Genomic DNA, 55,053 nt, shown 5'->3' with positions numbered 1-55,053 from the left:
TGGGCGTCGATGACCTTCATGTCGGCGGCATTGGCCTTGATGGACTGTTCGGCCGAATTCAGCGCGGCGGAGGCCGAGATGACGGCAGCCTTCAGCTGATCGAGCTTCGAGGTGGCAATCGTGCCGGACTTGGCAAGTGCTTCGCCTCGATCAAGCTGGCGGTTCGCCTCGTCCAGATTGCTCTTGACCGAAAGGCGCTGCGCCTCGGCCTGTGCGCCGGCGGCAATCACCTTGGCCTTGTTGGCTTCGAGCTGGCTCTTCTGCAGGATCAGCGTGTCGTCCATCAGCGTGGCCAGCACGTCACCGGCCTTCACCTTGTCGCCGACATTGGCCTGCAGCATCTTGATCGACAGCCCCTCGACGAGCGGCTGGACATAGACTTCCTCAACAGGCTGGATTGTGCCGGATGTCAGAACACGGTCGGTCAGCTTCCGTTCGGTGACGGCGGTCACCACAATGGAGGGCGCGTTGATGGCGGGCTTTGCAGCCGGCGCATCTTCCGCCCAGGCAGGTGCAGCCATCAGGAGCGCCGCTGTTGCAAGCAGCCAATTCACTTTCGAAGTCTTGATCGTCATGTCTTTCAGAACCCTTTGCCAGCGCGTGCCCAAACGCGCTCCTGCGACATTCATGTCTGCCAGTCAGCTGCTACGCCTACAGACAGGAACCCCCTCATTTGCAAGTCGAATAACGTATAGTGGTTAAGTTTCTAAGCATTGAAAAAGCGAGATAACCAATCAATTTATGCTATGTTTCCCATCACTTCCGGACAGGGTCGACAACAGCTTCAAAACAGTCTCGCGGCATGTGGGGATCAACTGCTCTCATGACAAGTGTGCTGTTCCACTTGGTGCTATTCCTAATACAACATATCCCGTGCCGATATTCCAGTCTTTTGCGGCGGTGCAATATGCTCTCCGACCTCTGGCCGTCATCCCTTTTACGCGTGTGCAGGGCAAACGGTTTTGAACGAAATGCGACATGTCTTTCGTCAACCGGGCGTCAACCGGGGGATGTCGCATTTCACGAAGCGCCAAATGCAGCCGTTGACACGGCTGCGGCAGCATGAACTTCGTCAAAATCGTTATATCGAGCCCTGCTAAATTTCAATCGCACTCCAGCGCGGCTGCTGACAGGTTCTGGCAGCAGGCTGCATCGCGCTGTGCAGAAACGAAAAATGCGCGGGCCCTGCAGCCCGCGCATCGGTCATCGGAATCGTTGCGGCTTACTTCTTGAGAGCCGCATCGGTGATTTCATGCGTCCAGGCGCCTTCCGGCTTCTTGGTGATGATCTTCTGCGCGAGAACGGCAGCTTCCGTGCGGGTATAGGCGGCTTCGTCCAGAACGCCGGTGGAATCGCCGAGGAGCTTGGCCACTTCGCCCATCATGTAGACCTGATGTTCCTTGGTCTGCGCGCCGGTGGAGTCATTTTCGAGAACGATGCCAGCAGCTTCTTCCGGATGTGCCTTGGCATAGGCCCAGCCCTTCATGGACGCGCGGACGAACTTGACCATGTTGTCCTTGAACTTGGCGTCCTTCAGCTTGTCGCCGAGAACGTAGAGGCCGTCTTCCAGCAGGTTTGCGCCCATGTCCGTGTAGTTGAACACGGTGAGCTTATCGAGCGTGAAGCCGGCGTCGATGGCCTGACCGAGTTCGTTATAGGTCATGACGTGGATGCAGTCGGCCTGCTTCTGGATGAGCGGCTGCACGTCGAAGCTCTGCTGCAGAACCTTGACGCCGTTCGGGCCGCCCTCGGTGGAGATGCCTTCCTTGTTCATCAGCGCGAAGAAGGGCACTTCGTTGCCGAAGAACCAGACGCCGACCGTGCGGCCCTTGAAGTCGGCGATCTTCTTGACCGGGCCATCCTTCGGGCAGACGATTTCGAGACCGCCACTCTTGTAGGGCTGTGCGATGTTGACGAGCGGAACGCCCTTTTCGCGAGCGGCAAGGGCTGCACCCATCCAGTCGACGATGACGTCGGCGCCGCCGCCGGCGATGACCTGTTCCGGCGCGATGTTCGGGCCGCCCGGCTTGATCTCGACGTCGATGCCTTCTTCCTTGTAGAAGCCCTTGTCCTTGGCGACGAAATAGCCGGCAAACTGGGCCTGCGTGACCCATTTCAGCTGCAGCGTGACCTTTTCGGCGGCGTGGGCAGCGACGCCGGAAAGGGCGAGCGCCGTGCCGAGCATGAGCGAAGCAATTGTCTTTTTCATTGTTCAACCCTCTTTTTGTTTCTCCCGTCCACCACGGACGGAACCTTGATTGAGGCAGGCAAGCCTGCCTTTTACCTCTGCCCCCCACGGACAGAGGGATGCCAGAACGTGACCTTGCGCTCGATGAGCGCGACGATCCCGTAGAAAAGCGAACCGGCGATGGCGGCGGCCAGAATTTCCGCCCAGACCATGGCCGTGTTCATGCGGCCCATCTCGGTCGAGATGCGGAAGCCCATGCCGACCGAGGGCGAGCCGAAGAATTCGGCGACGATGGCGCCGATCATGGCGAGCGTCGAGTTGATCTTCAGGGCGTTGAAGATGAAGGGCCAGGCGGCGGGCAGGCGGAGCTTCAGCAGCGTCTGCGGCCAGCTTGCGGCATAGGTGCGCATCAGGTCACGCTCCATATGGCCGGCGGCGGTAAGGCCGGTGATCGTGTTGATAAGCATCGGGAAGAAGATCATCGTGACGATGATCGCCGCCTTGGACGGCCATTCGAAGCCGAACCACATGATCATGATCGGTGCGAGACCGACGATGGGGAGCGCCGAGACGAGATTGCCGAGCGGCAGCAGCCCCGCTTTCAGAAAGGGCGAACGGTCGATCAGGAAGGCGGCGATCAGCCCCGCGCCGCAGCCGATGGCATAGCCCGGCAGCACTTCCTTGAACACGGTCTGCCAGACATCAACGGCGATGATCGGCAGCGAATTGGCCGCCGCTTCAACGATGATGCTGGGGGCGGGCAACAGGATTTCCGGGATGGCGAGGCCACGCGTCAGCAGTTCCCACAGCGCCAGCAGACACAGACCGAAAATGGCCGGCACGATAAAGCCGATCTGCCGTTCGGCAGCGGGGCCGGCGGGCTTGAGGCGCACGAGATATTCGTTGAGCGCCCAGCTTCCGAGCCAGACGGCAAGCGCGATTATGATGACGACGACGGCGCTCATGCCTGTGCCTCCGGTCTTGCGCCCATCATGCGATAGACGAGACGCTCTATGCCGCCGACGATGAAGACGAGGAGGCCGGCCACGATGGATGACACGAACAGCGCTGCCCAGATCTGGATCGTCTGGCCGTAGTAGGAGCCGGAGAGGAGGCGCGCGCCGAGGCCCGCGACCGCGCCGGTCGGCAGTTCGCCGACAATCGCGCCGATCAGCGAAATCGCGATACCCACCTTCAGCGAGGCAAAGAGGAAGGGAATGGCGGCGGGGAAGCGCAGCTTCCAGAAGAGCTGGGTGCGGCTGGCATAATAAGTGTGCATCAGATCCAGTTGAATGATTTCCGGCGAACGCAGCCCCTTCACCATGCCGACGACGACTGGGAAGAAGGAGAGGTAGGTGGAAATCAGCGCCTTGGGCAAGAGGCCGGAAATGCCGATGGCGTTCAGCACGACGATCAGCATGGGCGCAATCGCCATGATCGGGATCGTCTGGCTGGCGATGACCCAGGGCATCATCGACTTGTCCATGGCAAGGTTATGCACGATGCCGACAGCCAATGCGATGCCGAGAACCGTGCCGAGCCCGAAGCCGAGCAGGGTGGCCGAAAGCGTGATCCAGGCGTGATAGACCAGCGAGCGCTTGGAGGTGATGCTCATCGTCGCCGTGGAATTCCAGATTTCGGTGACGATCTGGTGCGGCGCGGGCAGCAGCGGCTTGTCCATCGAATAGGCTTTCAGCCACATCGCGCCCGTTGTCAGCACCTCACCCTTGCGGGCGGCTTCCTCGACCGCGAGTGTGCGGTTCATGAGGAGGGCTGCGGCGTACCATGCGGCGATGATCACGACGAGGACGGCGAGGACGGGCCAGATCTTGGTGCGGAGCGTGTTTGTCATGACGGGACTCCGCAACATTCACTTTCGTCATCCCGGACTTGATCCGGGATCCAGCCAGCCCGCGTCTGCGGGCTGAAAGACCCCTTCAAAAAAGGGTCCTTTCGCGCGATGGACATCGCGCGGCTGGATGCCGGATCAAGTCCGGCATGACGGAGGGAATGGTAGCGGCGCACCCCCCTCTGTCTGCTGCGCAGACATCTCCCGCTCAAGGGGGGAGAGTGGTGGAGCCTAGCCTCAATCATCATAGCTATGCCCCGCCTTCAGCCCTTCGCGGACGCGATGGGCAATGGCCAGAAATTCCGGCGTTTCGCGGATATCGAGCGGGCGTTCCTTCGGCAGCGTGGACTCGATGATGTCCGTCACACGACCGGGGCGGGGGCTCATGACCACGATCTTGGTCGAGAGATAGACGGCCTCGGGGATCGAGTGGGTGACGAAACAGATCGTCTTGTTGGTGCGGGCCCAAAGCTCCAGAAGCTGCAGGTTGAGATGGTCGCGGACGATTTCGTCGAGAGCGCCGAAGGGCTCGTCCATCAGGAGGAGATCGGCGTCGAAGGCGAGCGCGCGGGCAATCGAGGCGCGCTGCTGCATGCCGCCGGAGAGCTGCCAGGGATATTTCTTGCCGAAGCCGGTGAGGTTGACGAGCGCCAGCGTATGGTCGATCCGCTTCTTCTGCTCGTCCTTGGAATAGCCCATGATTTCAAGGGGAAGGGCTATGTTCTTCTCGATCGTGCGCCACGGATAGAGGGCTGCCGCCTGAAAGACATAGCCATAGGAACGGTTTTTCCGCGCATCCTCCGGCGTCGTTCCGTTGACAAGGATCTGGCCTTCGGTTGCCTTTTCGAGATCGGCAATGACGCGCAGGAACGTCGTCTTGCCGCAGCCGGAAGGCCCGATGAAGGACACGAAGTCGCCCTTGCGCACATCGAGATTGACCCCGGTCAGCGCGTTGACGGGACCGTCATTCGTCTGAAAGGTCAGGCCCAGATTTTTCGCCGAAACGACGGAAGACTGATTTTCTGCCATGTTCACCCAGTGCATTTCTGTTTCGCGGGACGCTGGCGATTTTCGCTCTTTTGTCACGTCGCGCTGATGATGTTCCCCGGACTTTTCGTCCGTCTGTTTTTTTATTTAGGTCTTGCTTCTATGTCATCCGGTGGCGACCATGAATGCAAGCTTGTTTTCAGTTGCGTGACGCGGGGCAGTCCTTGCCCTCACGCCTTTCTCTCCCAGGCAAGCGCTCCGGCCAACAGTATTAGAAAGCCGCCGGCGATGGCCTCTATCCATAGCACCACGCGTTCCGTGATCACCTTTGCGAGAGCAGAGAAGGAGATCGCATAGATCAGCAAGACCGGCACCTCCAGCAGGATCGAAACGCTGCCGAAAACCATCATTTGCAGCGCGACAGGCCCATGCGGGTCGATGAACTGCGGCAGGATGGCGACGAAAAAGGCAAGGTTCTTCGGGTTGGCCGCCTGAAGGCTGATGCCTTTCCAATAGAGCTTAAGCGGCGTGGTTTTGGCGCGCGGCATTTTCGAGGCTTCCGCGAAAGGTGCATCGTGTTTCTCGCCGCGCCACCACGCCTCGATCAGCGGAAGCACCATCTTGATGCCGAGCCAGGCGAGATAAAGCGCGCCAACGATCTTCAGCACATAGAAGAGCGTCGCACTTGCGATGATCAGCGATGCGACGCCTGCTGCCGACAGGGCAAAATAGATGGCATTGGTCGTGAGTGCTCCGGCGGCCGCACATTGCGAACGCCACAAACCCTGCCGCATGGACAGGCCGACCACCAGAAGCACCGTCGGCCCCGGCGATAAACAGAGCAGGAACTCTGTCGCGGCAAAGGCCGCGAGATTCGACCAATCCATCGGCTCAAACCCCGCTCGCCGGTATCCCCGTGCGTTGGACCTTCCTCGGCGCGGTGATTCCCTTCCAGGTCGACAGCGCCGAAGACACGGCCGGGAAGGGGGGCCTGGCGACAAACTCGCCGTGGCCTTCGCGGGTCTTGATGGTGGATTCTTCGATCGCGACATAGCCGCGGGTCAGCGTGAAGCGGGGCAGGCCCTTGACCTTCTTGCCTTCGAAGACGTTGTAGTCGATGGCTGATTGCTGGCCGGTGGCACTGATCGTCTTTTCGCGGTTCGGGTCCCAGACGACGATGTCGGCATCGGCGCCGACAAGGATTGCACCCTTCTTCGGATAAACGTTGAGGATCTTGGCGATATTGGTCGAGGTGACGGCCACGAACTCGTTCATGGTGATGCGGCCGGTCGCCACGCCATAGGTCCAGAGCATCGGCAGGCGGTCTTCGAGGCCGCCGGTGCCGTTCGGGATCTTGGTGAAATCGCCCACGCCATAGCGCTTCTGTTCGGTGGTGAAGGCGCAGTGGTCAGTGGCGACCACCTGCAGCGAGCCAGACGCAAGACCGGCCCAAAGCGAGTCCTGATGCTTCTTGTCGCGGAAGGGGGGCGACATGACGCGGCGTGCCGCATGGTCCCAGTCTGCATTGGCATATTCGCTTTCGTCCAGCGTCAGGTGCTGGATCAGCGGTTCGCCATAGACGCGCATGCCGTTCTGGCGGGCGCGGCGGATTGCTTCATGGGCCTGTTCGCAGGACGTGTGCACGACGTAGAGCGGCACGCCCGCCATGTCGGCGATGATGATGGCGCGGTTGGTCGCTTCGCCCTCGACGGAGGCGGGGCGGGAATAGGCGTGGGCCTCGGGGCCGTTATTGCCTTCGCCGAGCAGCTTGGCTTGCATCTGCGCGACGATGTCGCCGTTTTCAGCGTGCACCAGAGGCAGCGCGCCGAGAGCGGCGCAGCGCTGGAAGGAGGAGAACATCTCGTCGTCATCCACCATCAGCGCGCCCTTGTAGGCCATGAAATGCTTGAAGGTGTTGATGCCCTTTTCCTTGACGATGGTCTCCATCTCGTTGAAGACCTGCTCGCCCCACCAGGTAATGGACATGTGGAAGGAATAGTCGGCATTGGCGCGGGTCGACTTGTTGTCCCAGCGCTTCAGCGCATCAACGAGCGATTGGCCCGGATCGGGCAGGCAGAAATCCACCACCATGGTCGTGCCGCCGGCAAGACCCGCCCGCGTGCCGCTCTCGAAATCGTCGGACGAATAGGTGCCCATGAAGGGCATTTCGAGATGCACATGCGGATCGATGCCGCCCGGCATGACATAGCAGCCGGTCGCGTCCAGCACCTCGGTGCCGGAGAGGTTCGGGCCGATCTCGGTGATCACCCCATGCTCGATCTTCACATCCGCCTTGTAGGTCAGGTCAGCCGTGACAATGGTGCCGCCCTTGATGACTTTGCTGCTCATGATGCTGTTCCCTTGGTGTTTTTCTTGGACGCAGATGCTTTCAAGCGCGCGTCAATCAACGCGCGACAAAATTCGTAAACAAGGTCTTGGGGATTCAGGCTTCGACGAGGTCGAGGCGTTTTTCGATGCGAAGGACACGATCATCGAGTCGATCGAAGCGGTTCGAGATGATGGCGTATTGCTGTTCGAGGACGCCGAGCCGGCCCTTGAGCTCCTGCATGTCGTCGGAAAGGCGCTCGACGGTCGAGCGGATCGAGCGAAGGTGTTCGAGAACAAGATTGTCTGTTGCCATAGGTTCTTCTCCTGAAGACCTTTATCCGAGGCATGTTCTGCTGGACTGTTTGCTCGACCAGCGGTCTGGTTTTTAAGCCTCGACGAGGTCCAGGCGTTTCTCGATGCGGGTGAGGTGCTCGTCCACGCGATCCAAACGTTGGGATAGGCTGGCATATTGCGCCGTGAGACCGCCAACCTGATACTCGAGCAATCCAAGACGTTCCTTGGTCTCGAGATGATACTGGGTATGGGTGCCAAGCGTCTGCTGCATCCGCTTGAGCGTTTCATAGATGAGTTCGTTCGTGACCTTGTCGGACATGACATCACCTCTCGATGCGGCAAAGATAATGCCAACGCGCTCACTCCACAATCCCCGCAGTCTCCACCACAGCGCGCAACAGCACGTCGCAGCCGGCGCCTGCCCAGTCCTTGGAAATCTCTTCCGCCTCATTGTGCGAGAGGCCGCCGACGCAGGGGCACATGACCATGGTGGCAGGCGCGACCTTGGCTGCCCAGCAGGCATCATGGCCGGCGCCGGAGATGAGGTTCATGTGGCTGTAGCCGAGGTCTTCGGCGGCCTTGCGGACGGCGGAGACAAGTGTCGGGTCGAAGGTGACGGGATCGAAATGGCCGACGGCCTCGACCGAGCAGCCGACGCCGAGTACTTCGGCGATGGCGGCCGCTTCCTTTTCGATGCGGGCACGCATGCCGTCGAGCTTGGTCTGGTCGGGCGAACGCAGGTCGATGGTGAAGACGACCGTGCCGGGCAGGACGTTGCGGGAATTCGGCGAGAACTTCACCTGACCGACGCCGGCGACGCAGCCGGGCTGGTTTTCCATGGCGATGGCCTGCGTCATTTCCATGATCCGGGCCATGGCAAGGCCGGCATTCACGCGCATGTTCATCGGTGTCGAGCCGGTATGGGCTTCCTTGCCGGTCAGCGTGAATTCGAGCCACCAGAGGCCCTGACAGTGGGTGACAACGCCGATCTGCTTGTCTTCGGCCTCAAGGATTGGGCCCTGTTCGATGTGATATTCGAAATAGGCGTGCATCTTGCGCGCGCCTACCTCTTCGTCGCCGATCCAGCCGATGCGGGCGAGCTCGTCGCCGAAGCGCAGGCCTTCCATGTCCTTGCGATCGTAGGCGTAGTCGATCGAATGGATGCCGGCGAAGACGCCGGAGGCGAGCATGGCAGGCGCAAAGCGCGCGCCTTCCTCGTTCGTCCAGTTGACGACGACGATCGGGTGCTTTGTCTTGATGTTCAGATCATTCATCGAGCGGATGACTTCGAGGCCGGCGAGAACGCCGAGCACACCGTCATATTTGCCACCCGTCGGCTGGGTGTCGAGATGCGAGCCGACATAGACCGGCAGGGCATCCGGGTCGGTGCCCGGACGCGTCATGAACATGTTGCCCATCTTGTCGACGCCCATGGTGAGGCCGGCTGCCTCGCACCAGGACTGGAAGAGCTTGCGTCCCTCGGCATCCGCATCCGTCAGCGTCTGGCGGTTGTTGCCGCCGGCAACGCCGGGCCCGATCTTGGCCATGTCCATGAGGCTGTCCCAAAGACGATCGGCATTGACGCGCATGTTCTGGCCTGGTGCAGCCATGGAAATTCTCCTCAGTTTTCATGTCGAGACGGACCGCGTGGCGCGGCTTCAGCCTCATTGTTCCAGCCGGTTTTCTTTTCTTGTTTTTTCACAAAATCCGCGTTGCGTTTGTAAATTGCATGACGGATAATTTGACCGGTTGGTAAACATTACAGCTTCCGTTGCAGCACTCAAGACGAAAAAAGCGGTCCCTAAAGAGAAAATCGTCGATAAGTGCATATTATGTTCGCAGTGCCTTTTCAAAAGGCAATTCTGCCCGGATGGCAGACGATGAGGGGTGACATGGCGATACCGAGAGCGGCGAAAACCCAGCGCAGGACACGCATCCAGGAGGAGAAGGAAGAGGTCATTCTGGAGGCGGCGCTGGATGTGTTTTCCATGCACGGGTTCAAGGGCGCGACGATCGACCAGATCGCCGAAGTCGCCGGCATGTCGAAGCCCAATCTGCTCTATTATTTCCGCACGAAAGAGGCGATGCACCGGGCGCTGATCGACCGCGTGCTCGACACCTGGCTTGATCCCTTGCGGGAATTCGATGCCGAGGGAAACCCGGAGATCGAGATCAAGAGCTATATCCGCCGCAAGCTGGAAATGGCGCGCGACTTCCCGCGCGAAAGCCGGCTTTTCGCCAACGAAATCCTGCGCGGTGCGCCCACCATCATGGAGGAGCTGGATGATCTGAGGAAGCTCGTCGATGAAAAGGCCGAGGTCATCCGTGCCTGGGTCAAGGCGGGCAAGATCAGCCGTTGCGATCCCTATCACCTCATCTTTTCCATCTGGGCGACGACGCAGCATTACGCCGACTTCGATGTGCAGGTGAGGGCGGTGCTGGGGCCGACCCGCAGCGGCGATGGTCGTTTTGAAGATGCAGCGCGCTTCCTTGAGCAGCTTTACATGAATGGTCTTCAGGTCACAACCTGAGGTCATGTATATGCGGATTGTATTCTAAAAGATGTTTCTAAAGTTAAGGTCTGTCGTCCCATTTCGGTGCAAGTTTATATTTTTACTGTGCGTTAACATGGACTCTGTGTAATTCTGCAATATGTGCTGAAACGATGTAGTGTCGCAGAATGAGACTTGCGACTGCATGCGTCAGCCAGACCCGCGCAGATCGGAAATATTGTCAGGGGCTGTATCAGATAGCCAAGTGCGTTCGGAGGGCCCGAAGGGTTGCAGCAGGTGAGAGGCGAGACGTCCAGTTTGGAGATCGAGCGCATTTTGAGCGCTCACACTGAACTTGATGACGAACATCGTTCACGACTTCTCACTGCACTCGCCACCCTGCAGGACGATGCGTCCCGATTCCAGCTTGTGGCGGCAGCGCTCGACCAGCTGCCCGACGAAATCTTCCTCAAGGATCGCGATGGTCATTACATTCTGGCCAATCGCGAATGCGAATTTTCTCTGGGGCTGCCACCGGGCGCCATGAACGGCAGGCAGGATCTCGAGCTCTACGGTGAGGCCTTCGCCAAACGCTTTCTCGCCGAGGACGCCGAGATATTCGCCAACGGTCGGCCGGTTTTCTCCCAGCCCTTCCAATGGACGCTGCCTCAGGGTGGGGTACGCTGGAACCAGACGTCAAAATACCCCGTCTTCGACAAGGATGGCCAGGTTGTGGCGGTCTGCGGTCAGGTGCGCCAATCCACCGAAGCGATGCAATGGCGGGTGCTTCTGGAAGCCCAGATCGACGTTCTCGAAATGCTGGCCGCGGATCGCCCCCTCGGAGAGGTTTTCCAGCGGATCATCTCGCTTTGCGAAGGCCTGCTTGAGGGCTTCTGGGGGTCGATCCTCGTTCTGAACGAAGCCGGTTCGGCGGTGGTGGAAGCCATCGCACCCTCCATGGCCAGCGAATACGGTGACGCCCTGATCGGCCTGATCATCGACGACAACGTCGGCACCTGCGGAACCGCCTGCTACCGCGGCGTGCCTGTCTACACGGAAGACATCCTGACGGATCACAAGTGGGACGACTACAGGGTTCTTGTGGAGCCCTATGGTTTGCACTCCTGCTGGTCCATGCCCTATTTCAACGCCGATGGAACGGTCCACGGCACGTTTGGTCTCTACTCCCGGCAGCCGCGCCTGCCGAGCGAATTCGAGTCGCGCTGCCTTGCACTCGGCGCGCGGCTTGCCGAACTGGCAGTCGAGCGCGAGCGGGTGACCGCGCAGCTGCGCATCATGGCCGAGCGTGACAGCCTGACCGGCCTGCCGAACCGGTCGGCCTTCTCGGAAATTCTTGCGCGTGAGCTGGCCTCGGCCCATGCCGAAGGCCGCTCTCTTGGCGTGGCTGTTCTCGATATCGATGATTTCCGGCTGGTCAATGACCGCCACGGCCACACGGTCGGCGATGCGTTCCTGACCGCGGTCAGTGCGCGGATGGTGAAAGCCATCCGCCCGGGGGACGTCGTCGCCCGGCTGGGTGCCGACGAGTTCGTCGTGGTGCTGCGCGAAGCCGAAGGCCGGGATGCCAGAGGCGCGCTGCACGAGTTTCTCGCCGCGATCCGCAAGCCGGTGGATATGCCGCGGTTGCGGCTCGGGACGTCGATGACGGCCGGGCTTGCGCTCTTTCCGCAACACGGGAACAACGTGCAGGAATTGCTGAGCCACGCCACGACTGCGATGAACCGGGCGAAGCAGGTCGGCTACGACAGCGACGAAGTCTATGATCCCGAGTTCTCGCGCCAGCAGGAAGAGCGGCGCCAGCGCATCGAAGCGCTGCGCGAATCGATTGCGACGGGCGGCATCGATCTCGATTTCCAGCCGCTGATGAACCTGCATGACGGAAGCATCTATGGTTTCGAGGCGCTGGCCCGCTGGCAGCACCCGCATGAGGGGCGGCTCGGCCCCGGCGCTTTCATTCCGCTCGCCGAACAGGAAGGCCTCATCGTGGAGCTCGGCGGCGCCGTGTTGACGCGGGCCTGCCGGGAGGCTGCGCGCTGGAACCGCGATTTCGGCGTCTGCCGCAGCGTGTCCGTGAATGTCTCCGCCCAGCAGTTTTCCTGTGGCGAGATTCGCGATCAGGTGCGCCATGCGCTTGCCGAAAGCGGCCTTGACCCGGCGCTGCTGGAACTCGAACTGACCGAATCCATGCTGCTCGACGACGAGTGCACGGCCATCGCGATCATGAGCGAACTGAAGACGCTCGGCATTTCGATCGCCATCGACGATTTCGGCACGGGGTTCTCCAATCTCGGTGCGCTCGCGCGTCTGCCCGTCGACCGGCTGAAGATCGACAGGTCTATCATCAGCGACATCGAAACCAACGATGCTGCAGCGTCGATTGCTTCCGCGATCATCGCGATGGGGCAAAGGCTCGGGCTTCGCGTTCTCGCCGAAGGGGTGGAAACGCGCGGGCAGATGGAGTTCCTGCGTGTCAATCATTGCGATGACCTGCAGGGTTTTCTTCTCGGCAGGCCGATGCCCTCGGCGGATGTGCGGGAATTGCTGAGCGGCAGGTCGCCCCAGAATTCGGGCCTTGGCCCGCAGGGCGCCACGTCCAGGCGCACTGCTGCCGGCCGTCAGCGCTGACGCGCCAAATCGCCGCCTTGCCTCCGTCCCTCGCGCGTGCTTAAGCAGGCACGGTGTTTATGGGTCAAGGGTGCGAGAACCGGCGATGAGCGAAGAAGAAACCATCACGCTTTACGAGGCTATCGGCGGAGAGGAGACGATCCGCAAGCTGGTCGCGCGCTTCTATGATCTCATGGACACGCTGCCGGAGGCGAAGAACTGCCGGGCCATTCACCCGCCGAGCCTCGAACGGTCCCGCGACAAGCTCTACGACTACCTGACCGGCTATATGGGCGGGCCGCAGCTCTATATCGAGAAATACGGTCATCCCCGGCTGCGCGCGCGCCATTTCTCGGCACCGATCGGCGTGGCAGAGCGCGACGAATGGCTGCTCTGCTTCCGCATGGCCATGGACGAAACGATCGCGCATCCGAAGCTTCGCGAGATCATCTGGAAGCCGGTGGAGCAATTGGCCCATCACATGCAGAACCGCGAGGAGGGCGAGCCCCATGCCTGAGAATGTTCGTATCCGCCTCTTCGGCGTCTTTGCCGGGCTCTTCGGCATGTGCGGCATCGGTCTGGCGGCCGCTGCCTCGCACATGGACGATCAGCGGCTTCTCGGTGCGGCCTCGCTGATGTGCCTTGTGCACGCGCCGGCGCTTCTCGGATTGATCGCGGCGGGCAACCGGGTGCGCTTCACCGCGCTTTCCGGCGCTCTCTTCATTCTCGGCGTGCTGCTCTTCGCGGGCGATCTGGTGAAGCGTCACTTCGCGGGGACGGGGCTTTTCCCGATGTCGGCACCGAGCGGCGGCATGATCATGATGGCCGGCTGGCTGGTCGTCGGTGCGGGCGCGCTGCTGCACGGCCAACAGAAGGCCTGAACAAATAGAATATTCCTTATTCGTTCGTTTTCTTTTCGATAATTTTCGTTTTGATCAATTTTGACTTGCGCGTAAGCGTAATCCGGTCTTTTCTGCTGCCGCGCCACCGTTGTGACACGGCGGCAAAGGGAGAGATTCACTATGAAAAAATGGACACTTGTGCTGGTCGGCTTCGTGCTGATCCTGGCAGGGGCAGTCGTCGCGCACATGACGCGAACCGATGGCGGGATCAAGGTGAGGGACGTTCGTTTCGCGACGCCGTCCGGCACCGTCATGAGCGCCTTCCTCTATATTCCGCCGAATGCGACGGCCAAGACACCGGCGCCGGGCATTCTCGCCGTTCACGGCTATGTCAATTCGCGCGAGACGCAGGACGGGTTTGCGATCGAATTCGCACGTCGCGGCTATGTGGTTCTGGAAATGGACCAGCGCGGCCACGGCTATAGCGACGGACCGGCCTTTGCCGATGGTTTCGGCGGTCCGGCCGGCCTTGCCTATCTTCGCAGCTTCGACTTTGTCGACAAGAGCAATATCGGCCTTGAAGGTCACTCGATGGGTGGCTGGACCGTGCTTGCGGCCGCTGCCGCCATGCCGAATGATTACAAGGCGCTGGTGCTGGAAGGCTCGTCCACCGGCGCACCCTTCGCCAAGGAAGGCACGCCCGACTGGCCACGCAATTTCGGCCTCGTCTACAGCAAGTATGACGAGTTCTCGCAACTCATGTGGGGCGTTCACCGTCCCGTCGATATCGTGACGGGTCCGAAGCTTCAGGGCGTGTTCGGCACGACCGACATCAAGGTTGGTCAGCTTTATGGCGATATCGCCGCCGGAACGGGGCGCATGCTCTACCAGCCGGTGACGACGCATGCGGGCGACCATATGTCGACGGCAGCGATCGGCGATGCCATTGACTGGTTCTCCAAGACGCTTGTCGGCGGCACGCCGAAGCCGGCCGATGACCAGATCTGGTATCACAAGGAATTCGCGACGCTGGCGATCCTGCTCGGCCTGATGGTTCTGGCGCTTGGCATTTTCGACGTGGCGCTTGGCCTGCCGGCCTTCGCTTCGCTGAAGGCGGAACCGCAGCCGGCACGTCCGGCGCGCAATGGCGGCTGGTGGGTTGCCTTCCTCGTCTCCACCATCGTTCCGGCGCTTGCCTATTTCCCGCTGGCGGGCGTGGGCTATACGAATATTGGTGCGACGCCCTGGCTGCCGCAGCAAGTGACCAATGGCTTCATGGTCTGGGCGCTCGGCGTCGCCGTCGTTTCGCTGGTGCTGCAACTGGTTCTCAATGGGCGTGGTGCCGAGTTCAACACTCGCATCGGTGCTTCGCTTGGTATCGCGGTTCTGACGGTTCTCGGCGTCTATGGCGCGCTTGCCATGGTCGGTGCGGCCTATGGCGTGGATGCACGCTTCTGGATTATCGCGCTGAAGCTGATGTCGGCGACGCAGATGAAGATCTTCGCGATCTATCTGATCCCGTTCACGGTTTTCTTCCTCATCGCGCTGCGGTCCATGCATGCGACGCTGTCGATCCGCGACCAGAGCACGTTCGGGCAATATGCCTGGAATGCGCTGTCCTTCGTGCTCGGTCTCGCCGTTCTGCTGGCGGGCCTCTATGCGGCGCTCTTCATCACCGGCGGCCTGCCGCTGCCGGATCTGGCGCTGTTCCTGATCGTCGGCATTCCGTTCGTGCCGGTTCTGGCCTTTGTCGCGATCTTCTCGACATTCGCCTGGCGCCGCACGAATTCCTATCTGCCGGGCGCGCTCTTTGCCGGTCTCTTCGTCACCTGGTTCGTGGTGGCGGGGCAGGCGACGCAGGCGCCGTTCTGACAAAATGAAACGGGCGGCAGAGATGCCGCCCGTTTCTCATTCCTGACAGATCGCTCAATCAGCCGTCGACGACCGAGGTGTAACCCTCGAAGACCGGCGGGTCGAGATAGATGCTGCGATTATCGCCGGCATTCTTGTGGGCGGCGCGGAAGTTCTCCGATTTCGTCCAGCCGATAAATGCCTCTTCGCTTTCCCAGGTAGAATGCGAGACGAATTGCGTGAAGCCTTCCTCGTCATGCGTCTTGCCGCGCAGGAGATGGAATTCGACGAAGCCGGGATTTTCCTTCAGCTTCGAATCGCGGTTGCGCCAGATATCCTCGAACTGGCCTTCGGAACCCTTGGCGATCTTGAAGCGGTTCATGGCGATATACATGCATCTCTCCCGAGTTCAGTTTGTCGAGCCTGCGGCCTCGTCCTTGTCTCGCAGATTTTCGCGGTTTTTCAAAGACGGGTTCAACGGCTCGGCGTGACGAAGGGGCAGGGCGACGACATTGCCCGCGATCTCGACCGGCGGTGCCGGACGTGTGAGAAGATCGTACAGCTCCGGGATCAAGCCGTCGCCATAGGCAGCGGCGATGTCGTGCAGGCGTATCATGCCGCCAAGCCCGGTTCCGTCTTTGTCACGCATGTTTCAGCCGTCCGTCTTTGATGTCCTGAAGGGCGCGCTCCAGGCTCGACTTGGAGCCGTTGCGCAAGGGGATGAAGCGCTTGCCGTGCTTCTTGCAGCCGGATTTGACGCGCAGGCAGGCGTCGTGGCTGATACAATCGATCGGGCAGAAGACGCAATCGACGGACGGCAGCACCGTGTCGATGCGGCTCACCGCTTCGCGCAGGCCTCCGTCGTGGTGAATGAGTTCCGCGCCATGGGCAGAGGCGATCTGGCGCAGATGCGCCACCTGGCAATCGCGCCCGCCGACATAGAGAAAGCTCTTCAGATCCGCGCTGCTCTCCTCGGGTCTACAGTCACCGCCGCTTTTCCGCGAATCCTGCTTCCCTGCATTTTTCGAAGCCTTTTTCGCCACTTGCATCCTCCAGAAGGTGTCCAGTGGCGGCAACATACAAAACATGATTATTTTGGTAAAGATTAAAGTGGATGAAAAGAGTCACCTTTTTGGGGAGGCTGTTGACAGTGTCGGCGCGGTCCCCCCACCCTACGTCATGCCGGACTTGATCCGGCATCCAGTGCGCGAAGTCCTTCGCGCGGAAGACTCTTGAAAAAGGGTTCTTTCAGCCCGCAGACGCGGGCTGGCTGGATCCCGGATCTAGTCCGGGATGACGGAGTGATAGAGTATCCCTCGGCGGAAACAGCTTTGTCAGTGATATGTGTTGATCGCTTGCGTAACCACGTCAAACGAAAACGGCGGCCCCTTTCGGAGCCGCCGGCCTTGGGAGACATGGTATCGGATCAGGCGTCAGTAGGGCAGGCCGACATAGTTTTCGGCCATCGCGGTCTGGGCGGCGTTGGAGCCGGTCAGGTAGGCGAATTCCGACTGCTGCATGCGCAGGCCGAATTCGCCGTCGGCTTCGAATGTGTGCATCAGCATGGTCATCGACCAGGAGAAGCGCTCGGCCTTCCAGATGCGGGTGAGTGCCCGGCGGGAGTAGTCGTCCAGCGCGGCAAAAGACTTCTCGCCGTAGAATTCCTCAAGGCCCGTGAAGAGATAGTGGATGTCGGAGGCAGCGAGGTTGAGGCCCTTGGCACCCGTCGGCGGCACGATGTGGCCGGCATCACCCGCCAGGAACAGGCGGCCGAAGCGCAGCGGCTCGGCGACGAAGGAGCGCAGCGGTGCAATGGACTTTTCGATCGACGGGCCGGTCTTCAGCGCTTCCGCCTTGTCGGCCGGAATGCGGCGGCGAAGCTCGTCCCAGAAGGCGTCGTCCGACCAGTTTTCCGCCTTGTCCGTCAGCGGAACCTGCACGTAATAGCGGCTGCGCACCAGCGAGCGCTGCGAGCAGAGCGCAAAGCCGCGCTCGTGATGCGCATAGATCAGTTCGTGATCGACCGGCGGCACATCGGCGAGAACGCCGAGCCAGCCGAAGGGATAGATCTTCTCGAAATTCTTGACGCCCTTGTCCTGCACGGCGGCGCGGCAGGTGCCGTGGAACCCGTCGCAGCCGGCGATGAAGTCGGCGTCGATGCGATGCGTCACGCCATCCTTTTCATAGGTGACGTAAGGGTGGTCGGTGTCAAAGTCGTGCGGTGTGACATTGCCTGCATTGTAGATCGTCAAGCCGCCGGTCTCGATACGCTTGTCCATCAGGTCGCGGGTCAGTTCCGTCTGGCCATAGACCATGACGGAGGTGCCGGTCAGGCCCTTGAGGTCGATGCGGTGCTGCACGCCATCGAAGGAAAGGCTGAAGCCGTCATGGACGAGGCCTTCCTTGTGCATGCGGTCGCCGGCCTTGGCCTTGTCCAGCATGCCGACCATGCCGACTTCCAGAACGCCGGCGCGGATGCGGCCGAGAATATAGTCGCGGTCAACGCGATCGATGATGATGTTGTCGATGCCCGCATTGGTGAGCAGCTGGCCAAGCAGAAGGCCGGACGGCCCGGAGCCGACGATGACGACCTGAGTGCGCATGGTATTTTCCTCCCTAAGTTTGTTTGCACGCAACTCCGGACGCAAAACCGTGAGGCACTTTTGCTGGAGTTGGTGCAGGGGCTCTCCCACCCCGCTTTCAATCTTGCCGAATGATAAGTCCGGGGTGCTTGCGCACAATGGAGAAACCGGTCAAAATATTGTACTTTTCGAACATCAGGAAGCTCACGTTGCGGCAAAGCATTCCGACTTATGCGCTCTATGGCGAGGACCGCTCGGCGGTGGGCGACTTCTGGATTCATTCCGAATCCATTCCGTCGCGCAGCAGCGTCAACCATTGGGAAATCCGGCCGCACAAGCATGAGGCCTTTTTCCAGTTTCTCGATATCCGGGGCGGCGAGGGGCAATTGGTGCTGCCGGAGCGGGCCATTCCTCTCGGGCGGGGCGCGCTGGTCACGGTGCCGCCGGAGCGGGTGCATGGCTTTCGCTTCTCGCCGGATATTGACGGAAACGTGCTGACCTTCGTGCTCTCGCGGCTCCCCGTCGTGCCGGCCCCGGCGCTGATGGAAAGCCCGCTCGTGCATCGGCTGGAGGAGGCGAGCGACGATGCAAGGCTCGTCCGCGATCTCATCGGGCGCATCAATTCGGAGGTGGCGGCGGGCTTCGGCATTGACGGGGAATTCGTGCGGGCCTGTCTGTCGGCGGCGATGATCCTCATCGGCCGTATTGGCGCCGCCGGCGGGCGGACGGCGGGGGAGGCGGAGCGCGACTTCGGGCGGATCGAGAAGCTGAAGACGCTGATTGCGCTTCATTTCCGGCAACAGCAGCCGGTCGAATTCTATGCCGAGAAGCTGACGTTGACGCCGGTTCATCTCAACCGCGTCTGCCGCAAGATCACCGGACAATCGGTCGGGCAGTTGATCGCCGAACGCGTGATCGAGGAGGCACGGCGTGATCTCGTTTTCACCTCCATGACCGTGCAGCAAATTGCCTTCGATCTCGGATTTTCCGATCCCGCCTATTTCAACCGGCTCTTCTCGCGGCAGACCGGCCTGACCCCGAAGACCTATCGAAACCGCGAGCAGCAAAGGCTTTCCGCCGAAAATTGACGACCCGCAATGCACGGAAACGCCCAAGTTTTGGGCGCGCCAAAAAAATCGTCTCCGGCATATTTTTACCGTTTGATAAAATTTTTGAACTGAGTTAGCGTTCCTCCACTAGCCGTTACACATAGGGGAACAACATGGGACGACTGGAACCTGGGATCCATTCCGGCCGGCTTTCGCCTGCCGAATACGAGAAGAATTTCGCCGAGCTGCATCCGGTTTTCAATGACCACGAAGCGCTGGTTGCCTCGGACCGCTGTTATTTCTGTTATGACGCGCCGTGCATGACGGCCTGTCCCACCTCCATCGATGTGCCTTTGTTCATCCGTCAGATTTCGACGGGGAACGCCATCGGTGCTGCCAAGACGATTTTCGACCAGAACATCATGGGCGGCATGTGCGCCCGCGTCTGTCCCACCGAAACGCTGTGCGAGCAGGCCTGTGTGCGCAACACGGCCGAGGAAAAGCCTGTCGAGATCGGCCGCCTGCAGCGTTTTGCCACCGACAAGGCCATGCATGCCGGCAAACAGTTCTACACGCGACCGGCATCCAACGGGAAATCGGTCGGCGTGGTCGGCGCGGGACCTGCTGGCCTTGCCGCAGCTCATCGGCTTGCCATCAATGGCTTCAACGTGACGGTCTATGACCATCGCGAAAAGGCCGGTGGCCTCAACGAATATGGTATCGCGACCTACAAGGCGACGGATGACATCGCCCAGAAGGAAGCGGATTACATTCTCTCAGTTGGCGGCATCGATGTGCTCGACGGCGAAATGCTCGGCCGCGATTTCACGCTCGCCGATCTGAAGGCCAAGCATGATGCCGTTTTCCTTGCCGTGGGGCTCGGTGGTGTCAACGCGCTGACTGTCGAAGGCACGCATGAATATGGCGTGGTCGATGCGGTCGAGTTCATCGCCAATCTGCGTCAGGCGGATGCCAAGGGCGATGTGCCGGTCGGTCGTCGCGTCGTCGTCATCGGCGGCGGCATGACGGCGGTGGATGCCGCTGTGCAGGCCAAGCTTCTCGGCGCCGAAGAGGTGACGATGTGCTACCGGCGCGGCCAGGAGCATATGAATGCCTCGCTCTATGAGCAGGAACTGGCCGCCTCCAAGGGCGTGCTGATCCGCCATTGGCTGGCGCCCAAGGCCGTGCATAGCCATGGCGGCCATGTCTCGGGCATGACGCTTGCCTATACCCATCTCGAAAACGGGCTTCTGAAGGAAACCGGCCATACGGTGGATATCGCCTGCGACCAGATCCTGACGGCAATCGGCCAGACGCTCGACGTCGCCGGCCTCGATACGGTGAAGGTCGAGAAGGGCAAGATCGTCATTGACGAAGAGGGCCGTACCTCCGTTGCCGGTGTCTGGGCCGGCGGCGACTGCGCAACCGGTGGCGAGGACCTGACCGTCTCCGCCGTCGCCATGGGCCGCGATGCGGCCATGTCCATCATCAAGGCTCTGGCCTGAAGCGCGGGAAGGGGAATTCAAAATGGCTGATATCCGCAATAATTTCGTCGGCATCAAATCGCCCAACCCGTTCTGGCTCGCCTCTGCGCCGCCGACCGACAAGGCCTATAATGTCGAGCGCGCCTATGCCGCCGGCTGGGGTGGTGTGGTCTGGAAGACGCTGGGCGAGGAAGGCCCGCCGGTCGTCAATGTCAACGGCCCGCGCTATGGCGCGATCTGGGGGGCCGACCGCCGTCTTCTCGGCCTCAACAATATCGAGCTGATCACCGATCGCCCGCTGCAGATCAACCTTCAGGAAATGAAGGCTGTGAAGAAGAAGTGGCGCGACCGGGCGCTGATCGCCTCGATCATGGTGCCTTGCGAGGAGGACGCCTGGAAGGCGATCCTGCCGCTGGTCGAAGAGACCGAGGCCGATGGCATCGAGCTCAACTTCGGCTGTCCGCACGGCATGTCCGAGCGCGGCATGGGTGCCGCCGTCGGTCAGGTGCCGGAATATGTCGAAATGGTCGTGCGCTGGTGCAAGCAGTATACGCGCATGCCGGTCATCACCAAGCTGACGCCGAATGTCACCGATGTGCGCCGTCCGGCGCGTGCGGCCAAGAATGGCGGCACCGATGCGGTCTCGCTGATCAACACGATCAACTCGATCACCGGCGTCGATCTCGACACCTGTTCGCCGACGCCGTCCATCGACGGCAAGGGCACGCATGGCGGCTATTGCGGCCCGGCAGTCAAGCCGATCGCGCTCAACATGGTCGCCGAAATCGCTCGCGATCCGGAGACCTACGGCCTGCCGATTTCCGGCATTGGCGGCGTGACGACATGGCGCGATGCGGCGGAGTTCCTGATGCTCGGCGCCGGCAACGTGCAGGTCTGCACGGCGGCGATGACCTATGGCTTCAAGATCGTTGAGGAAATGATCACCGGGCTTGAAGCCTGGATGGACGAGAAGGGCTATGCCACGCTCGATGACTTCCGGGGCAAGGCGGTGCCGAATGTCACCGACTGGCAGTATCTTAACCTCAACTACATCGCCAAGGCGCATATCGATCAGGACGCCTGCATCAAGTGCGGCCGCTGTCACATCGCCTGCGAGGACACCTCGCACCAGGCGATCACCAACATGGTCAATGGCGTGCGCCACTTCGAGGTCCTCGAAGAGGAATGCGTCGCCTGCAACCTCTGCATCGATGTCTGCCCGGTTGAAAACTGCATCACCATGGTGGAGAAGCAGCCCGGCGAAATCGACAAGCGCACCGGCAAGGTCGTCTCGGCAGATTACGCCAACTGGACGACGCATCCGAACAACCCGATGGCGAAGGTCGCCGCGGAGTGAAGACACAGGCGAGGCCTCCGGAGACGGGGGCCTTTCCTTTTGTGGACGCGGCCCCGGAAAGATAGCGTGGCGCAATCTTCGATTGTCATGCTCAACTCCTCACTGCTTCGGGGACATGCATCATGGATGTTGGCAAGACTTCGCCCAATTCTTATCGACCGGAAAATCCTGCACGCGTTTTACAACCGCGACAGAGTTTCTCGGACATGATCAGTCTGGATCCCAAATCGCCGATCGAAGCGAGCCCGGAAGAGGTCGCCAGCATGATCTGGCATGATGTGAAGGAGACCAGCCTCAGTGATGCGAGCGATGCTGTTCGATCCGCGTTCGAGAAACTGAATTCTCCGGACAGACCGGAGGGGCTGACCGATCAGGAGTGGATGACCCAGCTGACCGCGAGCATGGGCGCGACCGACTCCATTTACGCCTATCTGGCGCTCGCGGAACAAAACTCCCCCGAAAGCTACAAATCCGGCAAGTCTCCCGATGTCATAAAGATGAATTTCGAAGGCCACATCTTTACCCACGCGGTCAAGATCCTGGATATGTCCTCGATCATGGTCACGCGCGACGCTGCCATGTTCCCGGATCTCGATCCGCTCTCCCCGGCCAAATCCTGATCTGGCGCGAAGTCCCGCCGCACGGTTCTGAGGAGCCGGCTTGCCCGCCCTCATCATGCGGCAAGCCGGCTGCTGATCCAGAATCGGTCAATGCATCTCCGATTGCCATCAGGGGCGCGGTACTTGTTCCTCAAACAACCGCAGCGCCATCAGTGCGTGGCCCAAGGTCCCGCCGGCGCGAACGGCGGCGGCGATCATGGCGGTTTCGGCCAGTTCTTCGCGGGTCGCTCCGGCCTTGGCGGCGGCTTTGGCGTGGACGTCGAGGCAGTAGGCGCACTGCGTGGTCAGTGCTACGGCGAGCGAAATCAACTCGCGATACTTGCGCGGGATTGTCCCGTCGTCGCGTTCGCAGGCGTGGTTGAAGGCGAGGAATGCCTTGGCCTCGGTCGGGGCGAGTGCGGCAAAGCGCGAGACGGTTGCGAGGTCTCCGGGGCGTTGATAGTCGCTCATGATCTCACCTCGTCAGATATTCGCGCAGCAGCAGGCGTGCGCGATGCAGCCTTGCCTTGACAGCCTGCCTTGAAAGGCCGAGGGCTGCGGCAATTTCATCGATCGTCATTTCGTGAAGGTCGCGCATGACCGCGACCTCGCGATAGGATTGCGGCAGCGCCTCGAAGGCGGCGGCGAGATCGAGGCGCAACTCGCTTTCCTGCCGGGCGGCAAGGGTTCGTTCCAGCGCGTCGTCGTCATTGGCGATCAGGCCGACGTCGCGGGCGAGCTTCAGGCAGGTGCGCTGTACCACCTTGAACAGCCAGCCGGAGAGGGCCGCAAAGGCACGGATGGCGCCCACATGGCGGGAGAGAAGCCAGAGGACCTCCTGTGTGGCGTCATCGATATCGGAGGACGTGCGGCACGAGGCGCGTGCATAGCGGCGAATGTCGGGCTGTGTTCGTTCCAGTAGCGTGAGGATCGCGGCCTGATCGCCGCGTTGCGCGGCCTCGAAGGTTTCGTGGGGGACGATGCCTGCATTCATGACCTTTCCCCCCTTGCCGATGCCCGCGACGGCGCAGGCCGGGCACCAGCCGATGAAGCCGGTGAGCGCCATGCCGATCCCGGATGCGGCCGCGAGCCAGGCCCACAGGCCCGGCAGCATGACGAGCCCCAGAACGACTATTGCGGCCCCCAGCACAATGCGCACCGCCTGCTGCGTGCGTCCGATGTTATTGCGGTAGAATGCCATGTAAACCCTCCTTGTCGTGTCAGGACGGATCGTCCTGTCGATAAAGAGGCGGCGAGGGACCAAAAGGATTCGCGGGTTTTGTGAATTTTTTGAGATGGAAATTTGTGGCTGACCTGTCAGCGGGCACCGATCAACAAATGTGCGCCTGCCTCACCATTATCTGTTGGAAATGCAGCCGGCATCGTGAAAAGCTCTGACTTACAGATAGAAAAGTCCGAGTCCGCCACATGACCCAAGTCAAGACCGCCCATAATGCCCATGCCACGGGCCGCGAGAAGCTGATGGCGCATCTGGCGATGCTGTCTTTTGCGCTACTGATTTCCGGTTCGTTTTCGCTGGGCGGCATTGCGGCGAAATATGCGCCGTCGGCGGCGATCAATGCGCTGCGCTACATTCTGTCGGTCGGCGTCATGTGGGTGTTTGCCACGCAGGTCATGAAGGTGAAGCTCACGATCCCGAAGGAGCCGTGGCGCTATGTCGTGCTGGGGCTCTTGATGGCCGTCTACATGTTCACGATGTTCACGGCGCTGGAATTCACCTCGCCGGTGGCAACGGGGGCGGTCTTCACGCTGATGCCGCTGATTTCGGCGGGGTTTGCATGGTTTCTCATGCGCCAGCATACCAAGCCGGCGGTGCTGGTCAGCCTCGTCGTGGCGGCCATCGGGTCGGTCTGGGTGATCTTTCGCGGCGATATCAGCGCCATTCTCGGGTTTGATGTCGGCCGGGGCGAGGCGATCTATTTCATCGGTGTCGTCTGCCATGCGGCCTATGCGCCGCTGCTCAGGCTGTTCAGCCGGGGCGAGCCGCCGATCTTTGTCGGCTTCTGGGCGGTGGCGGCCACCGCTGCCTGGCTGATGATCCCCGGCATTCCGGCGCTCATCCATACCGATCTGACGTCATTTCCGGCGGAAGTCTGGGTCGCGATCCTCTATCTCGCGGTGGCAACGACGGCCGTCACCTTCATGCTGCTGCAATATGCCTCTATGCGGCTGCCGGCGTCGAAGACGCTGTCTTACGGCTATCTGACGCCCTCCTTCATCATCCTGTTTGAAGGCCTGATCGGTCATGGCTGGGTCGGCCTGACGATCTGGGTGGGTGCTTTGGTCACGGCGCTGGGGCTGGTCATTTCGGGCCTCCTTCCGGACTGAGCGAGGGTCAGGGGAGAGCCGCAGCGCTCCCGGGCGACACATTGTCTTCCTGCTTGCCGTCTCCGGGAAGCGGCGGGGCAATCTCGTGTCGCCAGATGAAGAAGACGACGACGGCGATCAAGGCAACGCCGCCATGGACCCAATAGGCAAGCTTGTAGCCGCCGAGATCGGTGAGCCACCCGGCGACGATATTGCTCGATGATGCGCCAATGCCCTGGATCGTGCCGACGACGGCGAGGCCGACATTGAAGCGGCCGGAGCCGGAGAGGATGCGCTCGACCGCGATGGCCGTCGCAATGCCGATCAGCCCCGCGCCGACGCCATCCAGCACCTGCACCGGATAGATCGATCCGAAAGAGGTGAAGGCGCCGGCAATGGCGCCACGGATCGGCAGCGCGATGAGGCCGATCAGGATCACCATGGCCAGGCCAAAGCGGCGGATGAGGAAGGGGGCGGCGAGCGCCATGACGATCATCGAGACCTGCGAGACGCCGGTGGTGATCGCGGTCGTGCGGAAGGGTGTGCCGAGCTGGATCGAGAAGCTCTGCGCAATCAGGCGGCTGATCGGCGCGTTGCCGAAATGGAAGATCATCAGCACGACGGCAAGCGCCAGCAGGCCCTTGCGTTCGAACAGCACGCTGAAGCCGGAGGGACCCGGCTCGCCATCGTCATGGGCAAGGCCGCGCGCCACCTTGTTGTCGATCCGCTCCGGGTCGATCGCCAGCACGGCGACAATCGTGGCAATCGCGGTCGCGATCATCAGATAGACAATGCCCATCATGCCGAAATAGACCGTGCCGATATAGATGGCGGCGAGCGAGAAGACATTGCCGGCATGGTTCCAGAATTCGTTGCGCGACACCTGGTCCGAGAAGCGCTTCTCGCCGACGAGACCGAGCGTCAGCCCCATCAGCGCCGGCCCGACGACTGCGCCGACGATTGCCGTGGCCGATTGTCCGCCGAAGACGGAATAGTTGTCGGGGCTGGCGAGCGTCCAGAGGGCGGCGGCGGTGACGAAGATGACCGGCAGGATGATCAGCGTCCGCTTGTAGCTCGACGCGTCGACCAGCGCGCCGAAAAGCGGCGTGGCGATCATGCCGAGCACGCCGCCGATCGTGGCGATCATGCCCAGGGTGAACGGGTTCCAGCCATTGGTCGCCAGAAATCCGTCGAGGAAGGGGCCGAGGCCGTCGCGGGCGTCGGCGAGGAAGAAGTTGAGGGCGGCAAGTGCGACGATGGAGCGGTCGATCGGTCGGGAGGAAACCGGGGTGGAGACCATGAGCTATTCTCTCGTGATGAAATCGCGGGAACAATGTTGGGGATGCGCATTTGTTCCGGATGCCTGCGCGCTTTTCGAGCCGGGTCATCGGCGCGGGGAGGGGCCATCAGGGCTGAAACGCGGGAGAGGACGGCGGGTGTTGGACGCTGCGGGCGCGAGGACGTAACCATTGAGGGATCAGTGGAGGTCACGGAAACGTCGTCGGAAAACCGCTGGCAGCGTCCAACGGCGGAACAATGTCCGGGTTCAGCAATTGTTCCGGCTTTCGCGCATCTTCATTGGAATCAGTCCTTATGCTAGTGGCCGCCTTATCATCATGCCGTCGGGTTTCCTGTCCGACGTCCCCACGCATCCCCCGCTGGAACGACATCTGACATGCTCTTCAACGATACATCCTCTCTCGCCATCGTGGCGATTGCCGCGCTGACGGCGCTAGGCCTTCTCGTGCGGCCGTTCCGCTGGCCGGAGGCCGTCTGGGCGGTTCTCGCTGCCGTGGTTCTGGTGGTGTCCGGGCTGATCGCCTGGCAGGGCGCCTATGCCGGCGTCGCCAAGGGGCTCGATGTCTATCTCTTCCTCATCGGCATGATGCTGATCTCCGATATCGCCCGAAAGGAAGGCCTGTTCGACTGGCTGGCGGCCATTGCAACGGGACATGCGAAAGGCTCGCCGCGCCGGCTCTTCGTGCTGATCTATCTCGTCGGCGTGCTGGTCACGGTCTTCATGTCGAATGACGCCACAGCCGTGGTGCTGACGCCCGCCGTCTATGCCGCCTGCAAGGCGGCCAGAGTGCGTGATCCGTTCCCTTACATGCTGATCTGCGCCTTCATTGCCAATGCCGCGAGCTTCGTGCTGCCGATCTCCAATCCGGCCAATCTCGTCATCTTCAGCGGCGGGCATATGCCGGCGTTGGGCACATGGTTCTCGATGTTCGCGCTGCCCTCCGTCGTGTCCATCGTCGTGACGTTTGCGGCGCTCTATCTGACGCAGCGCAAGGCGATTGCCGAAGACAGCATCTCCACCGATATCGAAAGCGTGACGCTCAGCCACGGCGCGAAGATCGCCGGTCTTGGGCTGATCGTGACGGCGATTGCACTTCTGGTGGCCTCCGCGCTCGATTTCGATCTCGGCTGGCCGACCTTCATTGCCGGCTTCGCGACGCTGGCGCTGGTCAGCCTGTTCAATCGCGAAAACCCGGTTGGCTACATGAAGGAGATTTCGTGGAGTGTGCTGCCGCTGGTGGCGGGCCTCTTCGTTGTGGTCGAGGCGCTGGGGCAGACGGGGATGATCCAGTCGCTTGCCGCCACGCTCAATGCCCATGCGGCGGCCGATCCGAAGGCGACGGTGATGGGGGCGGGGATTGTCACCGGGCTTGTCGCCAATATCGTCAACAACCTGCCGGCCGGGCTTGTGGCGGGCAGCGTCGTCAATAGCGCGCATGCCTCGCCGGCCATCTCGGCGGCGGTGCTGATCGGCATCGATCTCGGGCCGAACCTGTCGATCACCGGGTCGCTCGCCACCATTCTCTGGATCAATGCGCTGCGCCGCGAGGGCGTCGACGTCGGCTTCTGGCGCTTCCTGAAGATCGGCTTCGTCGTCATGGTTCCGGCGCTCTTGGCGACGCTGGCCAGCGTCGCTCTCGTCGCGGGATAAGGTTGACGCATTTCCGGATGGAAAACCGGTTCCTACCTTTCCCGGAAATGCTTTGGCTTCACCAGGATGTCAGGGCCCGCAGCATCGGCGTCTTCTTGAACATGTGGCCCTCCATGCGGCCGATCAGGTGATCGAGCACGGAGACGCCCTCGGCAATGGCCGGTCCCTTGTTCAGCATGACGCATTCGGCGCGCGCGGCCATGGCCGCGTCCGTCATTTCGCCACGCGAGGGCAGGCCGGTCTTCACCAGGTCTTCCAGCACCTGCGTTGCCCAGATGGTCGGCACAGAGGCTGCCTCGCAGAGCCACAGGATTTCCTCCTGCATTTCCGCCAGCCGCTCGAAGCCGATCTCGGCGGCGAGATCGCCGCGCGCGATCATCACGCCGAACGGGTGGCGGTGGCGCTTGGCCTGGGCGATCAGCGCCGGGAGATTGTGGACCGCGCGGGGTTGTTCGATCTTGGCAATCAGCCCCAGCGTCTTGCCGGCCAGATTGCGTTGGCTGAGCGCCTTTTCGAGAAGATCGATATCGGCCGGCTCGCTGACGAAGGAATAGCCGATCATGTCGGCATATTCGACGACGCTTGCCAGATCCTCCTCGTCCTTGGCGGTCAGCGGCGAGAGGCCGAGGGCCGTATCCGGCAGGTTCAGGCCCTTTTCCGGCCTGATCTTGGCGCCGCCGGCCTTGGTGCGGCGAACGCGGACGGTTGCCTGCCGTCCGTCGGTCTCCTCGACGGCGCCTTCGAGCTTGCCGTCGTCATAGCGGATGCGGTCACCGACGGAGAGATGGGTGACGATTTCGGGGATCGAGACGGCGGCGCAGGCGGTGATGCCCTCCGACAGAAACGGTTCGCCCTCTGCGACGAGGCGAAGCGCATCGCCGGCGACGAGCTTGCGTTCGCAGAGCACGGCTTCCGTCCGGATCTTGGGGCCGGCAATGTCCATCAGCACGCGCACGGTGCGGCCTGTTTCGGCCCCCGCGCTGCGGGCGTGGTTGGCGAGCGCCCGCCAGACCTCCGGGTTGTCATGGGCGCAGTTGATGCGGGCAATGTCCATGCCGCGGCGGGCGAGATCGACGAGAAGGTCCGGGTTGCTGGCCGCGTCGCCCGGCAGTGTGACCATGATGCGGCCGCGCCGGCCATAGGGTCTGGGGCCGAAGAGCGCATCGGTGGCCGCTTCCAGCGCGGCCTCGCCTGCAAAGAAGGCCTCTTCGGACGGGGCATCGACGGTGGGGGCCGCATCGGCCATTTCGGCAAGGGCTGCGATCACGCTGTCCAGCGTCGGCAGGACGCGGCTTTCCAGCCGGCCGAGCGATGACAGGCCGCGCACCATCAGCCGCCGCTGCAGCGAGCGGATGTCGTGACGGCGTAAGCCGAGATAGTGATAGAGATTGGCAATGGTCCGCTTGTCGGCTTCCGCCATGTCGGTGCCTGCCGTCGCTGCTTCAATCAGCGGGGCTGCCTTGGTGACAATTTCATCCCGAAGGCCGGTGACTTCCACCAGCAGGCCTGCGGCTGCGGTCTTTTCGGGAGTTGAGATCATGCTTTCCATGATGAACGCCTTTCACGGTTCGAGGGCCGTTTCCGAGACGATGGGTCGGCTCTGGATTGCGGCCACGATAGAAGCGTTCCATGACATTGATCCGAACAAGGTCGATCGGCCTTGACTTGAATCACGATTTCGCTGCCCTTGATGGATAGTGTTGTCCTGTCCGCGTTGCGCGGATATCGGCAGGCATTGAGCAGGGAAGGGATCATCATGACGCTGTTTTCGGAAATTTCCGGTGATCCGAGCTCAAGACCGCCCGTGGTGCTGATCCATGGCTTTGGCGGGAGTGCTGCGGCGTGGGACCCGGTGGTGGCCCTGTTGCCGGAGGACGTGCCGGTGATCGCCTATGACCTGCCCGGCCATAACCGCTCGCTGCATACGGAAGAGCATGGCGGCGCGGGCCGAATGGCGAAGATGATCCTTGCCGATCTCGACGCGCAGGGCTTGAAGGAATTCCATCTCGCCGGCCATTCCATGGGCGGGGCAGTCGCCGCGCTGATTGCCATGCGGGCCGGCGCGAAGGTCAAATCGCTGACGCTGGTCGCGCCCGGCGGCATGGGACCGGAAATCAATGCGCATGCGCTGGAGCGTTTTGCGCAGGCGGTGACGGCGGAGGAGCTGGCCGATGCGCTGCGCATCATGACCGCGCCCGGCGTCGAAATCCCGGCGGACGTGATCGAGAGCATGGCGATGGACCGCGAACGGCCCGGTGCGATCGAAGCGCTGGAGGAGATCTATGACGCCATGTTCACCGAGCAGTCGTCGCCGGTGAAGGCGCAAGGGGTCTTGCCGCTCGAGCTTCTGGAAACGCTGAAGACGAAGGTCGCAGTCATCTGGGGTGACGATGATGCCATCCTGCCCTCGCACCAGATGGATCGCCTGCCAGAGCATTTCAACAAGCACCGGATTCCGGGCATGGGCCATATGCTGCTGGACGAATGCCCGGGCAGGGTCGCCGAGCTGATCATCGAGCAGACCGCGTAATCCGCGCGGCCCGTGTCAGGCCCGGCGGAACCGGCTCGCGCGCAAGCGCCGCAAACAGGTCGAGGCCGAGCGCCTTGCCGCTTTCAAGCTCCGCCATCAGCGCCCGAAGCGCCGGCTCTGCGGCGAGCCGCGCGTCCAGCACCTCGCGGACCGGTTCGCTCAGTTCGCCGTCCAGATAGGCCGTCAGCGTCTGCGTGATCGAGGGGTTTGAATCCTCTGCGAATATCGTGTTGTTTTCAGGCTGCATATCTCTCCGTTCCCAACATGGCGGCCAGTCTGAGGCGCGCCGTCGATAGCCGGCTCATCACCGTGCCGATCGGTATCTGCAGGATGTCGGCGGCCTCGCGGTAGCTGTGGCCTTCGACGTTTACCAGGAGGAACACGCTGGCGAGGCCTTCCGGCAGGCGGGCGATCATGGCGCGGGCCTGTCTGGCATAGACCGCATCCTCGCCCGCCGGGCCGATCTGCAGCGTTGCTTCTTCCGCAGCATCCGTGACGCCGCGTCCGAGGCGGACCTTGCGCTTTCTCACCTCGTCGATCCACATGTTGCGCATCATCGTGTAGAGCCAGCTTTCAAGCTTCGCGCCTTCGGGCTTCATCGCATATTTCGCGAGCGCCTTGTGGCAGGTGTCCTGCACGAGGTCGTCGGCGTCGGCGGCATTGCGCGTCAGCGTGAAGGCAAAGCGGCGAAGCCGGGGCAGTGCGCGGACCAGTTCCATTTCCTCGTGTTTGGCAATCGTTGACATCCGTGTTTCCGTTTGGCTGACGTTTCGGTTGCATCCTTTATTCGACAGTTTTTGCCGGCCGGCTGTTTCCGGGGGAACAGGGCAGGTGTCTTGCGCCCACGCAAAAAGGCGGCAGCGCCCTGCGCTACCGCCTTTCTCGTTCGACCTGATTGTCCTGCCGTCCGCGCTTGCGCGCGGGGCGGGCTTGCTCAGTAATGCGTCTTCGACGCGATCGTCTGCTTCAGGGCATTATAGGCCCAGGTGTTGCTGCCGCCGCGCTCGCGGATTTCGATCAACTGATGATTGGCTTCCTTCATGTTGCCCTGCTCGACATAGGCCATGCCCATGTAGGAGCGGGCGAGGATGAAGTTCGGGTCCTTGGCGAGCGCCTGCTGGTAGTAGTTCATGCCGACCTTGACGTTGCCGGCCTTGCGGTTGGCATAGCCCTTGTAGTTCAGCACGCGCGGCTCGTTCTGGTTCTTCATGGCCGAAAGCACGGTCAGCGCGTTGCGATACTGGCCGGCATAGGCAAGTTCGCGGGCGGCCTGATAGAGCGTGTCGTCGTCAAGGCTCGACTTCTTCGGGTTGACGCAGGCCTTCTTTTCCTTGTCCCAGACTTCGCCGTCCTTGCACTTGGTGGAGGTCTCGGTCTTGGCCGGCGGCTTGGTCTGGTCGGTTTCCGAGCCAACGGCAAAGGCGGCTGCCGGCATGGCGACGGCGAGCGCCAGCGCTGCTGCGATAGTCTTGAAGTTGAACGTGGTCATTTATGTCTCTCCAGATTGATCATGATCGGGGCGAAGCGGTGATGGCTTTCTGAGTGAAATCAGCATGTTCCGGACATTTTAGACAATCAAGTATGATCAAATGTTCGCGAGGTTGATTTTAATCAATCGATTGATTAAAATTCCTGCTAGGAGATTTTCATGACCAGGCAGACAAAAACAGGCGGCGAGGCGACCCGGGTCGCACTGATCGAGGCGGCGTTGAAGCTTTTCGGCGCCCATGGCTATGATGCCGTGTCGACACGGCAGATCGCCGATGCGGCAGAGGCGAATATCGGCTCCATCGCCTATCACTTCGGCGGTAAGCCGGGGCTGCGCATGGCCTGCGCGGAATTCGTGGCCAACCGGATCACCAATTTTGCCGCGCCCGCCATTGCTACCGATCTTCCCACCGATCCGCAGGTCGCCATGGCCATGATGGACGCGGCGATCGAGCGCTTTGCCCGCTTTCTCGTCTCCTCGCGCGATGCCGGGACCTATGCCGCCTTCATGTTGCGCGAGATCATGCAGCCCGGCGAGGTGGTCGATTACATCTACGACACGCTGATCTCGCGGGCGCATATGCGGCTTTGCGGTCTCTTCGGCGTGGCGACGGGGCTCGATCCGGAAAGCCAGCTTGTGAAGGCCGCCGTGTTCTCGCTGCTCGGGCAGGTTCTCTATTTCCGCGTCGCGCGGCCCATCGTGCTCAAGCGCATGGACTGGGCCGATATCGGGCCGGCTGAAGCCGACGAACTCGTCGACGTCTTCAAGACCAATCTCAAGGGGCTGATTGCAGCCCATCGGAAGGGGTGATGTCATGGCGGGTTTTGTCTGCGCGCTGCCGCTGATCAGCAGCTTGTTTGCCGCCTGCGGGGCCCATGCGCCGCTCGCCACCGGCTATGTCGAGGGCGATTATGTGCTGATGGCGCCGCTCGATGTCGCCCGCGTCGAAACGATTTCCGTGCGGCGCGGCGATCGCGTCAAGGTGGGCGCACCGCTTGCGGCGATGGAAACGCAGGATGCCGAGATCGCCGTTCAGCTGGCGACCGCGGCGCTGGGGCAGGCGCGCTCGCAACTCGCCAACCTGCAGCAGGGCAGGCGGCCGGAGGAGATCGCGGTCATTCATGCCAACCTTGTCTCGGCGCAGGCGCAGGCGGAAGATGCCCAGCGCACCTTCGACCGGCAGGCCGATCTCCTGAAACGCGGGATCGCGCCGCAATCCGATTTCGACAAGGCGAAGACCGCGCTGGATCTCGCTACGGCGGCGGTCGCGCAGGCAAACGCCAATCTCGCCGTCGCGCAACTGCCGGCGCGCATCCAGGAAATCGATGCGGCCAGGGATGCCGTGAAGCAGACGGAAGCCTCGCTCGATCAGGCCAAATGGAAGCTCGGCAAGCGCCGGCTGGCCGCACCTGCCGATGGCATCGTGCAGGACATCATCCGCCGCGCCGGCGAGGTGGCGGGGCCGTCGCAGCCGGTGCTTTCCGTTCTGCCGGACGGGGCTGTGAAGCTTCGCATCTACATTCCGGAAAAGGATGTGGCGCGGCTGAAAATGGGGTCGATCCTTGCCGTCAATTGCGATGGCTGTGCGCCCGGCATCAGGGCGCGGGTGAGCTATATTGCCGACGGGCCGGAATTCACGCCGCCGGTCATCTACTCGCTCGAGAACCGGCAGAAGCTGGTCTACATGATCGAGGCACAGCCGGAAGGGTCGGCGGACGGGTTGAAGCCCGGACAGATCGTCGATGTGCGGCTTGAGGATGCGAAAGGGCCGGATGTCAAAGGCGGTGGCGCGTCATGACGAACGCCATCGAAGTCACAGGCCTCACCAAGACCTATAGCGGCAAGACCGTCGTCAACAATGTGACGATGAGCGTGGCGCAGGGCGAGATCGTCGGCTTTCTCGGGCCCAACGGCTCGGGCAAGACGACGACGATCCGGATCATGTGCGGGCTGCTCACGCCGGACTCGGGTTCCGGCCGGGTTCTTGGCTATGACCTCAATACCGAGAGCCTGAAGATCAAGAACGAAGTCGGCTACATGACGCAGAAGTTCTCCTTCTACGAAGACCTGTCGATCGAGGAAAACCTGATGTTCGTGGCGCGGCTCTACGGGCTCAAGCCGCCGGCCGAACATGTGGCCAAGACACTGGAAGATCTGGGGCTGACGGCGCGGCGCAAGCAGCTGGCCGGCACGCTGTCAGGTGGCTGGAAGCAGCGTCTGGCGCTCGCCGCCTGCATCATGCACGATCCGAAGCTGTTGCTGCTGGACGAGCCGACGGCGGGCGTCGATCCCAAGGCGCGGCGCGAATTCTGGGACGAGATCCATCGGCTGGCCGCGCGCGGGCTGACCGTGCTCGTCTCCACCCATTACATGGACGAGGCCGAGCGCTGCCATCGCATCCACTACATCGCCTATGGTTCGCTGATTGCCAGCGGCACGGTGGCCGAAGTGGTGGCGAATGCCGGGCTTTCGACCTTCGTGGTCGAGGGGCCGGAGATCGCCGATCTGGCGGACGAGTTGCGCAAGACCCCCGATATCGATCAGGTCGCACCCTTTGGTGCGGCGCTGCATGTGGTCGGAGAGGACAGGGCGCGGTTGAGTGCGGCGCTCGAACCGCTGCGCCATCGCCCCGGCGTGACGGTGAGCGAAGGTGAAACGAGCCTCGAAGATGTGTTCATCCAGTTCATGGCCGGGTCGAAGGACAATATGGCATGAGCAGCTCCTTCTTCTCCTTCGGCCGGTTGACGGCGCTGCTCTTCAAGGAATTCATCCAGATGCGGCGCGACCGCATCACCTTCGGCATGATGCTCGGCGTGCCGCTGATGCAGCTCGTGCTCTTCGGATATGCGATCAACAGCGATCCGAAATATCTCCCCGCCGTGCTCGTCAGTTCCGGGACGGATCAATATGTGCGCGCCATGGTCTCGGCGCTGGAACTCACCAATTACTATCGTTTCATCAAGGTCGGCGCGACGGCGGACGAGGCGGAGGCGATGATCGCGTCCGGCAAGGTCTCCTTCGTCGTCACCATCCCGTCCGACTTTGCGACGCGCGTCGAGCGCAACGACAATCCGCAGATCCTGATCGAAGCCGATGCGACCGACCCTTCGGTGGCCTCCGGTGCGATCTCGACGCTGTCCACCGTGACGGCCCAGGCGCTGCTGCGCGAGCAGGGCAAGCAGGCCGAAGCGGCAGCGGCGGCGGACAACGCGCTGCAGGTCATCGTCCACAAGCGCTACAATCCGGAAGGCATCACGCAATACAATATCGTGCCGGGCCTGCTCGGCGTCATCCTGCAGATGACGATGATGATGATGACGGCGATGGCGCTGACGCGCGAGATCGAGCGCGGCACGATGGAAAACCTGCTGGCCATGCCGGCAAGCCCGATCGAGATCATGCTCGGCAAGGTTCTTCCCTATCTCTGCGTCGGATCGGTGCAGGTGGTGGTCGTGCTGACGGCGGCGAAGCTGCTCTTCGGCGTGCCCTTCGTCGGCTCGCTGACGCTGCTGCTCTTCGCCATCCTCATCTTCGTCTTTGCGCTCGTGATCCTCGGCTATACGTTTTCGACGATTGCCCGCACGCAGATGCAGGCGATGCAGCTCACCTTCTTTTTCTTCCTGCCGTCGATCCTCCTTTCGGGCTTCATGTTCCCCTTCGGCGGCATGCCGGTCTGGGCGCAATATCTCGGCGAAATCTTCCCGATCACCCATTTCCTGCGCATCGTGCGCGCCATCATGCTCAAGGGGGCCGACTGGAATGCCGTGTCGTTCGAGATCATGGTGCTGGCGGGTTTCATCCTGATCTACATGGCGCTGGCGTTGATGCGGTTCCGACGGACGCTGGACTGAGGACTTGTAAAACTCCACATTTGGACTATTTTATACATGAAGTTCAAATATGGAGGATCGCATGTCCATGGCAGCCGCACATCCGGCAGCGGAACGCGCCACCCAGCCGGCCAAAATTCCGGCAGGGCCGGCCTTGCGCGCCTTCTTCAACATGGCGGAGCTGTGGAAGCTTTCCGCCACCCAGCAGATGACGCTGCTCGGGATTTCCGCGCAATCGACCTTCTTCAAATGGAAGTCGGATGCGGATAATGCGCGGCTTTCGCGCGATACGCTGGAGCGGATTTCCTATCTGCTCGGCATATATCGCGCGCTGCAAATCCTGCTGCCTGAACCGGCCGTGGCCGATGCCTGGCTGAAGAAGCCGAATGATGCGCCGCTGTTCGGCGGGCGTTCGGCGCTGGATCGCATGCTGTCTGGCAATGTCGCGGACCTCTATGTCGTGCGGCAATATCTGGATGCGCAGCGGGGCGGCTGATGGAGATCGCCATTTCGCAGCTTGAATGGTTGCCCTGCTACCGCATCATTCCCTCGCGCTTTCCGCCCATCGATCTTTTCGAGCGCATTGCGCCGCCGGAGGATTGGGAGGCGCTGATCGCGCTGGAGGAGCTGACCAATGACCGGATCCGGCAGGAGGTCGGCGATATTTCGCTGGTGCCGCTTGAAGAGCGGGTGAGCGGGCCGGGGGCGAGCGTGATCATGGCGGCCTTCACGCATCTCAATCCGTCCGGCAGCCGCTTTGCCGATGCGACATTCGGCGCCTACTATGCCGCTGCCGATGTTGACACGGCCATTGCCGAGACGAAGTTCCACCGCAAGGAGTTCCTGCGCGCGACCCGAGAAGCGCCGATCGGCATCGAGATGCGCGTCTATCTCGCCGACATGGCGGCTGACCTGCATGATGTTCGCGGACGCGCAGTCGACATGCCGGATATCTATCGGGTCGATGACTATGGCGCGTCCCAGGCACTCGCGCGTCGCCTGCGCGGGCAGGGTTCAGCGGGCATTGCCTATGACAGCGTGCGGCGCGAGGGCGGGGAATGCGTGGCGCTGTTTAGGCCAAAGACGCTCGGCAATGTCCGGCAAGGGGCGCATCTGATCTATAAATGGAACGGGGTGGAGATCGGGCAGGTCTACGAGCTGCGGTCGTGAGCGCTCACAAGACCTCGTCCACGACCAGCTGAAATGTCCGCGCGTCGTCGTTCAGCGCGAAGCGCTTGTGCAGAACCTGCCAGCGCCCGGGTTCGCCATCGATCTCGAAGAGGTTGAACGCAGCCGGCGGCTTCCTGCCTCCGGGCGATTGCGAGGCCGAGGCGATGCCGATGACCGGGACCGGGCGGTCGCGGCCGGCGAGCGTATAGTGCGTGTTGAGATGGGTGTGGCCATGGAGGACGAGTTCGGCACCCGCCTCGCGCATGACGGCGGCGAAGCGGCGGATGCCGACCATGCGCTTGTGATTGGGGGCAGCGCCCCGGATCGGCGGATGATGGATGAGGACGACGCGGGCGAGGCCTTCCTCGCCGAGCTGGCGCAGCAGGTCGAGCGTGCGGCGCGCCTGGCCGGCGCTGAAGAAGCCGTTGGCGGAGAAGGGGGGCGTGGCGACCGCCGTCGAGCAGCCGACAATGGCGACCTGACCGCGACGGCGGACATAGGGAAACTTGCGCGCTTCCGAAAGCACATCCGCGTCGCCTGCCATGTATTCGTTCCAGGCGGCGGCAGCCCGGCCGGCGGCACCCGGCACATAGGCGTCATGATTGCCCGGCACGACCGACACGTCGAACGGTGTGCCGACCTCGGAGAGCCAGGCAGCAGCGTTGCCGATTTCGATGGCGGTAGCGAGATTGACGAGATCGCCGGTGACCGCGACGTGATGCGGTGCATGAGCCTGCATCTGCTCCAGCAATAATTCCAGCGTATTGCCGAAGAGATGCTTGCGTCTGTTGCGATGCCAGTTCACATAACCGGTGATCCGTTTCGACAGAAGATCGCGGAGCGGCACATCCGGCAAAGGGCCGAGATGGATATCTGAAATGTGGGCAAGCCTGAACATGGGCCACTGGTTAGCAGGTCGCAGACCGTGCGTCAAAACCGGGCGGCCCGCCGGCCTCGGAGTGTGATACGATGAAACAACCCCGCGATCCGGGCAAGCTCGGGCCCATCCGCCGCCGGCTGCTTTACGTGGTGCATCTGTGGTTCCGGATGAAGCGCGGCCTGACGCTCGGCGTGCGTTCCGCAGCTTTCGACGACAAGGACCGCGTCTTCCTCGTGCGCCATACCTATGTGCCCGGCTGGCAGTTTCCCGGCGGCGGTGTCGAGGTGGATGAGACGGCGCTGGAGGCGCTGGAGCGGGAACTGTTCGAAGAGGGCAATGTGACGCTCGGCGCCGCACCGGAGCTCTTCGGCGTCTACTTCAACACCCGCGTCACCAACCGCGACCATGTGCTCCTTTATGTCTGCCGCGACGTGCGCTGCCAGGTGCCCAAAGTGCCTGACAAGGAGATTGCCGAGTCCGGCTTCTTCGCCCTCGACGCCCTGCCGGAAGGCACAACGCAGGCCACCCGCCAGCGTCTCAGGGAGATCGCCGGTGAGGACGAGGTGATGCAGGTCTGGTGAGGGTCAGGCCGGCGGATGCAGTCTCGGATCGAGGGCGAATTCCTGCTGGTGAAGCAGGCGATAGCGTCCGGACGCCCTTTGCGGGTTGAAAACGACATTCCATGCCATGGTCGAGACGGCGCTGGGGATCGCGACGAACAGATGATCGCCGACAAGGGCGTCGCCGAATTGCTGCTGGCCGGCGCTGGGGATGGATGGTCGCAGCCAGTTCGGGTTCGCGACATTCGATGGCAGCACGGGTTTCACATCCTCCGGATCGAGGATTTCGAAGGCGGTCAGCACATGCGGCACGGTGTCCAGCGCCTTGAAGCCCTTGTGGACCGCGACTTCCAGAATGGCCGTCGACGGATCGAGCGCGGCATAGACGACGCGATGGCCCTTGCTGTTCCAGCGACCGCCGAAGAGGAAGGCGCCTTCGCCGCTATCCCATGTCTCGGCAAAGCGCCTTTGATCCAGACGCCAGCCGATGATCTTTCCCGAACCGAGCGGGCCGGGCAGCGGCATCATGCATAGACACCGTAATCCAGCCGGTCGAGATATTCGCGCACCAGATCGCTGCCGGCAGCGGTGGCGAGGAGATCGATCGGGCGGTGGCCTTCAAGGCCCAGCGCCGGCTTCAGCATCCAGGCTTCCGCCTCCGCCTGCGCGCCAAGCACGGCGGCGGCCTTGGCGAGGAGGCGGGCGAAATTCCAGGTGCGTGAGCTTTGCTCGGGGCTCAGCACCTTTGTCCGGTCCGCCTTGTGGCGCTGATAGGTCCGCTCGCTCATACCGAAGGCTTTTTCGAAGGCGTCACTATTGTCTGAAATGGCCGGTAGTTGTTTCACGAGGCGTTCGAGTGCCGCGCCCGGAATTCCGGTCAGAATCAGTTCATGGACGGCGATCGGGCTCGATACATCGTGCCCAAGCCCCTTGGCACCGCCGAAGAGCATGGCGACGTCGATCGTTTCGCTGACTTGTCCGACTGTCTCGCGCGTGTTCATGGCACTCTTTCATACGTCAAGTGTCGCATAATCTACGACACATGACACATGAAAGCAACTCAGCTATGACTATCGACTGATAGCGCCTAAGCTTGCCGCGTCTGTTTTCGCCTGATCCGCTCGCGGTTCAGATGGTAGGCGGCAAATATGCAGCCCGCCAGGAGGAGCAAGAGTGCGGGCCATGGTTGGTTTTGCTTGCCGAGGAGAATCGGTTCTTCCGAAATGATCCGGCTTCCCAATTCAATTGCCGATCCGATCGCGCCTGCCGCTGAAACGAGAAGGCTGCGTCTCAACATTGAATCAGGGAGGCCTGTGAGAAAGGTATTTGCTATCTTGACCGGTTGCAGGATGCCTTCGCTCTTCGGGTAGAGTTGTTCCAGACGCTCCAATCGAGATTGACAGTAGAGATAAACTCCGGTCCCGGCGATACAGTAAAAAATTATAGCCCCGATGGCCCAGAGGACGGGGACGGTGTGATTGTAAGCCAAGAAGGACAGCACAGATACCGGAACTCCAAGCGGCAGGACCAGGGTCTGTTCCAGATTCTTCAAACGCTTGAGTTGATCGAGCACGTCCGATGGTACAATCCGCGCTTCTGCCTTGCGGTTGCGCTGCCAGATGAAACTTCCATCGGGAAGCGCCTTCCAGTTCTGAGAGCGCTCGTTTTCGGCCGTGTCTGTCTCAGTCTCGTGATTTGCCATGACAACCTCAAATGGTTGCCATGGTTTAATGCGCGTCAATTAAGGCTTCCTGAATCCGAAAACTCCAATGCCGGATTTGAGCCGGATTTCATCCCCGCCCGTGTGGGCTCTACAGATCCAGCACCGGGCCGCTTGGCACGATGCCGGTCGGGTTGATCATGCGGTGGCTGCCGTAATAGTGGTGCTTGATGTGGTAGAAATCCACCGTCTCGGCGACGCCTGAGGTCTGGTAGAGGTCCTTCAGATAGGCCGAAAGGTTCGGGTAGTCGGCAATGCGTCGAATGTTGCATTTGAAGTGGCCGACATAGACCGGGTCGAAGCGGATCAGCGTGGTGAAGAGACGCCAGTCGGCCTCCGTCATCCGGTCGCCGAAGAGGTAGCGGCCCTCGGAGAGACGTGCTTCCAGTGTGTCCAGCATGTCGAAGAGCGGGCCGATATGGCTCTCATAGGCGTCCTGCGTGGTCGCGAAGCCGCATTTGTAGACGCCGTTATTGACCTTGTCGTAGATTTCCGCGTTCAGCGTATCGATCTCGGCGCGGAGGTCCTGCGGATAGAAATCCTCCGTCGAGCCGGTCAGTTCGTTGAAGGCGGAATTGAACATGCGGATGATTTCGGCACTTTCGTTGGAGACGATCGTGTTCTTCTCTCTGTCCCAGAGAACCGGCACCGTGACGCGGCCGGAATAGGTCGGGTCGGCGCGGGTATAGACCTGCCACAGGTAATCCGAGCCGAAGAGGTCGTCCTTGGTGCCGCCGTTGCGGTCTTTGAATTCCCAGCCGTTTTCCAGCATGTAGGGGTCGACGATGGAGACGCTGATGAGGTCTTCCAGCTTCTTCAGCTTGCGGAAGATCAGCGTGCGATGCGCCCAGGGGCAGGCAAGCGAGACATAGAGATGATAGCGCCCGGCCTCGGCCTTGAAGCCGGCTTCACCCGTGGGACCGGCGCTGCCGTCGGCGGTCACGTAGTTGCGGAAGCGCGATTCCTGCCGCTTGAAATGGCCGCGCGTTTCCTTCGTGTCGTACCAGACATCGTGCCAGACGCCTTCGATCAGCATGCCCATGGGTGTTCTCCTTTGGAGCATCGGACCGAAAAGTGGGGACCGGTTTCGGGCAAATCCGATGCTCAGGCAAAAACTTACAGCACCTGCTCTTTACGATGCTTCCCGTAAACATAGTCTCCGACGCGTGACAGGAGTACCGTGAAATCGATGAACAGTGTGTTTTTCGGTTTGCGTTTTGAAAATTTCCTGCTATCCGCATTTTCCACAACAGGAAGCAAACCATGTTCGGAAGAAACCCGCGACGACGCTGAAGATCGATTTTGACGTGCCGAAGAGGCGCGACCGATTTTCCATGCCTGTCCAGTTGCGGTTGATTTCACCCCATGAAAAAGCACGACTTCCTGTATCTCACCGAAGATGCAACGCACGATAACGTCATTGAATTCATCAATGGCGAAGCCTTTGGTCCCGGACGCTACACCAAGTCGTCGCAGCGGATCCGCGAGCAGGGGCCGCATGACCGCTCGCTCTCCTTCGTTGCGATCGACAATGGCGAGGTGATTGCCTCCGTCCGGATGACGCCTGTCATGGCCGGGCAGCTGAAGGGGCATCTTCTCGGGCCGCTGGCCGTCAGACCCTCGCACAAGAATATCGGCATCGGGCGGGAGCTCGTGCGCATCGCTGTCGATGCGGCGCGGCGCAAGGGGTCCGAGGGCGTGATCCTGGTTGGCGATCCGCCCTATTACATGCCGCTCGGCTTCGAGAAGGTCGCCTACAACGCGCTCCAGTTTCCCGGCCCCACCGATCCGGGCCGGATTCTCGTTGTGCCGCTGATGGAAGGCGCCCACGATCTGATCCGGGGCGACATCCACTGGCGGGCTGACTGATCAGGCGGCGGCGACGGGTGCGGCTTCCGGGTCCTTCGGGGCCTTGGCCGCATAGCGCTGCGCCAAGACTGCGCAGGTCATCAGCTGGATCTGGTGGAAGATCATGATCGGCAGAACGATGGCGCCGACCGCCTGGCCGGCGAAGATGGCATTGGCCATCGGCACGCCGGAGGCCAGGCTTTTCTTTGATCCACAGAAGGTGATGGCAATCTCGTCCTCGCGCGAGAAACCGAGCTTGCGGCTGCCGAACATGGTGATCGTCAGCATGACGGCCAGCAGGGCGGCGTCGATGAGGATGATCAGGCCGATATCGGTGAGGTCGAAATTGTGCCAGATGCCCTCGATCATCGCCTCGCTGAAGGCGCCATAGACGACCATGAGGATCGAGCCGCGATCGATCGGCATCAGGATTTTCTTGTGGGCGCGGACCCAGTTGCCGATCCACGGCTGGAGCAGCTGGCCGGCGATGAAGGGGAGCAGAAGCTGCGTGAAGATCTGCAGCATCGCATCCAGCGACACGCCACCATGGCCGCCGGCCGAGAGGATCAGGCCGCAGAGCAACGGCGTCAGGAACATGCCGAAAATGTTGGAGGCGGAGGCGGCGCAGATCGCCGCTGGCACGTTGCCGCCTGCCATGGAGGTGAAGGCAATCGAGGACTGGACGGTCGAGGGCAGGGTGCAGAGATAAAGCACGCCGATGAAGAGCGTCGGCGACAGGAAGCCCTTGAGCGCGAAGCTGAGACCAAAGCCCACCAGCGGGAAGAGGCCGAAGGTGACCAGCACGATCATCAGATGCAGCCGCCAGTGCAGCAGGCCGGCAATCACCACATCCCGCGACAGGCGCGCGCCATGCAGGAAGAAGAGTGCGGCAATGGCGATCTTCGTCGCCGTCGAGAACCATTCGGCCGGCTGGCCGTAGATCGGCACCTGCGAGGCGAAGAGGACGGTGAGGACCAGGAGGATGGTGAAGGTATCGGGCAGGAAGCGTTTCATCGTGTCAAATCCGGGGAGTGCAATGCTTGCAGTCTAAGTCTTCACGGATCATAATGAAAACGCTAACAGTTATCGGGTTTTGCAATAAATGCTCAATCTCCATCATGTCGCGACCTTCGTGGCGCTCCAGCAGGCCGGCAGTTTCACCGGTGCGGCGACGCGGCTGGGCCTGAGCCAGTCGACGGTCAGCCAGCATATTCAGCGGCTTGAGGAGCATCTGGGCCGCAAGCTGATCTGGCGGACGACGCATGCGGTGCGCCTCACGCCGGATGGCGAGGCGCTGATCAGCCATGCGCGCGAGTTGCTGGATATCGACGGCAAGGTCTCCGCACTCTTCAACCAGACGCGGCTGCGCGGCCGGCTGCGGCTCGGCATTTCGGAGGATTTCGTCACCTCGCGGCTGACGGCGGTGCTCGAAAGCTTCATCCGCCAGCACCCGCTGGTCGATCTGGAACTGACGGTGGACCTGAGCGGCGTGCTCTATGAGGCGCAGGCCAAGGGCGATCTCGATCTGGTGCTTGCCAAGCGGTTGAAGGACGAGGCGAGGGGGCGCTTCCTGCAACGCGAGCCGCTGACCTGGCTCGGACGCGACCGGCATCTCCAACTCGAAAGCGGCAGCGCCATTCCGCTGATTACCTATCCCCAGCCGAGCATCACCCGGCGCGTCGCCATCGAGGCGCTGCAACGCGCGGGCTTTGCCTGGCGGATCGTCTGCACCTGCAACAGTCTCAGCGGCCTGACGGCGGCAGCAGCAGCCGGGATGGGCGTGCTGGTGCAGCCTGTCGCCATGGCGCCGGCGGGTCTGGTGGAGGTCGAGGTGCCGCAGTTGCCGGCGCTTGAGGCGGTCGAATTCGTCCTCGTCCCCTCGCGCGGCGTCGATCCGAAGATCGTCGAGGCGCTGTGGCGCGAGGTGGAATCGCGGATCGGCAGTCCGGCGCTGTAGGCGACAGGGATCTACCTGCCCTCGCGCCACCACATGGCGGAGGCTGCGAAGAGCAGGGCGACGAGGCCGATCAGGCCGTTGAAGAGCGGCAGCGTGTCGATGCCCTTGAGCACGGATTCGCCGGTCAGCCGGAAGGCCATGCGCTCATTGCCTTCGATCTGCACATTGCCGTGCACGGTCAGCATCTGCGGCAGCGGCTCGGCACTGCCGTCGGCGTTGGCAAGGCGGGCAACGACGCCATGCGTAGCCTGCGCCATCGGGGCAAGCGTCGCCGTGGTCGAGACTTCCGACTTGAACTCGGGCGCATCGACGGCGCCGACATGGGCAAGTGCGGAAAGCTCGCCGTTCTTCACCTTGAAGAGGCCCGTTTCGCCGACCGCAACGGAGGCCTTGTAGAGGCCCGGTTCGGAGGCGGTCAGGGTCACCGTCTCGGTCTTGCCGGAGGGGTAGGTGATGGTGGCTTCGCCCGGCGCATTGCCGATTGTCTGGCGGGTGATTTCGAGATTGCGGCCGGCGGCGCGGGCGGTCAGCGCCTCTTCTTCCAGCGCCGGTTCCTTCATCAGCCAATAGGCGATGCGGCGATAGAGCGAGGCATGCGGGCCGCCGCCCTCGAAGCCGCGCGACCAGAGCCAGCCTTCGTCGGACAGCAGCATGGCGATGCGGCCTTCGCCGGCGCGGTTCAGCACCAGAAGCGGATCGTCATTGGCGCCCTTCATCACGGCGCTGCCCTGCACGTCGGAAACGCCGACCGTGCGGAACCAGCGGCCCCATTTCGGCGGCTCGCTTTCGGAGCCCTCAAGCCCACGGGTCACCGGGTGTTTCTTGCCGATATCGGTCAGGCGCGGGTAAAAGCCCTTCTCGTTCAGCTCGCCCGTCGGCAGGGCCGGCAGGACCTCGGAGAGCGGGGTATCGGCGATCGAATTCGGACTCGCATATTCCGGCCCCGCCGCGATCAGCAGCGCGCCACCCTTTTTCACATATTCGGTGATGTTGTCGTAGTAGAGGATCGGCAGCACGCCGCGGTTCTGGTAGCGGTCGAAGACGATCAGATCGAATTCCTTGATCTTGTCGACGAAGAGCTCGCGCGTCGGAAAGGCGATCAGCGACAGTTCGTTGATCGGCGTGCCATCCTGCTTTTCCGGCGGACGCAGAATGGTGAAGTGGACGAGATCGACCAGCGCGTCGGATTTCAAGAGGTTGCGCCAGGCGCGCTCGCCGGCATGCGGTTCGCCGGAGACGAGCAGCACGCGCAGCTTCTGCCGGATGCCGTCAATCAGCTGGACGGCATGGTTGTTCGCGGTCGTCAGCTCGCCCGGCACGGGGGCCACTTCGAAATCGACGACATTCGTGCCGGCGCGGGTGAGCTTGAATTCGAAGCGCGTGTCGCGGCCCGGCTCGGCCTGCAGCGCGCCAACCTCTTCGCCGTTGATGCGGATGGTGACGCTTGCCGGCGATGCGATCGGCGTCCCGTCGTCGATCACGCGGAAGGTCAGCTCCTGCTGGGCATTGACGAGGCTGAAGCGCGGGGCGCGCACGACCTCGATACGGCGGTCGAACTCGTTCGGCCGGCCGGTGATCAGCGCATGGACCGGCGCATTGAAGCCGGGCAGCTTGCCGGCCTCGGGAATGTCATGGATCTGCCCGTCGGTGATGAAGACAGCGCCGCCGATGCGGCCGGGCGATACGTCGGACAGCGCCTCGTTCAGCGCGGCAAAGGCCTTGGTGGAGGGCGATTCCTCCTGGCCGTCATCGTGAACCTCGACAATGCGCGGCTCGATGCCGGGAAGCTTGGCAAGGCGGCCGGTCAGCTCCTTGAGGGCCGCGTCCGTCTGGGCGACGCGTTCCGGGATCAGCTGGCTCTGGCTGCGGTCGACCACAACGGCGACGATGGTCGACAGCGGCTCGCGGTTTTCCGAGACAAAGGACGGATTGACCAGCGCAAGCACCAGTAGCGCCAGTGCCAGCGCCCGCAGCCACGCGCCGCGCATGCGGCGGACGAGGCCGAAGCCGGCCAGCAGCACTGCGACGATGCCGACGGCAATCAGCACCCAGAGGGGAAAGAAGGGGGCAAAGGTGATCATCTCACTGCCCCAGCCGTTCGAGAAGCGCTGGAATATGCACCTGGTCGGCTTTGTAATTGCCGGTCAGCATGTACATGACGATGTTGACGCCGGCGCGGAAGGCCATTTCGCGCTGGCGTTCATCCGGCGGCACGGTTGGCAGCAGCGGATTGCCGGAGCGATCGGCTGCCCAGGCGCCGGCAAAGTCGTTGCCGGTGATGAGGATTGGCGAAACGCCGTCGGCGCTCTGCACGGGCCGCGCCGCATCGCGCTTGGCGTCGCCCGACGCCTCGATCCAGAGCGGGCTTCCGGCATAGCGGCCGGGGAAATTCTGCAGGAGATAGAAGGATTTCGTCAGAACGTGCGCGTGCGGCACGGGCTCCAGCGGCGGAATGTCGAGGCTGCCGAGGATCGCCTGCAACCGCTCGGTATTGGGGCTTGCGGCCGAGCCTTCGAGGTTCGTGTCCTGGTCGCGGGTGTCGAAAAGCACGGTGCCGCCGGCGCGCATATAGGCGTCGATGCGGTTGATCGCCTCGGGCGAGGGCATGGGCGCGGTCGCCGTCACCGGCCAGTAGATGATCGGATAGAAGGCCAGTTCGTCGCGGGCGATGTCGATGCCGACCGGATCGCCGGGTTCGAGCGAGGTGCGGTAACGGATGAAATCCGAAAGGCCCATGAGGCCGGCCTGCGAGATGCGATCGACGTCCTCTTCGCCGGTGCGGACATAGGCGAGATGCGTCGTGTCGAGTGCTGCGACGATCTTCTGGTCGCCGGGCCTGGTGTCGTCGGCCGCGCGGGTCTCATGCGGCATCAGCGCGAGGCCTGCGCCGAGCGCCAGAACGATGGCTGCCGAGGCGCTGGCGCGGCGGCGGTTGACGAGGCCGGAAAAGGCCCCGCCGAGGATGAAGACGGCGATGCTGTCTGCCACAAGCAGCAGGAAGGCGGTGAGCAGGATGGCCGGCCGCAACTCGGTCGTTCCGGCGTCGGCGAGCCGTGTGGCGGTGACAGCCAGTCCCTGCGGGGCGAAATTCAGCGCTGCGAGCTCCACGCCCGGCCGGAAAAGGTTGAGCGCGAGGAAGCCTTCCTCCGAGCCGTACAGACCCGGCGGGTTTTCGAAGCCGGGCAGCGGCGTCTTGCCGGCCGTGACGGTCAGCGGCTTGGCGCTGTTCATCTCCGCCGTCAGGATGCCCTCGGCGCTCAGCAGGCGGAAGGGTGCGAGCGTCTCGGTCTTGTCGGCGGCGGTGCCACCAAAGGCGCGGGAAAGCTGGGTGATGCGGCGGAGCATTTCGACGAAGCTGCCGGAGAGCGACAGATCCGACCAGCTGGTGTCGGCGCTGGTGTGGAAGAGCACGATATGGCCGGCCTCAAGCTTCTTTGCCGTGACGAGCGGCGTACCGTCGGCAAGGCTTGCCCATGTATGCTCGGCCAGTGTCGGCGAGGGATTGGCGAGAACCTGCCGCGAGACGGTCACGCCATCCGGTTTCGGCAGGCCGGCGAAGGGGCTGTTGGCAGGGAAGGGCGCGAGCGGCTGCGGCTCGCTCCACGACAGCGCGCCGCCGAGCGAGCGTTCGCCCTCGCGCAGTTCCACCGGCACCAGCGGATCGCCGGCCGGGGTTGCGGCCAGTCGGGGACCTGCAAAGCGCACCAGCGTTCCCCCCAGCTTGATCCAGTCGAGGATCTGCGGATAGGTCGCTTCCGGCAGCTTGCCTATATCGGCCAGAATGATGATCGAGGGCTTCTCGGCGATGAGGTCGGTGATCGCCTTGGAAAGATCGGCCTCACCGGGCTCGGCAATGTCGGCATAGGGGGCAAGCGCGCGCTTGATGTAATAGAGCGGCGACAGTAGCGGCTGCGACAGGAAGCGCGCGTCGCCGCTCAGCAGTCCGACGCGGCGGCGCTTGAAGCCGTTGTCGAGCAGATAGGTGCCGCCGGCATGGCGGCTGTCGGAGATCGCGACGCGGGCGAAATCGTTGCGAAGCTCGATGGGGGCGTCGATCGTGCCGGTCGCGACCTTTTCGCCGTCCTTGAACTCGGCGGTGCCCTTCATCAGCACGCGGCCCTTTTCGTCCATCGCGTCGAGCACATAGGTGGCCGGACCCGTCGCCTGCGGGCGCGTGACCGTGACCTTCGTGCGGTCGACGTCGTTCCTCACCTCGGTGAGCGCGACGATGCCGTTTCGCGATGTGTAGAGCCGGGTCTCGCCGGGCTTCAGGGCGGCGGCGAGGCTGACGAAATTGCCATCCCTTGCGGCAGCGACGCCGCTGGAGATGAAGGCGATCGTTCCCGGTGCCCTGTTTTCCAGTGCCGTCGCGAGGCTTGAGAAGGCGGTCTTGCGGTCGGCCTCCAGCGGGCGTGGGCCGGCAGCCTTTAGGCGCGTCAGGGCCGCCTCCGGCGAGGTCGGCACGGCGTCATTGACCGGTTCGGCCGTCAGCGTCAGCGACACGGGCACATCGTTGCGGGTCGCCTGCTCGATGAGGGACTCGGCCGTTGCCATGCGGTCCGCCCAGTCGGGGGCGGCGGCCCAGTCGTTGTCGATGACGAGCGCCAGCGGTCCGGCCTTCGACAGCGTATTGCGATGCGGGTCGAGCACGGGGCCCGAAAGCGCCAGGATGATCAGCGCGGCGAGCGCCATGCGCAGTGCGGTCAGCCACCACGGGCTCTTGGCCGGGGTTTCCTCGCGCCGGCCAATGCGGGTGAGGATGGCCAGCGGCGGGAAGATCTCGCGCACCGGGCGCGGCGGCGTGACGCGCAGCAGCCACCAGATGGCGGGGAGTGCTGCGAGCGCCACCAGCAGGACCGGATTGGCGAAGGTGAGAGCCCCCATCAGCGCGCGCTCCCCTGGCCGGAGAGAGTGATATGGGCGGCGACCAGTGCTTCGGAGGCCGGGCGGTCGGTCGAATGGCGGATCAGCGACCAGCCGATACGGCGCAGTTCCGCGCCCAGCGCATCACGGCTTGCCGCATAGGCGCGTCGATAGTCCTCGGCCAGCACTTCGGCGCGGCCGGCGGTGAATTTCTCGCCGGTTTCCGGGTCGGTGAATTCGGTGCGGCCGGCATAGGGGAAGTCGGCTTCGGCCGGATCGGCCACCATGATCAGCGTTCCGCGCAGGCCACGGCTGGAGAGCGGTGCAATGCGCGCCATGATCGCCTCAAGCGGGTCGAGGAAGTCGCCGATCAGCACGATCTCGCTCGATCCCCGGATCATGGATGTATCGGGAAGCCCGGTGACATTGTCGGCATAGGCGAGCGCTGCGGCCAGCCGTTCGGCGGCGTTGCGGGCGGCAATCGGCTCCATCAGGCCCGGCGAGCCGATGCGTTCGCCGGAGCGGGCGAGGATTTCGGCAAGCGCCAGCATGAGGACGAGCGCGCGGCTTTCCTTCGACACCTGACCCAGCTTCGACCGGTACATCATGGAGGCGGAGAGGTCGGCCCAGAGCCAGACGGTGTGGGCGGCCTGCCATTCCTTGTCGCGCACGTAAGTATGGTCGTCGCGGGCCGAGCGGCGCCAGTCGATGCGGGCCATGTCTTCGCCCGGCGAATAGGGGCGGAACTGCCAGAAATTCTCGCCAATGCCGCGGCGTCTGCGGCCATGCCAGCCGGCACTCACGGTGTTGGCGATGCGGCGGGCCTCGACAAGGCAATCGGGCACGAGGGCGGCGCGCGCCTTCGCGCGGGCGAGGATCTCCGATCCGCCCGTTCGCTCGACTGACTGGCCGATTGGCGCCATTCCCTTTCCTTTACTTCAGGCCGCCGATGATGCCGGCGATCACCGACTTCACCGTCATGCCTTCGGCGCGCGCTGCAAATGTCAGCGCCATGCGGTGCTGGAGCACGGCTTCGGCAATGGCGTGGACGTCATCCACCGAGGGCGCAAGCCGGCCTTCGTAAAGCGCGCGGGCGCGGGTCGCCAGCATGAGCGACTGGCCGGCGCGGGGCCCAGGACCCCAGGACACGTTGCGGTCGGTCAACTCGTTGCCATGGCCGGGGCGGGCGGAGCGCACCAGCGCCAGGATCGCCTCGACCACCGTTTCGCCGACCGGCATCTTGCGGATCAGCTGCTGGATTTCGGCAAGGCGGTTTGCGTCGATGATGCGCCCGGCGCTGCGCTCGGCAACGCCGGTGGTTTCCAGCAGGATCTGCCGTTCGGCGGCGAGTTCCGGATAGGGGACATCGACCTGCATCAGGAAGCGGTCGAGCTGGGCTTCGGGCAGCGGATAGGTGCCTTCCTGCTCCAGCGGGTTTTGCGTGGCGAGCACATGGAAGGGGCGCGGCAGGTCGAGCCGCTTGCCGGCGACCGAGACGTGATATTCCTGCATGGCCTGCAACAGCGCCGACTGGGTGCGCGGCGAGGCGCGGTTGATCTCATCGGCCATCAGAAGCTGGGTGAAGATCGGGCCTTGAATGAAGCGGAAGGAGCGGCGGCCAGCCTCGTCCTGATCCATCACTTCGGAGCCGAGAATATCGGCCGGCATCAGGTCCGGCGTGAACTGCACGCGGGCGGCATCAAGTCCCAGAACCGAGCCGAGCGTGGTGACGAGCTTGGTCTTGGCCAGCCCCGGCACGCCGACGAGAAGCGCGTGACCACCGGAGAGCACGGCCAGCAGCGTCTGCTCGACCACGGCCTCCTGACCGAAGATGACCTTGGCGACTTCCTGCCGGATGGCGGCAATATCGGCAAGCGCGCTTTCGGCGGCAGCCACCATTGCGGCCTCGTCCATGGGCTCACCCATGCGGTCAGTCGTCGTCATGGCCGTCATGCGGCGTCTCCTCAAGGTCTGGGTCGCCGTGTCGTATCGATCCTGTCGAATCGGAACGCGGCGGTCTTCCGGTCGTTTCACCCTAACTTATAGCGCGATGGCGGGCTGACAAGCGCGGGCGGAGTGACTATTTGACTTCTGAAGGTAAACCGGGACCAAAGAATGGCGGACGACAGGCTGGAAAAGGCAGGCGATGCGGCGGGGCTGGCGGCGATGATCTCGCGGGCAGCGGACCCGGCACGAGGACTTCCGCCCGTGGATCGCTGGAATCCGCCGTTTTGCGGCGATATCGACATGGAAATCCGCGCCGACGGCACTTGGTTCTACATGGGAACGCCGATCGGGCGCGAGGCGCTGGTGCGGCTCTTCTCGACCGTGCTGCGCCGTGACGAGGACGGGAAGACCTATCTCGTCACGCCTGTGGAAAAGGTCGGCATCCGGGTCGAGGACGCACCGTTTCTCGCCGTCGAAATGACGCGGACGGAGCGTGACGGCGAACAGGTGCTCACCTTCCGCACCAATGTCGGCGACATTGCCGAGGCGGGGCCCGAGCACACATTGCGCTTCGAGATTGCCGGCGAACGCGGCGAGCTGAAGCCCTATCTCCATATACGCGGCCGGCTGGAAGCGCTGGTGTCGCGCGCTGTCATGTATGATCTGGTCGAGCTTGGCGAGGTCGTCGAGATTGCGGGCCGGGAAATGTTTGCGCTCCGCTCCGGCGGGGTGGTCTTCCCCGTGATGCCGGCGGATGAGCTGGAAAGGCTCTCGCAATGAGCCTTTATTCGGCTGGGGAATTTCGTCGCCGGGCGTTGCGGCAGGTCGGCGCGCCGGAAGGGCTCGATTGGGCCGATCACCACGACATCCTGATGAATCCCGGCTTTGCGGATCAGTTGCAGCAATTGAAGCTGCGCGATGCGGCCGTGCTGGTGCCGGTCATCGATGACGGGCCGGATGCGCGGATGATCCTGACGCAGCGAACCTCGAAATTGCGCAAGCATTCAGGCCAGGTCGCCTTTCCGGGCGGCGGCATCGATCCGGAGGATGTGTCGGCGGAAGCTGCGGCACTGCGCGAGGCGGAGGAGGAAATCGGGCTGAAGCCGGATTTCGTCGAGACCATCGCGCGGCTGCCGGACTACAAGACCTTCACGGGCTTTTCGATCACGCCGGTCATGGCGGTGGTGAGGCCGGGGTTCGAGCTCAAGATCAACCCGGATGAGGTCGATCACGTTTTCGAAGTGCCGCTCTCCTTCCTGATGAATGGCGAGAACCACATTCTCGACAGCCGCACCTGGGAGGGCGGCGAGCGCTTCTTCTATCGCATGCCTTATCAAGACTGGAATATCTGGGGTGTCACTGCCGGCATCCTGCACACTGCCTGGGAAAGGCTCTACGCATGGTGAATGTCGCAAACGAGGCCTGGTTCAACGCACCGGACCTGAAACGGGCCATGGCGCTCCTCAACGCCGATGGCGGGGAAGGGCGGATTGCCGGCGGCGCGGTGCGCAACAGCCTGATGGGCATTGCCATTGCCGATGTCGACCTTGCCACCACGCTGAAGCCCGACGAGGTGATGGCGCGAGCAAAGGCCTCCGGCATCAAGGCCATCCCGACCGGGATCGATCACGGCACGGTGACGCTGGTCATCGACCGCCGGCCCTTCGAGGTGACGACGCTGCGCCGTGACGTCACGACCGACGGTCGCCGCGCCGAAGTCGCCTTCACCGACGACTGGCAGGAGGATGCCAGCCGGCGGGATCTGACAATCAACGGGCTTTATGCGGATGCAACAGGCGAGGTCATCGATCTGGTCGAAGGCCTTGCCGATATCGAGACGCGCACGGTGCGTTTCATCGGCGATGCCGAGACGCGCATTCGCGAGGATTACCTGCGCATCCTGCGCTATTTCCGCTTCTTTGCCTTCTACGGTTCCGGCCGGCCGGATGCGGCGGCTCTGCGCGCCATGGCGCGCGAGAAGGACGGGCTGAAGCAGCTTTCGGCCGAGCGTGTCTGGTCTGAGATGAAGAAGCTTCTCTCCGCCGACGATCCCGGCCGGGCGCTGCTTTGGATGCGCACGACGGGCATTCTGACGCTCATTCTTCCCGAGACCGAGAAATGGGGCATTGATGAAGTGCCGGGGCTGATTGCAGCCGAGCGTGCCTTTGGCTGGAGGTCCGATCCGCTGCTTCGCCTTGCTGCCATGGTGCCTCCGGATGTCGAGCGGCTTGCGGCCATGGCCGAGCGGCTGCGGATGTCGAAGCAGGAGGCGGCGTCCTTTGCCGATTGGGCGTCTTCGCCGAAAATTCCGGAGAAGATTGCCGCGACTGCATTTCGCCGGATGCTCTATCGCTCCGGCAAGGGCGGTGTGATCGTGCGGCTGAAGCTGCAGCTTTCCATCGTGCGGGCGAAGGCCGAGGGCGATACGGCATTCATGGCGGAGGTCGCCCGGCTGAGCGGCCTGCTCGGCGAGGCCGAGGCCTGGACGAAGCCCGTCTTCCCGTTGTCGGGTGCGGATGTGCTTGCCAAGGGCATGTCGCCCGGTCCGCGCGTCGGGGAACTTCTGGCGAAGCTGGAAGAGGAATGGGTGAGTGGCGATTTCAATGACGGCAAGCGGGAGCTTCTTGCCAGGCTCGATGCCCTGTTATGATCCCGACTTGACCGCGTTGTGAATGCGGGTGACGCGTCGGCTGACGCGTTGTTCGGCGAGCCCGATGCGCTTTTCGCCGTCCTGGTCCAGAACCTTCAGGAGCCGCATGGAGGGGCTGAACATGGCAACGCGGTTGCGGCCTTCTTCCTTGGCGGCATAGAGGGCGCAGTCGGCGGCAGCGACCAGATTGTCGAAGTTGACGCCTGCCTTGGCAATCGTCGCACAGCCTACGCTGACGGTCAGCTTGAGCGGCCGGCCCTGGCTTTGAATCTGCGCGGTTTCTACAGCGCCACGCACGTCTTCCAGGAGCGCGAAGGCGCTGCGCTCGGGGGTCTCGGGAATGAAGACAGCGAATTCCTCACCACCGATGCGGCCGAAAAGCACGTCCTTCGGCAGGCAGTTCTTCACCGTGCGGGCAAATTCCACCAGCGCCCGGTCGCCGGCCTGGTGGCCGAACTGGTCGTTGATCGACTTGAAGTGATCGAGGTCGACGACAGCAAGAGCGGCCTCTTCCTTGGCGGTTTTCAGGGCGATCTCGGTGCGCTGGACGAAGGCGCGGCGGTTGGCGACGCCGGTCAGCATGTCGGTCTCGGAGGCGATGCGGTGGCGCTGCTCGGAGCGTTCCTTGATCAGCAGCAGTGAACTGGTCGCGATCACGATGACGTTGAAGAAGGCTTCCAGAATGAAGACCTTGAACCAGGGCGAGATGATGCGGCCACCGACGATCGGCGAGGGATCGGTCCAGGTCACGATCATGTTCACACCGTGGAACAGAGCGTGCAGGACAAAGAAGCCTGCCAGAAGCTTGGTCAATGACAGTTCCGAGTTGCCTTTGCCGAAATAGATCGCATAGGCATTGGCAATGCTCATGACAGTGACGAAAACGGACTGAAGGACAATTGCGTTATTTGCATTCTCACGCAATGCCGGGAACATCAGATGGATGAACAGGATGGCTGTCGGCAGGGCGATGATGAAGCTCGGATAGACCTTGCGCTTGCCGAAGGCGCGATAGCCGGACCAGGAGAGGGCATAGGACAGGGCATTGAAGAATGTGGCAGCGACAATGCCGCCGCCAGAAGCCGCAGTCATCACGGCGGCCATCAGGCCTGACGCGCCACCCACAATGAAGCTCAGCGACCAGAAACCGGCGGCGATTTCCTTGCGATCATGGCGCCATATCGCGGCCATCGCCATGCCGATAGTCAGCATGACGATGATGATGCAGAGGGTAACAGTTGGTACGCTGACTAAATTCATGGCCTGTCTCCAAGCCTTCAAATTATAAGGAGAGGCTTAAACAAACGGCTAACGGCATGGCTGCAGCGACGAAACTCACAGAAAATAGTTATAGGTCATCTCTTCCGCGTCGCGGCTTCGGAATATTGTCTTAAGCGATTGAAAATGTTTATGAGTTTTATCCGGACCTACAGTCTTGCGCGCTGATGCGCGTGCCGAAGTCATCTCAAAGGTGGTCCCGAAAAGTGACCCAAAATGATATTCGGGATGATCGTCAGGCATAAGCTTGGCGTATGTGCCCGATGGCGCGGCGAGGGATGGTGACCGCGTCCTCTGCCTTTCTCGTCCAGGCAGGCGCGTTGCGCATTCAGTTCGCCGCCTGATGCTTCTGCCGCTCCCTCCAAACCGGGAAACGATCGAGACGGTTCAGGCAGAAAAGATCAGGGCCAGCGCACCATGGGCGGCAGCGAGGAAAGAATCGACTCGACATTGCCGCCGGTCTTCAGGCCGAAGATCGTGCCGCGATCGTAGAGCAGGTTGAACTCGACATAGCGGCCGCGGCGGA

At 62.4% G+C, this 55,053-nt stretch carries 58 protein-coding genes and 1 pseudogene (2 of these 59 only partly in view); 25 read left to right on the top strand and 34 right to left on the bottom strand.

Features of this window, described 5'->3' with window-relative positions; all coding sequences use genetic code 11:
• From LQK84_RS12540 to LQK84_RS12495, 10 genes are all read right to left on the bottom strand, one after another.
• Positions 1-575 carry the start of an efflux RND transporter periplasmic adaptor subunit gene (locus LQK84_RS12540; protein ID WP_230829066.1) on the bottom strand. It extends 610 nt beyond the left edge of the window, so only the first 575 of its 1,185 coding nucleotides appear in the window; the start codon lies at positions 573-575; the stop codon falls past the left edge of the window.
• A 647-nt stretch (positions 576-1,222) separates the two neighbouring features.
• The gene (locus tag LQK84_RS12535) at positions 1,223-2,209 is read right to left on the bottom strand and encodes an ABC transporter substrate-binding protein (protein ID WP_230829065.1); all 987 of its coding nucleotides are present in this window, start codon (positions 2,207-2,209) and stop codon (positions 1,223-1,225) included.
• A gap of 71 nt (positions 2,210-2,280) precedes the next feature.
• Positions 2,281-3,153, bottom strand: a complete 873-nt coding sequence (locus tag LQK84_RS12530) for an ABC transporter permease (RefSeq protein ID WP_230829064.1) — start codon at positions 3,151-3,153, stop codon at positions 2,281-2,283.
• The gene (locus LQK84_RS12525; RefSeq protein WP_230829063.1) at positions 3,150-4,040 is read right to left on the bottom strand and encodes an ABC transporter permease; all 891 of its coding nucleotides are present in this window, start codon (positions 4,038-4,040) and stop codon (positions 3,150-3,152) included. The genes LQK84_RS12530 and LQK84_RS12525 overlap by 4 nt, the downstream gene beginning before the upstream one ends.
• A gap of 234 nt (positions 4,041-4,274) precedes the next feature.
• Positions 4,275-5,066 (bottom strand): ABC transporter ATP-binding protein, encoded by a 792-nt coding sequence (locus LQK84_RS12520; RefSeq protein WP_230829062.1) that lies wholly within the window; start codon positions 5,064-5,066, stop codon positions 4,275-4,277.
• A 188-nt stretch (positions 5,067-5,254) separates the two neighbouring features.
• Complete coding sequence (locus LQK84_RS12515; RefSeq protein ID WP_230829061.1) at positions 5,255-5,911, bottom strand: LysE family translocator; 657 nt, start codon at positions 5,909-5,911, stop codon at positions 5,255-5,257.
• 4 nt (positions 5,912-5,915) lie between these two features.
• Positions 5,916-7,373 carry a dihydropyrimidinase gene (gene hydA / locus LQK84_RS12510; protein ID WP_230829060.1) on the bottom strand — a complete coding sequence of 486 codons (1,458 nt, stop codon included), beginning with the start codon at positions 7,371-7,373 and terminating at the stop codon, positions 5,916-5,918.
• Positions 7,374-7,467: 94 nt separating this feature from the next.
• Positions 7,468-7,665 (bottom strand): hypothetical protein, encoded by a 198-nt coding sequence (locus LQK84_RS12505; protein ID WP_230829059.1) that lies wholly within the window; start codon positions 7,663-7,665, stop codon positions 7,468-7,470.
• A 72-nt stretch (positions 7,666-7,737) separates the two neighbouring features.
• The gene (locus tag LQK84_RS12500; RefSeq protein WP_230829058.1) at positions 7,738-7,965 is read right to left on the bottom strand and encodes a hypothetical protein; all 228 of its coding nucleotides are present in this window, start codon (positions 7,963-7,965) and stop codon (positions 7,738-7,740) included.
• A gap of 40 nt (positions 7,966-8,005) precedes the next feature.
• Complete coding sequence (locus LQK84_RS12495) at positions 8,006-9,256, bottom strand: Zn-dependent hydrolase (RefSeq protein ID WP_230829057.1); 1,251 nt, start codon at positions 9,254-9,256, stop codon at positions 8,006-8,008.
• 282 nt (positions 9,257-9,538) lie between these two features.
• Here LQK84_RS12495 and LQK84_RS12490 point away from each other — a divergent pair, with 282 nt between their 5' ends.
• From LQK84_RS12490 to LQK84_RS12470, 5 genes are all read left to right on the top strand, one after another.
• On the top strand, positions 9,539-10,177 hold the full coding sequence (locus tag LQK84_RS12490) for a TetR family transcriptional regulator C-terminal domain-containing protein (RefSeq protein ID WP_230829056.1): 639 nt from the start codon (positions 9,539-9,541) through the stop codon (positions 10,175-10,177).
• A gap of 297 nt (positions 10,178-10,474) precedes the next feature.
• The gene (locus LQK84_RS12485) at positions 10,475-12,784 is read left to right on the top strand and encodes a sensor domain-containing protein (RefSeq protein WP_230829055.1); all 2,310 of its coding nucleotides are present in this window, start codon (positions 10,475-10,477) and stop codon (positions 12,782-12,784) included.
• An 85-nt stretch (positions 12,785-12,869) separates the two neighbouring features.
• On the top strand, positions 12,870-13,280 hold the full coding sequence (locus LQK84_RS12480; protein ID WP_230829054.1) for a group II truncated hemoglobin: 411 nt from the start codon (positions 12,870-12,872) through the stop codon (positions 13,278-13,280).
• The gene (locus tag LQK84_RS12475) at positions 13,273-13,644 is read left to right on the top strand and encodes a DUF423 domain-containing protein (protein WP_230829053.1); all 372 of its coding nucleotides are present in this window, start codon (positions 13,273-13,275) and stop codon (positions 13,642-13,644) included. Before LQK84_RS12480 ends, LQK84_RS12475 begins: the two co-directional genes overlap by 8 nt.
• A 141-nt stretch (positions 13,645-13,785) precedes the next feature.
• Positions 13,786-15,477, top strand: a complete 1,692-nt coding sequence (locus LQK84_RS12470; RefSeq protein ID WP_230829052.1) for an alpha/beta hydrolase family protein — start codon at positions 13,786-13,788, stop codon at positions 15,475-15,477.
• Between the two features lie 58 nt (positions 15,478-15,535).
• Here the strand turns inward: LQK84_RS12470 and LQK84_RS12465 are convergent, their stop codons facing one another.
• The 4 genes from LQK84_RS12465 to pobA all read right to left on the bottom strand — a co-directional run bounded on the left by LQK84_RS12465 (position 15,536) and on the right by pobA (position 18,059).
• Positions 15,536-15,850, bottom strand: coding sequence for an antibiotic biosynthesis monooxygenase family protein (locus tag LQK84_RS12465; protein WP_230829051.1), 315 nt, complete (start codon positions 15,848-15,850; stop codon positions 15,536-15,538).
• Positions 15,851-15,865: 15 nt separating this feature from the next.
• On the bottom strand, positions 15,866-16,105 hold the full coding sequence (locus LQK84_RS12460) for a hypothetical protein (protein WP_230829050.1): 240 nt from the start codon (positions 16,103-16,105) through the stop codon (positions 15,866-15,868).
• Positions 16,098-16,499 (bottom strand): DUF2325 domain-containing protein, encoded by a 402-nt coding sequence (locus tag LQK84_RS12455; RefSeq protein WP_230829049.1) that lies wholly within the window; start codon positions 16,497-16,499, stop codon positions 16,098-16,100. The genes LQK84_RS12460 and LQK84_RS12455 overlap by 8 nt, the downstream gene beginning before the upstream one ends.
• A gap of 390 nt (positions 16,500-16,889) precedes the next feature.
• Complete coding sequence (gene pobA, locus LQK84_RS12450) at positions 16,890-18,059, bottom strand: 4-hydroxybenzoate 3-monooxygenase (protein ID WP_230829048.1); 1,170 nt, start codon at positions 18,057-18,059, stop codon at positions 16,890-16,892.
• Between the two features lie 188 nt (positions 18,060-18,247).
• Between pobA and LQK84_RS12445 the strand changes: the two genes are divergently transcribed.
• From LQK84_RS12445 to LQK84_RS12430, 4 genes are all read left to right on the top strand, one after another.
• On the top strand, positions 18,248-19,126 hold the full coding sequence (locus LQK84_RS12445) for a helix-turn-helix domain-containing protein (protein WP_230829047.1): 879 nt from the start codon (positions 18,248-18,250) through the stop codon (positions 19,124-19,126).
• Between the two features lie 134 nt (positions 19,127-19,260).
• The gene (locus LQK84_RS12440; protein WP_230829046.1) at positions 19,261-20,592 is read left to right on the top strand and encodes an NAD(P)-dependent oxidoreductase; all 1,332 of its coding nucleotides are present in this window, start codon (positions 19,261-19,263) and stop codon (positions 20,590-20,592) included.
• A gap of 22 nt (positions 20,593-20,614) precedes the next feature.
• Positions 20,615-21,928, top strand: coding sequence for an NAD-dependent dihydropyrimidine dehydrogenase subunit PreA (preA, locus tag LQK84_RS12435; protein ID WP_230829045.1), 1,314 nt, complete (start codon positions 20,615-20,617; stop codon positions 21,926-21,928).
• A gap of 122 nt (positions 21,929-22,050) precedes the next feature.
• A complete protein-coding gene (locus tag LQK84_RS12430) occupies positions 22,051-22,548 on the top strand; it encodes a hypothetical protein (protein ID WP_230829044.1) in 498 nt (165 codons plus the stop codon).
• A gap of 108 nt (positions 22,549-22,656) precedes the next feature.
• On the opposite strand, the gene LQK84_RS12425 is transcribed toward LQK84_RS12430, so the two are convergent.
• The 3 genes and pseudogenes from LQK84_RS12425 to LQK84_RS12415 form a co-directional block, all read right to left on the bottom strand.
• Positions 22,657-22,998, bottom strand: a complete 342-nt coding sequence (locus tag LQK84_RS12425; protein ID WP_230829043.1) for a carboxymuconolactone decarboxylase family protein — start codon at positions 22,996-22,998, stop codon at positions 22,657-22,659.
• Between the two features lie 4 nt (positions 22,999-23,002).
• Entirely contained in the window at positions 23,003-23,521 is a 519-nt protein-coding gene (locus LQK84_RS12420; RefSeq protein ID WP_230829231.1) for an RNA polymerase sigma factor, read from the bottom strand.
• A 27-nt stretch (positions 23,522-23,548) separates the two neighbouring features.
• A pseudogene (locus LQK84_RS12415) lies at positions 23,549-23,728 on the bottom strand (YgaP family membrane protein); the annotation flags it as partial.
• A gap of 227 nt (positions 23,729-23,955) precedes the next feature.
• Between LQK84_RS12415 and LQK84_RS12410 the strand changes: the two are divergent.
• Positions 23,956-24,876: a DMT family transporter gene (locus LQK84_RS12410; RefSeq protein ID WP_230829042.1), complete on the top strand. Its 921-nt coding sequence runs from the start codon at positions 23,956-23,958 to the stop codon at positions 24,874-24,876.
• 7 nt (positions 24,877-24,883) lie between these two features.
• On the opposite strand, the gene LQK84_RS12405 is transcribed toward LQK84_RS12410, so the two are convergent.
• Positions 24,884-26,155 carry an MFS transporter gene (locus LQK84_RS12405; protein ID WP_230829041.1) on the bottom strand — a complete coding sequence of 424 codons (1,272 nt, stop codon included), beginning with the start codon at positions 26,153-26,155 and terminating at the stop codon, positions 24,884-24,886.
• Positions 26,156-26,530: 375 nt separating this feature from the next.
• Between LQK84_RS12405 and LQK84_RS12400 the strand changes: the two genes are divergently transcribed.
• Complete coding sequence (locus LQK84_RS12400; RefSeq protein ID WP_230829040.1) at positions 26,531-27,805, top strand: arsenic transporter; 1,275 nt, start codon at positions 26,531-26,533, stop codon at positions 27,803-27,805.
• Between the two features lie 58 nt (positions 27,806-27,863).
• Here LQK84_RS12400 and LQK84_RS12395 read toward each other — a convergent pair whose 3' ends face one another.
• Positions 27,864-29,354, bottom strand: coding sequence for a pyruvate kinase (locus LQK84_RS12395; protein ID WP_330166411.1), 1,491 nt, complete (start codon positions 29,352-29,354; stop codon positions 27,864-27,866).
• On the opposite strand from LQK84_RS12395, the gene LQK84_RS25125 reads away from it, so the two are divergent.
• On the top strand, positions 29,344-29,469 hold the full coding sequence (locus tag LQK84_RS25125) for a hypothetical protein (RefSeq protein WP_269072025.1): 126 nt from the start codon (positions 29,344-29,346) through the stop codon (positions 29,467-29,469). The two genes, LQK84_RS12395 and LQK84_RS25125, sit on opposite strands and share 11 nt — an antisense overlap.
• Positions 29,470-29,561: 92 nt before the next feature.
• Positions 29,562-30,335, top strand: coding sequence for an alpha/beta fold hydrolase (locus tag LQK84_RS12390; protein WP_230829039.1), 774 nt, complete (start codon positions 29,562-29,564; stop codon positions 30,333-30,335).
• On the opposite strand, the gene LQK84_RS12385 is transcribed toward LQK84_RS12390, so the two are convergent.
• The 3 genes from LQK84_RS12385 to LQK84_RS12375 form a co-directional block, all read right to left on the bottom strand.
• Positions 30,316-30,582 carry an anti-sigma factor family protein gene (locus LQK84_RS12385; protein WP_230829038.1) on the bottom strand — a complete coding sequence of 89 codons (267 nt, stop codon included), beginning with the start codon at positions 30,580-30,582 and terminating at the stop codon, positions 30,316-30,318. The two genes, LQK84_RS12390 and LQK84_RS12385, sit on opposite strands and share 20 nt — an antisense overlap.
• Positions 30,572-31,081 carry an RNA polymerase sigma factor gene (locus LQK84_RS12380; protein WP_230829037.1) on the bottom strand — a complete coding sequence of 170 codons (510 nt, stop codon included), beginning with the start codon at positions 31,079-31,081 and terminating at the stop codon, positions 30,572-30,574. The genes LQK84_RS12385 and LQK84_RS12380 overlap by 11 nt, the downstream gene beginning before the upstream one ends.
• A gap of 188 nt (positions 31,082-31,269) precedes the next feature.
• Entirely contained in the window at positions 31,270-31,824 is a 555-nt protein-coding gene (locus LQK84_RS12375) for a tetratricopeptide repeat protein (protein ID WP_230829036.1), read from the bottom strand.
• A gap of 159 nt (positions 31,825-31,983) precedes the next feature.
• Here LQK84_RS12375 and LQK84_RS12370 point away from each other — a divergent pair, with 159 nt between their 5' ends.
• From LQK84_RS12370 to LQK84_RS12345, 6 genes are all read left to right on the top strand, one after another.
• Positions 31,984-32,634, top strand: a complete 651-nt coding sequence (locus LQK84_RS12370; protein ID WP_230829035.1) for a CerR family C-terminal domain-containing protein — start codon at positions 31,984-31,986, stop codon at positions 32,632-32,634.
• Positions 32,635-32,638: 4 nt separating this feature from the next.
• Positions 32,639-33,622: an HlyD family secretion protein gene (locus LQK84_RS12365; protein ID WP_230829034.1), complete on the top strand. Its 984-nt coding sequence runs from the start codon at positions 32,639-32,641 to the stop codon at positions 33,620-33,622.
• On the top strand, positions 33,619-34,539 hold the full coding sequence (locus tag LQK84_RS12360; protein ID WP_230829033.1) for an ABC transporter ATP-binding protein: 921 nt from the start codon (positions 33,619-33,621) through the stop codon (positions 34,537-34,539). Before LQK84_RS12365 ends, LQK84_RS12360 begins: the two co-directional genes overlap by 4 nt.
• Complete coding sequence (locus LQK84_RS12355) at positions 34,536-35,675, top strand: ABC transporter permease (protein ID WP_230829032.1); 1,140 nt, start codon at positions 34,536-34,538, stop codon at positions 35,673-35,675. Before LQK84_RS12360 ends, LQK84_RS12355 begins: the two co-directional genes overlap by 4 nt.
• 61 nt (positions 35,676-35,736) lie before the next feature.
• Positions 35,737-36,150: an MbcA/ParS/Xre antitoxin family protein gene (locus LQK84_RS12350; protein ID WP_230829031.1), complete on the top strand. Its 414-nt coding sequence runs from the start codon at positions 35,737-35,739 to the stop codon at positions 36,148-36,150.
• Positions 36,150-36,824, top strand: coding sequence for an RES family NAD+ phosphorylase (locus LQK84_RS12345; protein ID WP_230829030.1), 675 nt, complete (start codon positions 36,150-36,152; stop codon positions 36,822-36,824). The genes LQK84_RS12350 and LQK84_RS12345 overlap by 1 nt, the downstream gene beginning before the upstream one ends.
• 4 nt (positions 36,825-36,828) lie before the next feature.
• Here the strand turns inward: LQK84_RS12345 and LQK84_RS12340 are convergent, their stop codons facing one another.
• Complete coding sequence (locus tag LQK84_RS12340; RefSeq protein ID WP_230829029.1) at positions 36,829-37,722, bottom strand: metallophosphoesterase family protein; 894 nt, start codon at positions 37,720-37,722, stop codon at positions 36,829-36,831.
• 71 nt (positions 37,723-37,793) lie between these two features.
• Here LQK84_RS12340 and LQK84_RS12335 point away from each other — a divergent pair, with 71 nt between their 5' ends.
• The gene (locus LQK84_RS12335; RefSeq protein WP_230829028.1) at positions 37,794-38,285 is read left to right on the top strand and encodes an NUDIX domain-containing protein; all 492 of its coding nucleotides are present in this window, start codon (positions 37,794-37,796) and stop codon (positions 38,283-38,285) included.
• A 3-nt stretch (positions 38,286-38,288) separates the two neighbouring features.
• Here the strand turns inward: LQK84_RS12335 and LQK84_RS12330 are convergent, their stop codons facing one another.
• The 4 genes from LQK84_RS12330 to LQK84_RS12315 all read right to left on the bottom strand — a co-directional run bounded on the left by LQK84_RS12330 (position 38,289) and on the right by LQK84_RS12315 (position 41,026).
• On the bottom strand, positions 38,289-38,792 hold the full coding sequence (locus tag LQK84_RS12330) for an RES family NAD+ phosphorylase (RefSeq protein WP_230829027.1): 504 nt from the start codon (positions 38,790-38,792) through the stop codon (positions 38,289-38,291).
• Positions 38,789-39,265 (bottom strand): type II RES/Xre toxin-antitoxin system antitoxin, encoded by a 477-nt coding sequence (gene parS, locus LQK84_RS12325; protein WP_230829026.1) that lies wholly within the window; start codon positions 39,263-39,265, stop codon positions 38,789-38,791. The genes LQK84_RS12330 and parS overlap by 4 nt, the downstream gene beginning before the upstream one ends.
• Positions 39,266-39,351: 86 nt before the next feature.
• On the bottom strand, positions 39,352-40,005 hold the full coding sequence (locus tag LQK84_RS12320) for a hypothetical protein (RefSeq protein WP_230829025.1): 654 nt from the start codon (positions 40,003-40,005) through the stop codon (positions 39,352-39,354).
• A 70-nt stretch (positions 40,006-40,075) separates the two neighbouring features.
• On the bottom strand, positions 40,076-41,026 hold the full coding sequence (locus tag LQK84_RS12315) for a glutathione S-transferase family protein (protein ID WP_230829024.1): 951 nt from the start codon (positions 41,024-41,026) through the stop codon (positions 40,076-40,078).
• A gap of 323 nt (positions 41,027-41,349) precedes the next feature.
• Here LQK84_RS12315 and LQK84_RS12310 point away from each other — a divergent pair, with 323 nt between their 5' ends.
• A complete protein-coding gene (locus LQK84_RS12310; protein WP_230829023.1) occupies positions 41,350-41,853 on the top strand; it encodes a GNAT family N-acetyltransferase in 504 nt (167 codons plus the stop codon).
• Here the strand turns inward: LQK84_RS12310 and LQK84_RS12305 are convergent, their stop codons facing one another.
• Positions 41,854-42,846, bottom strand: a complete 993-nt coding sequence (locus LQK84_RS12305; protein WP_230829022.1) for a bile acid:sodium symporter family protein — start codon at positions 42,844-42,846, stop codon at positions 41,854-41,856.
• A gap of 88 nt (positions 42,847-42,934) precedes the next feature.
• On the opposite strand from LQK84_RS12305, the gene LQK84_RS12300 reads away from it, so the two are divergent.
• Positions 42,935-43,789 carry a LysR family transcriptional regulator gene (locus LQK84_RS12300; protein WP_230829021.1) on the top strand — a complete coding sequence of 285 codons (855 nt, stop codon included), beginning with the start codon at positions 42,935-42,937 and terminating at the stop codon, positions 43,787-43,789.
• Positions 43,790-43,800: 11 nt separating this feature from the next.
• On the opposite strand, the gene LQK84_RS12295 is transcribed toward LQK84_RS12300, so the two are convergent.
• Genes LQK84_RS12295 through LQK84_RS12280 form a run of 4 tightly spaced genes read right to left on the bottom strand, consistent with a single transcriptional unit; the run spans position 43,801 to position 50,605 of the window.
• Positions 43,801-45,870, bottom strand: a complete 2,070-nt coding sequence (locus LQK84_RS12295) for a hypothetical protein (RefSeq protein WP_230829020.1) — start codon at positions 45,868-45,870, stop codon at positions 43,801-43,803.
• Position 45,871: 1 nt separating this feature from the next.
• On the bottom strand, positions 45,872-48,673 hold the full coding sequence (locus LQK84_RS12290; protein WP_230829019.1) for a DUF4159 domain-containing protein: 2,802 nt from the start codon (positions 48,671-48,673) through the stop codon (positions 45,872-45,874).
• Positions 48,673-49,575 (bottom strand): DUF58 domain-containing protein, encoded by a 903-nt coding sequence (locus LQK84_RS12285; RefSeq protein ID WP_230829018.1) that lies wholly within the window; start codon positions 49,573-49,575, stop codon positions 48,673-48,675. The genes LQK84_RS12290 and LQK84_RS12285 overlap by 1 nt, the downstream gene beginning before the upstream one ends.
• Positions 49,576-49,585: 10 nt before the next feature.
• On the bottom strand, positions 49,586-50,605 hold the full coding sequence (locus LQK84_RS12280; RefSeq protein WP_442966953.1) for an AAA family ATPase: 1,020 nt from the start codon (positions 50,603-50,605) through the stop codon (positions 49,586-49,588).
• 162 nt (positions 50,606-50,767) lie between these two features.
• On the opposite strand from LQK84_RS12280, the gene LQK84_RS12275 reads away from it, so the two are divergent.
• The 3 genes from LQK84_RS12275 to LQK84_RS12265 are packed head-to-tail and all read left to right on the top strand — an operon-like array spanning position 50,768 to position 53,249.
• The gene (locus LQK84_RS12275; protein ID WP_230829017.1) at positions 50,768-51,379 is read left to right on the top strand and encodes a DUF1285 domain-containing protein; all 612 of its coding nucleotides are present in this window, start codon (positions 50,768-50,770) and stop codon (positions 51,377-51,379) included.
• A complete protein-coding gene (locus LQK84_RS12270; protein ID WP_230829016.1) occupies positions 51,376-52,005 on the top strand; it encodes a CoA pyrophosphatase in 630 nt (209 codons plus the stop codon). The genes LQK84_RS12275 and LQK84_RS12270 overlap by 4 nt, the downstream gene beginning before the upstream one ends.
• Positions 51,999-53,249, top strand: coding sequence for a CCA tRNA nucleotidyltransferase (locus LQK84_RS12265; protein ID WP_230829015.1), 1,251 nt, complete (start codon positions 51,999-52,001; stop codon positions 53,247-53,249). Before LQK84_RS12270 ends, LQK84_RS12265 begins: the two co-directional genes overlap by 7 nt.
• Here the strand turns inward: LQK84_RS12265 and LQK84_RS12260 are convergent.
• Both LQK84_RS12260 and hemF read right to left on the bottom strand, forming a co-directional pair.
• Complete coding sequence (locus tag LQK84_RS12260; RefSeq protein WP_230829014.1) at positions 53,244-54,509, bottom strand: GGDEF domain-containing protein; 1,266 nt, start codon at positions 54,507-54,509, stop codon at positions 53,244-53,246. The genes LQK84_RS12265 and LQK84_RS12260 overlap by 6 nt on opposite strands.
• A gap of 419 nt (positions 54,510-54,928) precedes the next feature.
• Positions 54,929-55,053, bottom strand: partial view of an oxygen-dependent coproporphyrinogen oxidase gene (gene hemF / locus LQK84_RS12255; RefSeq protein WP_230829013.1) — the end only. Its footprint extends 790 nt past the window's final position; 125 of the gene's 915 nt are visible here — the last part of the coding sequence; its start codon lies beyond the right edge, outside the window; it ends in the stop codon at positions 54,929-54,931.

Origin of the sequence: Rhizobium sp. C4 (genome assembly GCF_021026315.1) — a bacterium.
In the GTDB taxonomy this organism is placed as follows: Bacteria; Pseudomonadota; Alphaproteobacteria; order Rhizobiales; family Rhizobiaceae; genus Ensifer_A.
The sequence above is the reverse complement of the archived record's forward strand: the minus strand, read 5'-3'. Positions and strand labels throughout refer to the sequence as shown.

Coding starts and splice junctions, on each gene's coding strand:
- LQK84_RS12535 (WP_230829065.1), bottom strand. CDS start 2,209: ATGAAAAAGACAATTGCTTCGCTCATGCTCGGCACGGCGCTCGCCCTT.
- LQK84_RS12530 (WP_230829064.1), bottom strand. CDS start 3,153: ATGAGCGCCGTCGTCGTCATCATAATCGCGCTTGCCGTCTGGCTCGGA.
- LQK84_RS12525 (WP_230829063.1), bottom strand. CDS start 4,040: ATGACAAACACGCTCCGCACCAAGATCTGGCCCGTCCTCGCCGTCCTC.
- LQK84_RS12520 (WP_230829062.1), bottom strand. CDS start 5,066: ATGGCAGAAAATCAGTCTTCCGTCGTTTCGGCGAAAAATCTGGGCCTG.
- LQK84_RS12515 (WP_230829061.1), bottom strand. CDS start 5,911: ATGGATTGGTCGAATCTCGCGGCCTTTGCCGCGACAGAGTTCCTGCTC.
- hydA (WP_230829060.1), bottom strand. CDS start 7,373: ATGAGCAGCAAAGTCATCAAGGGCGGCACCATTGTCACGGCTGACCTG.
- LQK84_RS12505 (WP_230829059.1), bottom strand. CDS start 7,665: ATGGCAACAGACAATCTTGTTCTCGAACACCTTCGCTCGATCCGCTCG.
- LQK84_RS12500 (WP_230829058.1), bottom strand. CDS start 7,965: ATGTCCGACAAGGTCACGAACGAACTCATCTATGAAACGCTCAAGCGG.
- LQK84_RS12495 (WP_230829057.1), bottom strand. CDS start 9,256: ATGGCTGCACCAGGCCAGAACATGCGCGTCAATGCCGATCGTCTTTGG.
- LQK84_RS12490 (WP_230829056.1), top strand. CDS start 9,539: ATGGCGATACCGAGAGCGGCGAAAACCCAGCGCAGGACACGCATCCAG.
- LQK84_RS12480 (WP_230829054.1), top strand. CDS start 12,870: ATGAGCGAAGAAGAAACCATCACGCTTTACGAGGCTATCGGCGGAGAG.
- LQK84_RS12475 (WP_230829053.1), top strand. CDS start 13,273: ATGCCTGAGAATGTTCGTATCCGCCTCTTCGGCGTCTTTGCCGGGCTC.
- LQK84_RS12470 (WP_230829052.1), top strand. CDS start 13,786: ATGAAAAAATGGACACTTGTGCTGGTCGGCTTCGTGCTGATCCTGGCA.
- LQK84_RS12465 (WP_230829051.1), bottom strand. CDS start 15,850: ATGTATATCGCCATGAACCGCTTCAAGATCGCCAAGGGTTCCGAAGGC.
- LQK84_RS12460 (WP_230829050.1), bottom strand. CDS start 16,105: ATGCGTGACAAAGACGGAACCGGGCTTGGCGGCATGATACGCCTGCAC.
- pobA (WP_230829048.1), bottom strand. CDS start 18,059: ATGCGCACTCAGGTCGTCATCGTCGGCTCCGGGCCGTCCGGCCTTCTG.
- LQK84_RS12440 (WP_230829046.1), top strand. CDS start 19,261: ATGGGACGACTGGAACCTGGGATCCATTCCGGCCGGCTTTCGCCTGCC.
- preA (WP_230829045.1), top strand. CDS start 20,615: ATGGCTGATATCCGCAATAATTTCGTCGGCATCAAATCGCCCAACCCG.
- LQK84_RS12430 (WP_230829044.1), top strand. CDS start 22,051: ATGGATGTTGGCAAGACTTCGCCCAATTCTTATCGACCGGAAAATCCT.
- LQK84_RS12425 (WP_230829043.1), bottom strand. CDS start 22,998: ATGAGCGACTATCAACGCCCCGGAGACCTCGCAACCGTCTCGCGCTTT.
- LQK84_RS12420 (WP_230829231.1), bottom strand. CDS start 23,521: ATGAATGCAGGCATCGTCCCCCACGAAACCTTCGAGGCCGCGCAACGC.
- LQK84_RS12410 (WP_230829042.1), top strand. CDS start 23,956: ATGACCCAAGTCAAGACCGCCCATAATGCCCATGCCACGGGCCGCGAG.
- LQK84_RS12405 (WP_230829041.1), bottom strand. CDS start 26,155: ATGGTCTCCACCCCGGTTTCCTCCCGACCGATCGACCGCTCCATCGTC.
- LQK84_RS12400 (WP_230829040.1), top strand. CDS start 26,531: ATGCTCTTCAACGATACATCCTCTCTCGCCATCGTGGCGATTGCCGCG.
- LQK84_RS25125 (WP_269072025.1), top strand. CDS start 29,344: ATGCTTTCCATGATGAACGCCTTTCACGGTTCGAGGGCCGTTTCCGAG.
- LQK84_RS12395 (WP_330166411.1), bottom strand. CDS start 29,354: ATGGAAAGCATGATCTCAACTCCCGAAAAGACCGCAGCCGCAGGCCTG.
- LQK84_RS12390 (WP_230829039.1), top strand. CDS start 29,562: ATGACGCTGTTTTCGGAAATTTCCGGTGATCCGAGCTCAAGACCGCCC.
- LQK84_RS12385 (WP_230829038.1), bottom strand. CDS start 30,582: ATGCAGCCTGAAAACAACACGATATTCGCAGAGGATTCAAACCCCTCG.
- LQK84_RS12380 (WP_230829037.1), bottom strand. CDS start 31,081: ATGTCAACGATTGCCAAACACGAGGAAATGGAACTGGTCCGCGCACTG.
- LQK84_RS12375 (WP_230829036.1), bottom strand. CDS start 31,824: ATGACCACGTTCAACTTCAAGACTATCGCAGCAGCGCTGGCGCTCGCC.
- LQK84_RS12370 (WP_230829035.1), top strand. CDS start 31,984: ATGACCAGGCAGACAAAAACAGGCGGCGAGGCGACCCGGGTCGCACTG.
- LQK84_RS12365 (WP_230829034.1), top strand. CDS start 32,639: ATGGCGGGTTTTGTCTGCGCGCTGCCGCTGATCAGCAGCTTGTTTGCC.
- LQK84_RS12360 (WP_230829033.1), top strand. CDS start 33,619: ATGACGAACGCCATCGAAGTCACAGGCCTCACCAAGACCTATAGCGGC.
- LQK84_RS12355 (WP_230829032.1), top strand. CDS start 34,536: ATGAGCAGCTCCTTCTTCTCCTTCGGCCGGTTGACGGCGCTGCTCTTC.
- LQK84_RS12350 (WP_230829031.1), top strand. CDS start 35,737: ATGTCCATGGCAGCCGCACATCCGGCAGCGGAACGCGCCACCCAGCCG.
- LQK84_RS12345 (WP_230829030.1), top strand. CDS start 36,150: ATGGAGATCGCCATTTCGCAGCTTGAATGGTTGCCCTGCTACCGCATC.
- LQK84_RS12340 (WP_230829029.1), bottom strand. CDS start 37,722: ATGTTCAGGCTTGCCCACATTTCAGATATCCATCTCGGCCCTTTGCCG.
- LQK84_RS12335 (WP_230829028.1), top strand. CDS start 37,794: ATGAAACAACCCCGCGATCCGGGCAAGCTCGGGCCCATCCGCCGCCGG.
- LQK84_RS12330 (WP_230829027.1), bottom strand. CDS start 38,792: ATGATGCCGCTGCCCGGCCCGCTCGGTTCGGGAAAGATCATCGGCTGG.
- parS (WP_230829026.1), bottom strand. CDS start 39,265: ATGAACACGCGCGAGACAGTCGGACAAGTCAGCGAAACGATCGACGTC.
- LQK84_RS12315 (WP_230829024.1), bottom strand. CDS start 41,026: ATGGGCATGCTGATCGAAGGCGTCTGGCACGATGTCTGGTACGACACG.
- LQK84_RS12310 (WP_230829023.1), top strand. CDS start 41,350: ATGAAAAAGCACGACTTCCTGTATCTCACCGAAGATGCAACGCACGAT.
- LQK84_RS12305 (WP_230829022.1), bottom strand. CDS start 42,846: ATGAAACGCTTCCTGCCCGATACCTTCACCATCCTCCTGGTCCTCACC.
- LQK84_RS12300 (WP_230829021.1), top strand. CDS start 42,935: ATGCTCAATCTCCATCATGTCGCGACCTTCGTGGCGCTCCAGCAGGCC.
- LQK84_RS12295 (WP_230829020.1), bottom strand. CDS start 45,870: ATGATCACCTTTGCCCCCTTCTTTCCCCTCTGGGTGCTGATTGCCGTC.
- LQK84_RS12290 (WP_230829019.1), bottom strand. CDS start 48,673: ATGGGGGCTCTCACCTTCGCCAATCCGGTCCTGCTGGTGGCGCTCGCA.
- LQK84_RS12285 (WP_230829018.1), bottom strand. CDS start 49,575: ATGGCGCCAATCGGCCAGTCAGTCGAGCGAACGGGCGGATCGGAGATC.
- LQK84_RS12280 (WP_442966953.1), bottom strand. CDS start 50,605: ATGACGGCCATGACGACGACTGACCGCATGGGTGAGCCCATGGACGAG.
- LQK84_RS12275 (WP_230829017.1), top strand. CDS start 50,768: ATGGCGGACGACAGGCTGGAAAAGGCAGGCGATGCGGCGGGGCTGGCG.
- LQK84_RS12270 (WP_230829016.1), top strand. CDS start 51,376: ATGAGCCTTTATTCGGCTGGGGAATTTCGTCGCCGGGCGTTGCGGCAG.
- LQK84_RS12265 (WP_230829015.1), top strand. CDS start 51,999: ATGGTGAATGTCGCAAACGAGGCCTGGTTCAACGCACCGGACCTGAAA.
- LQK84_RS12260 (WP_230829014.1), bottom strand. CDS start 54,509: ATGAATTTAGTCAGCGTACCAACTGTTACCCTCTGCATCATCATCGTC.